Genomic DNA, 57671 nt, shown 5'->3' on the forward strand with positions numbered 1-57671 from the left:
GTCGGATCGAACGCCGAGGCGGCGCGGCTTTCCGGCGTCAACGTGCAGGGCGTCAAGCTGTTCACCTACGTGCTGTCGGGCGTGCTGGCCGGCGTCACCGGCTGCGTGCTGATGTCCCGGCTGGTGACCGGGCAGCCCAACGAAGGCGTGATGTACGAACTCGACGCGATCGCCAGCTCGGTGATCGGCGGCACCTCGCTGATGGGCGGCGTCGGCACCATTTCCGGCACCGCCATCGGCGCCTTCGTGATCGGCGTGCTGCGCAACGGGCTGAACATGAACGGCGTGTCCAGCTTCATCCAGCAGATCATCATCGGCGTGGTGATCCTCGGCACGGTCTGGATCGACCAGCTTCGCAACCGCAAGCGCTGAACCCAGTCGCACAGGCAGTCATAAGAAGTCCAACCACCAAAGACAGGAGCGAGACATGAAGACATTCCCGATGCTGGCGGCCTCCGCGCTGCTATGGGCCGCGTTCAGTACCGGCGCCCAGGCGGCGGGCGGCGAGATCGCCGTGATCGTCAAGACGGTCAATTCCAACTATTGGCAGAACGTGCAGAAGGGCGCCAACGCGGCGCTGGCCGACCAGAAGGGCTACACGATGACGTTCCAGGGCCCGGCGGCCGAATCGGATATCGCCGACGAGGTGAACATGGTGGTCAACGCGGTGAACCGGCATGTGGCGGGCATCGTGCTGGCGCCGTCCGATCCCGACGCGCTGGTGCCGGCCATCAAGCAGGCCTGGAACGCGCATATCCCGGTGGTCCTGATCGATTCGGCGATTTCTCCTTCCGGCAAGTCGTATTACCAGTCCTTCCTCTCGACCGACAACGAGAAGGCCGGCGAGCTTTGCGCGCAGGCCCTGATCGACCGCGTCGGGCAGACCGGCAAGATCGCGATCATGTCCTACGTGCCGGGCGCCGGCTCCGAGGTGAGCCGCGTCGGCGGCTTCCGCAAGTACATCGCCAGCCACTCCAAGCTGCAGGTGGTGGGGCCGTACTACTCGCAGTCGCAGATGGCGATGGCGCTGAACCAGACCACCGACGTGCTGTCGGCCAACCCCGACCTGAAGGGCATCTTCGGCGCCAACGAGCCGACCGCGGTGGGCGTCGGGCGCGCGCTCAAGCAGACGGGCAAGGCCGGCAAGGTGGTGGCGATCGGCTTCGACGGCAACGAGGACCTGCAAGGCTTCGTGCGCGACGGCACGATGCAGGCGATCGCGGTGCAGGGTTCGTGGCAGATGGGGCACAAGGGCATCGAGACGGTGATCGGCGTGATCGAGCGCAAGCCGGTGCCCAAGCAGATCGATACGGGCGTGGTGATGGTCGACAAGCAGAACCTCGATTCGCAGCAGGCGAAGAACGTCCTCTACTGAAGAACGGCGGCGGCCCGCGGCCCGGCAAGGGCTGGCGGGTTCCGTCGACGATGCGATACAACGAGCTCGGGAATTCCTACGGTCATGAAGGCAAGCGCAATACGCACCCTGCCGCGCAGCGGGCTGACGCTGACGGCGCTCGGTCTCGGCTGCTCGCAGTTCGGCGGCCTCTACCAGCCGATGGCGGCCGCCGATGCCGCCGCGCTGGCCGAGGCCGCCTGGTCCGCGGGCCTGCGCTACTTCGATACCGCGCCGTTCTACGGCTACACGCTGTCCGAGCGGCGCGTCGGGCAGGCGCTCGGCGCGCGCGAGCGCGGCGCCTATACGCTGAGCACGAAGGTGGGCCGGCTGATGCGCCCCGACGCCAGCGTCAGGCCCGGCGACGACAACTGGGCCGAGCCGCTGCCGTTTCGCCCGGTGTTCGACTACAGCTACGACGGCATCATGCGCTCCCACGAGGACAGCCTGCAGCGTCTCGGGCTGGCACGCATCGACCTGCTCTACGTGCACGACATCGGCCGCATGACCCATGGTGGGCAGCACGAGCGGCACTGGGCGCAACTGACCGAGGGCGGCGGTTTTCGCGCCTTGCTGGCGTTGCGCGCCGGCGGCGAGATCGGCGGCATCGGGCTGGGCGTCAACGAATGGGAAGTGGCCGCCGACGCGCTCGACGAGGTCGAGCTCGACGCGATCCTGCTGGCGGGCCGCTACACGCTGCTGGAGCAGAGCGCGCTGGCGCCCCTGCTCGACGCCTGCTCGCGCCTGGGCACCGCGATCGTCGTCGGCGGCGTTTTCAATTCGGGCGTGCTGGTCGGCAACGGCAAGTTCAACTATGCGCGGGCACCCGCCGACGTCCTGGAAAAGGTCGGCCGGCTGTCGGCCGCGTGCGCGCGCTTCGAGGTGCCGCTGCCCGCGGCCGCGCTGCAATTTCCCTTCGCGCATCCGGCCGTGGTGTCGTGCCTGGTCGGTGCGAGCGATGCGTCGCAACTGCAGCAGAACATCGCCTGGCTGGAACGGCCGATACCCGCCGGGTTCTGGCGCGCGCTGCGCGAGGCCGGGCTGGTCGATGCCCGCGCGCCGCTGCCCGAAGGGGCGACATGATGCTTCCCCGCCCAGCCTTCCAAGCCGGCCGTCCAGCGTGTCGGCGTGCCAGGCCCCCGATTGTTTTCCGCTCATGAGGACCTCTACATGCTTAGCGTCATCTGCGAATCTCCCGGCGTGCTGCGCGCGCACCAATCCGAGCTGCCCGAGCGCAAGGCGGGCGAGGTGCTGCTGCGCGTGAGCCGCGTCGGTATCTGCGGTACCGACCTCCATATCTTCACCGGCAACCAGCCCTACCTCGAATATCCGCGCGTGATGGGCCACGAGCTGTCCGGGGTGGTCGTCGAGGCCGACGGCGATGCCGGGCTCGCGGCCGGCGACGGCGTGTACGTGATGCCCTATCTGTCCTGCGGGCACTGCGTGGCTTGCCGACAGGGCAAGACCAACTGCTGCGTGAACATCAAGGTGCTCGGCGTGCATCGCGACGGCGCGATGACCGAGTACCTGAGCGTGCCGGCCCAGTTCGTCCACAAGGCCGAAGGCGTGTCGCTCGACCAGGCGGCCATGCTCGAATTCCTCGCGATCGGCGCGCATGCGGTGCGGCGCGCCAGGGTGGAGGCGGGGCAGCGGGTGCTGGTGGTGGGCGCCGGGCCGATCGGCATGGCGGCCATGATCTTCGCGAAGCTGCGCGGCGGCAAGGTCGTGTGTCTGGACACGCGCGCCGACCGGCTCGAATTCTGCCGCTCGCAGCTCGACGTGGACGCCGCCGTGCCGGTCGGTCCCGACGACACGGCGCGGCTTTCATCGCTGACGAACGGCGAGTTCTTCGACGTGGTGTTCGATGCCACCGGCAATGTCGACGCGATGAACCGCGGCTTCGGCTTCGTGGCGCACGGCGGCACCTACACGCTCATTTCGATCGTGCCCGGCACGATCAGCTTTTCCGATCCGGAGTTCCACAAGCGGGAGACCACCCTGCTCGCCAGCCGCAACGCCACCGCCGAGGATTTCGAAACGGTGCTCGAGGCGATGCGTGCCGGCCGGATTCCCGACCAGGCGCTCAACACGCATCGACTGCGCCTGGCCGAGCTGCCCGATACGTTTCCGCGTTTGCTCGAACCGGGGCAAACGGTGGTGAAGGCGCTGGTCGAATGCTGAAGCGCGCCGCCGCTCGACCAGGACGGCCTGCATGAGTACACCGATCCTTCAATTCGGCACCAGCCGTTTCCTGCTGGCGCACGTCGCGCTGTTCGTCTCGGAGGCGCTGGCGCGCGGCGATGCGATCGGCGCCATCGGCATCGTGCAGACCACCGCCAACCCGGCGAGCCGCGCACGAATCGCGGCCCTGGCCGGCACCGGCCGCTACCCGGTGCATATACAGGGCCGCGAAGACGGCCGCGTGGTGGACCGCCGGGTCGAATGCACGGCGGTGCGCCATGCCTGGACGGCCGATACCGACTGGGCCGCGATCCGTCGCGTGGCGATCGAGGAGGCGCGCGTCATCGTCTCGAATACCGGCGACGCCGGCTACGCGCTCGACGAGCACGACTCGACCGAACTGCTCGCCGACGAGACGCGGGTGCCGCGCAGCTATCCCGCGAAGCTGCTGGTGCTGCTGCATGCGCGCTGGCGCGAGCGGCCAGAGCATGGCGTGTCGCTCTATCCGTGCGAGCTGATCGAGCGCAATGGCGACACCTTGCGCGATATCGTGCTCGGCCTGGCCCGGGGATGGACGCTGCCCGAATCGTTCCTCCACTATCTGGAGACGCATTGCGTGTGGGTGAATTCGCTGGTCGACCGCATCGTGTCGGCGCCTCTCGAGCCGGTCGGCGCGGTGGCGGAGCCTTACGCGCTGTGGGCGATCGAGCGACGCGCGGGTATGACGCTGCCCTGCATCCACGAACAGATCGTGCTCACCGACGAACTGAGCCGCCATGCACGGCTCAAGCTGTTTTTCCTCAACCTCGGCCATACCTGGCTGGCCGGACAGTGGCTCGGCGAGCGTCGTGCCGAGAATGAAACCGTGCTCGACGCAATGCGCACGCCCCGCGTGCGCGAGGCGCTGGAGAGCGTGTGGCACGACGAGGTCTTGCCGGTGTTCGGCGCGCTGGCCTTGCAGGGTGATGCGCAAGCCTATCTCGACACGGTACGCGAGCGATTCCTGAACCCTTTCCTCGCGCATCGCATCGCCGACATTGCCGTCAATCATCGGCAGAAGGTCGAACGCCGGGTCTTGCCACTCGTCGAGCTGGCCGAGTCCCTGTCCTTGCCGACGGCGCAGCCGCGCTTGAGGCAAATGCTGGCGGAGCACGGGCTGTCTTCGTCCGGCAAAGGAGTGCTTGCATCATGAAGGATCGCGATCTCATCGCGCTGCACGACGACGACAACGTGGCGGTCGCCATGCGGGCGCTGGAAGCCGATGCGCGCCTGGAACTGAACGGCCAGGCGCTGCGGATCCGCTCGCCCATCCCTGCCGGGCACAAGCTCGCCGTGCGCGATATCGCGCGAGGCGAGCGCATCACCAAGTATCGGCAGACCATCGGCATCGCGTTGCGGGACATCGCGGCAGGCGAACACGTGCATGTGGACAATCTCGGCATGCCGCCGTTGCATCACAGCGAGGCGCAGGCAGCCGCAACGGCCCGGCACGCCGCGCCGGCTCCCCGCGCCGATACCTTCCTCGGCTACCCGCGCGCGGACGGCCAGGCCGGCACCCGCAACTATGTCGGCGTGATTGCCAGCGTGAACTGCTCGGCCACCGTCTGCCACGCGATCGCGGACGCTTTTCGGGGCGATGCGCTCGCGGCCTTCGAGAACGTGGACGGCGTGGTGGCGATCACGCATCAGAGCGGATGCGGCATGTCCTCGGCGGGCGAGGGGATGGACCTGCTGCGCCGCACGCTGACCGGCTATGCGCGAAATCCCAATTTCGCGAGCGTGCTGTTTGTCGGCCTGGGCTGCGAGGTGAACCAGGTGACGGGGCTGACCGAGCAGCTCGACGCGGCGTCCGACCGGCCGGTGCGCACCCTGGTGATCCAGGACGAGGGTGGCGTGCGCGAAGCCGTGGCGCGCGGCATCGCCATCGTTCGAGAGGAACTGGAGGCCGCGAATCGCGCCACGCGCACGCCGGTGCCGGCGTCGCTGCTTAAGCTCGGGCTGCAATGCGGCGGCTCGGACGGTTATTCCGGCATCAGCGCCAACCCGGCGCTCGGCGTGGCGGTGGATCTGCTGGTGCGCAGCGGCGGCACGGCGATCCTCTCCGAGACGCCCGAGGTGTACGGCGCCGAACATCTGCTGACCGAGCGCGCCGCGTCGCCCGCGGTGGCGCGGCGCCTGATGGACAAGCTGCGCTGGTGGGAGGGCTACACGCGGCAGCACGGCGCCGAGATGAACAACAACCCCTCGCCGGGGAACAAGGCCGGCGGCATCACCACCATCCTCGAGAAATCGCTCGGCGCGGTGTCGAAGGCGGGGAGCTCGCCGCTGGAGGCGGTGTACGACTACGCGGAGCCGGTGCGCGGCAAGGGGCTCGTGTTCATGGACACGCCCGGCTACGATCCGGTCTCGGCGACAGGCCAGATCGCCGGCGGCGCGAATCTCGTGTGCTTTACCACCGGCCGTGGTTCGGTGTTCGGCTCGAAGCCGGTACCCACCCTCAAGATCGTCACCACGACCGCGCTGTTCGAGCGGATGCGCACCGACATGGATTTCAACAGCGGCGTGATCGTCGACGGGACGCTCGATGTCGAGGAGGCCGGCGCGCATCTCTATCGGCTGATCCTGGAGGTCGCCTCGGGGCGCCGGACCTGCAGCGAGGACAACGGCGTGGGCGAGCGCGAGTTCGTGCCCTGGTTGCGCGGCGCGGTGATGTAAGGGCGGTGCCGGCGCCGGCGGCCCGGCCGGATTGATCGAGCCGATGGCGCGACGTCGCGCCGGTGTTGCGTCGCTGTTCCGAAACGAAACAACTTTGCTGGTCGGCAACAACCGGGATCGCGCCCCGACGTCGGAGCGCCTTGCCGGACGGGGCCCCGTTGCCTGGTACGGTTCCTGCAAGGGAGTGTGTGGCATCCGCAATGCCCCACATAACCTTGGAGACGACATGAGCTACCTGAGCATCGCCGATCGCACCGACAGTTTCTTCATTCCCTGCGTCACCCTGATCGGGCCCGGCTGCGCCCGCGAGGCCGGCACGCGCGCCAAGTCGCTCGGCGGGAGCAAGGCGCTGATCGTGACCGACGCCGGCCTGCACAAGATGGGCCTGTCCGAACTGATCGCCGGCTACCTGCGCGAAGCGGGCCTGCAAGCCGTGATCTTCGCGGGTGCCGAACCCAATCCCACCGACATCAACGTCCACGACGGCGTGACGCTGTACCAGCAGGCAGGCTGCGATTTCATCGTGTCGCTGGGCGGCGGCTCCTCGCACGATTGCGCGAAGGGAATCGGCCTCGTCACGGCCGGCGGCGGCCACATCCGCGATTACGAAGGCGTCGACAAATCCAGCGTGCCGATGACGCCTCTGATATCGATCAATACGACAGCGGGCACGGCCGCGGAAATGACGCGTTTCTGCATCATCACGAACTCCAGCAACCACGTGAAGATGGCGATCGTCGACTGGCGCTGCACGCCGCTGATCGCGATCGACGACCCCCGGCTGATGGTGGCGATGCCGCCGGCCCTGACCGCCGCCACCGGCATGGACGCGCTGACCCACGCCGTCGAGGCCTATGTCTCGACGGCGGCCACGCCGATCACCGACGCCTGCGCCGAGAAGGCGATCGAACTGATCGGCCAATGGCTGCCGAAGGCAGTGGCCAACGGCGAATCGATGGAAGCGCGCGCCGCCATGTGCTACGCGCAATATCTCGCCGGCATGGCGTTCAACAACGCCTCGCTGGGTTACGTCCACGCCATGGCGCACCAGCTCGGCGGCTTCTACAACCTGCCGCACGGCGTGTGCAACGCGATCCTGCTGCCGCACGTCTCGGAGTTCAACCTGATCGCCGCGCCGGAGCGCTTCGCGCGCATCGCCTCGCTGCTCGGCGAGCGCACCGAGGGCGTATCCGTCAACGATGCCGCCGCCTCGGCGGTGGCGGCGATCCGGCGCCTGTCCGCTTCGGTGGGCATTCCGTCGGGCCTGGCCGGGCTCGGCGTGAAGGCCGGGGACCACGAGCTGATGGCGACCAACGCGCAGAAGGACGCCTGCATGCTGACCAACCCGCGCAAGGCGACCCTGCCCCAGGTGATCGCGATCTTCGAAGCGGCCATGTAGGCCCGTGCCTGCCTCGCCGGCCAGGCCGCGAGGGAGCGTCCTCCATGCGCGAGGCCCGCGCGCCGCGGATGTGGCGCGCGGATTGCCCGCGCCACATCCGCACAACAGGAATGCACATGAATCCGTTTGACCTCGAGCGCCACGGCCTCGACATCGAGTATCCGTATCGTTCGCGCTACGACAACTACATCGGCGGCAAGTGGGTGCCGCCGCTGGGCGGCGAGTATTTCGACAACCTGTCGCCCATCAACGGCAAGGCCTTCTGCAGCGTGCCGCGTTCGGGCGCCGCCGATATCGATCTGGCGATCGACGCCGCGCATGCGGCGCGCCGCAAGTGGGCCAGGACCTCCGCGGCCGATCGGGCCAACCTGCTGCTGGCCGCCGCCGATCGCATGGAAAGGAACCTGCGCATGCTCGCGGTGGCCGAGACCATCGACAACGGCAAGCCGCTGCGCGAGACGATGATGGCCGACCTGCCGCTCGCGATCGACCATTTCCGCTATTTCGCGGGCTGTATCCGCGCGCAGGAGGGCGGCATCTCCGAGATCGACGAGCACACGGTCGCCTATCATTTCCACGAGCCGCTCGGCGTGGTCGGACAGATCATTCCCTGGAATTTCCCGCTGCTGATGGCGGCCTGGAAGCTCGCGCCGGCGCTTGCCGCGGGCTGCTGCGTGGTGATCAAGCCGGCCGAGCAGACGCCCGCCTCGATCCTGGTGCTCATGGAGCTGATCGGCGAGCTGTTCCCGCCCGGCACGCTGAACGTGGTGAACGGTTTCGGCAAGGAGGCGGGCGAGGCGCTCGCCACCAGCAAGCGCATCGCCAAGATCGCCTTCACCGGCTCCACGCCGGTGGGCAAGCGGATCCTGCACGCGGCCGCCGACAACCTGATCCCGTCGACGGTGGAGCTGGGCGGCAAGAGTCCGAACGTGTTCTTCGCCGACGTGCTCGACCGGGACGACGCATTCCTCGACAAGGCGCTCGAGGGCTTGGCGATGTTCGCGCTCAACCAGGGCGAGATCTGCACCTGCCCCTCGCGCGTGCTGATCCAGGAATCGATCTACGAGCGCTTCATCGAGCGGGCGATCGCGCGCGTGGAGCGCATCAAGGGCGGCAACCCGCTCGACCTCGACACGATGATCGGCGCGCAGGCATCGCGGCAGCAACTCGACAAGATCCTGTCCTACATCGACATCGGCCGCGAGGAGGGGGCGCTGTGCCTGACCGGCGGCGGCCGCGCCCAGCCCCACGCGGAACTCGACAGCGGCTTCTACGTGCAGCCCACCATGCTGCTCGGGCACAACCGGATGCGTGTGTTCCAGGAGGAGATCTTCGGGCCGGTGGCCTCGGTGATGACCTTCCGCGACGAGCAGGAAGCCATCGAGATCGCGAACGACACCTACTACGGGCTCGGCGCGGGCGTCTGGACGCGCGACGGCGCGCGCGCCTACCGCATGGGCCGGGAGATCGAGGCGGGCCGGGTCTGGACCAACTGCTATCATCTGTATCCCGCGCATGCGGCCTTCGGCGGCTACAAGCAGTCGGGCATCGGACGCGAGACGCACAAGATGGCGCTGTCGAATTACCAGCAGACGAAGTGCCTGCTGGTCAATTACCAGCCCGACGCGCTCGGTTTCTTCTGATGGAAGGCGCGCGCGTCCGCGAGGGGGCGCCGCATGCGTGAGGAACTCGCCGCGGCGTGCCGTCGGCGAGCCGCCGCCGCTTCGCGCGCCGCGGGCGGCGCGCGAAGCGTTCGCCCCGGGCGCTTGCGGGGCCGCCGGCAGCACGTGGTCGCGACGGCGCCCATGCGGCACGCCAGCAAGCCGCTCAGGAGAAGACGATGCACGACAGGTTCGATCCCGCCTCCCTTCGCGAGCCGGGCCCGCCCGCGGCCAGGCTCCTGACGACGATCCGAAAGGCGCACGAGCGCTCCGAGATGTTCGGCCTGAGCGCCTCGGTGCGGCCGGATTACGACATCCTGACCGACGCCGCACTGGCGTTGAAGCGCGAACAGAACCGCATCCTGTGCGCGCATGCGATGCCGGTCATGGAAACGCTGCACGACCAGATCGCCAATACCCACAGCATGATCGTGGTGACCAATGCGGAGGGCCTCATCCTCCACTCGATCGGCGACGACGATTTCCTGCAGCGCGCCAAGCGGGTCGCGCTGATGCCCGGGGCCAACTGGGCCGAGAACCGCCAGGGCACCAACGGCATCGGCACCGCGCTGGCCGAGCGCAGCGCCCTGGTGGTGCACGGCGAACAGCACTATCTGTCGGCCAACCATTTCCTGACCTGTTCCAGCGTCCCGATCCTCGACCCCTACGGCCAGGTGGCCGGCGTGCTGGACGTGACGGGCGACCATCGCAGCTACCACCAGCACACCATGGCGCTGGCGAAGATGTCGGTGCAGATGATCGAGAACTACCTGTTCGCCAGCACCTTCCAGGAGATGTTGCAGGTGTCCTTCCACGGGCGCGCGGAATTTCTCGGCACCTTGATGGAGGGCATCGTCGCCTTCAGCGAGGACGGGCATGTGGCGTCCGCCAATCGCAGCGCGCAATTCCAGCTCGGCATGTCGTTGCCGGCCTTGCGCGCCCAGACGCTCGCCTCGCTGTTCCAGACCACCTGGACGCAACTGCTCGACTGGCGGCGCGCCAATCGCGAGGTGCCCCTGATGCTGAACCTCAGCAACGGGGCGGTGGTGTGCGCGCGCGTGCAGTCGCGCCCGGCCGCACGCGCGGATGCCTTGCATCGCGGCCATGCGCGCGCGCTGGCCGAAGCCACCGATGCGGCGGGACCGGGGCGGCCCGCTGCCGCGAGGCGCGCCTCGCGGCTCGCCGAACTCGACACCGGCGATCCGCGGATGGCGGGCGTGATCGCCAAGCTGCGCAAGGTGATCGGCAAGGATATCCCGGTGCTCGTCACGGGACCGACCGGCTCGGGCAAGGAACTGCTGGCCCAGGCGATCCACGCCGATTCACCGCGCGGCGACGGGCCCTTCGTGGCGGTCAACTGCGCGTCCATTCCGGAAACCCTGATCGAATCGGAACTGTTCGGCTACGAGGCCGGCGCCTTCACGGGCGCGAGGCGAGGCGGTGCCGTCGGCAAGCTGATGCAGGCCGACGGCGGCACGCTGTTTCTCGACGAGATCGGCGACATGCCGTATCCGCTCCAGGCGCGGCTGCTGCGTGTGCTGCAGGAGCGGCAGGTCAATCCGCTGGGCTCGGCCAGATCGATTCCCATCGACGTGGCGATCGTCTGCGCCACCCATCGCGACCTGCGCGAGATGCTGGCGCGGCATCAGTTTCGCGAGGATCTGTATTACCGCCTGAATGGCCTGACCGTCAGGTTGCCCGCGCTGCGCGAACGCAAGGACCTGCGCGTGGTGGTGGCGCGCATGCTGGAGCAGGAGGCACGGGCCAGCGGACGTGCTCGGGCCTTGCGCGTGGCGCCCGAGGTGATGGCGCTGTTCGAGCGTTGCGCCTGGCCAGGCAATTTCCGCCAACTGGGCAACCTGCTGCGCACGGCGGCGGCGATGGCCGACGACGATGAGCCGATCCGTGCCGAGCATCTTCCCGACGATTTCCTCGAGGAACTGCGTCGCGACGATCGACCCGAGCCCGCCGGCAGGGAGGGCGGCCCCGCCAGGGCGGGCGAGGCGGGCGCCGTGCGCCTCCAGGACGTGGCCGCGTCGGTGGTGGTGGCCACGCTGGCGCGACACGGCGGCAACGTGTCGGCGGCGGCGCGCGAGCTGGGCGTGTCGCGCAATACGATCTACCGGAAGATCCAGCCGGAGGACTCGCTGCCGGGCACGGTCGACGGTGGCCCCTGACGTGCCCGCGCGCGTGCGACGCGACTCGGCAGCGTCGCGCGGCGTCGCCCTGCACGAATGCCGCGGCGGCCCCGCGACACGCCGACTTGCCGATGCCCGGCGCGATGCGATACCAGGCGATACCCGGCAAGGCACCGCACCGCCCGACGCTCAGCCGTCGATGCGGACCTGCACGCCGGAGGCGCTGTACAGGGGCGTCGCCTTGTAGCCGTCGACCACCACGGCATCGAAGCGCCCCGCGAAGCTGCCGCTGTCGATCAGGCTGACCGTATCGCCCGGCTTGGGCGCGTAGCCTTGCGTGAATTTCACGTGCAGCGTGCCGCCGGCGATCGCGACCGGGCCCGCCACCGCGACGCGGCCGGCGTCGCCCGCGCCGCGGTCGAGTTCCAGCGTGCTGCCCGCCAGTTGCGTGAACCTGCCGGCAATGGCCGCGCGCGACGGCGCCGCGATCGCCACCGTGCCCGCGCCCAGGTAGACGTCGCCGCGGCCGAATGCGTTCGGCGCCGCCGCCGCCAGCGTGCCGCCCGTCACCTGGGTGCCGCCGCCATAGCTGTTGTTGCCCGCCAGGGTCAAGGTGCCGCTGCCCGCGAAGCTGAGTTTCCCGTTGCCGCCGATGTCGTTGCGCCAGGTGTCGGCCGCGTTGAAGCCGCCCTGGGCGGCATCCATCGAGATCGCCACGTTGCCATTGAACTGGCCATAGCCGTCGGCGGCCGAGAACAGGTTCAGCCGTCCCCAGCCCTCGGCGTCGTCCAGCACCGGATAGCCCGAGGCCAGCGCGGTCGTCTTCAGCACGACGCGACGCTGATCCGCGCTCAGGTAGGGCAGGCGCGTCTCCAGCAGCGCCTCGGCCCCCTTGGGCACCACGGCGGGAGCCGTCGTGGCGTTGATCTGGCCGAAACCGAAGCTCAGGCGACGCAGGAAGTTCGCCTTGTTGGTCGCGTAATCCGCGAAGCGGTCGCTCGAGACCGCTGCCGAATGGGCGAGGGCCGGGAAGCTCGTCGCGTTGGTGTTGGTCGCGGCATACAGCGCGGTATGCGCCTGCGCGAACGCGGCTGCCTTCAGCGTGGCATTGGCCGGGTCCGCGAGATTGGCCGCCACCGAGGCTTCGCCCAGGATGCGCCCGCCGATCACGTCGAGCGGCGAGTGCATGCCGGCGAGGATGCGGTTCTCGCCGAGCTCGAGGCCGCGCGAGAGCATTTCCTGGAAACGCTCGGGCACGACATAGGCCATGGCGATCGCGTCGCGCATCGCCTCGGCGGAATGGCCGCTGGGGAACCCGCCGTCGGTGGCCGGCGTGGTGCTCTCGGCCGGGACCAGCGCGGGCACCACCACCACGTTCTTGCTCCAGCGGTACGGGCGTTCGTATTTGTAGAAGCGCTTGGCCGGCTCCGTGGAGGCGTTGTTGCCCATCGTGTTGACGAAGTCGACCACGCTGCCGAACATCCCGTTGGCGGTGCTGCCGACGCCGGTGTTGTTGCCGCTGTCGTTGTAGAGCGTGGTGGTGGCGTCCGCCGGGATCGAGGTGATGGAGGTGGTCTGCCGGGCCGCGTTGCGCCAGGCCGTCGTCAAGGGGCCCATGCCGTCGGTGACGCTGTAGCCCTTGCCGCGGCGGTCGTCGTAGTACGCGGCGTCGGCCTGCGCGGCGCTGCGCGTGGTGGTGGCGGTCACCACGTACTGCACGTTGGCATCGAGCACGGCCGGGTTGAGCGCCGTGCCGTTGGGCGTGCCGTCGTTCGGCAGTCCTGTCCAGGTCGAGGCGACCACGGCCGGGAAACCGCCCGCGGCCGGCGCGTTCACTCCGGCGTCGACGATGTCGGTGAGCGGTTGCCAGAGGTCGCGGAAGCCGGCCAGCACGCGTACTCCGGCATTGGTGCTCATCGTGGCGTAGCGCGCGTCGCCGCGCTGGTTCGTGAACGCATTGTCGACGAAGGCCGCCACCGACGGCACCGGCGCGCTATCGGTGAAGCCCGGATCGGCGGGCGGGGCAGGCACCTGCGAGACCACCGAGGGCGATGTATCGCTCGCGGTGCCGTCGCCGCCGCAGGCGGTGAGCAGGAACGACAGCGAGACGGCGGATGCGATGGCATGGGGACGGACGAAACGAGACACGGACGACGCGAACACTTGAGTGCTCCCTGTATTTATTTGAAAAGCGTTAACCATACGGTTACTTTGTGACACGCTTACGTCGAGATTGATTTCGATCGAGCGTCCCGGACGAGCGCACGCGCGGCGCGCGATGGCCGCCGGGACCGGACAGGCCCGGCGCCTGCCCGGCAAGTCGAGCCGGGTCCGGGAGGAAAGGGGCGGGACGAGGCGGTTGCCACCCGCTATCATGGCAGCGCCCGACCGCCGAACTCCCGAAGCCGCCCGCCTATGCCGAGACTCTCGTTTTCCACTCAGATCGCCGTGCTCTGGATCCTGGTCGCGATCCTGTGCAGCCTGCTGGCCGCCGTGGTCTGGCTGATGTCGTCCTCGGCGCTGGGCGAGCGCGTCGCGGCCGGCAGGCAGCAGGCCTTCGCGGCCTGCGAGGCGGTCGCCTCGCGCTACGACATGTCGGTTCAGCGTCCGCATGAAACCAATATCGACCTCATGCACGCCGTGCTCGACCTGGTGCTGGCGCGCAGCGAAGGGGTGGAGGGCGGATTCTGGAGCAAGTCGGCCGCCGCGCCGAACGGTTTCCTGGCCTACGCCTTCCCCACCTACGAGGGCAGCGGCGTGAAGCGCGACGTTCCGGAGGCCGAAACACCGCTGATCCTGCGCACGCTCGGCGCCGCGGCCGCCGGCGCCAGGACGCAGGCCAGCATCGTGTCGAGCGGCGCGGACGCGGTGATCGCCGTGGCCTGCCCCGTGCCGCATCGCGACGGGATGGTCGCCTGGACCCTGACGCGGGCACGCCCACCCCTGGGTCCTTATGGAGAGAGCGCCGCGAAGGTGCTGGCCGGCGTGCTCGCCCTCATCCTGGTGCTGGCGGCGTTCCTGGCACTGGCCTTGCGACGCTGGAAGCGCAACCTGACGCGCCTGGAGCAGGCACTCGCGCCCTCGGGTGCGTTCGAGCAGGGCCGACGGCTCGAGCGGTTCGGCGAGCGCGACCTGGACCATATCGTCGACGCGCTCAATCGCTACGTGGACCGCGTCGAGACGCTGCGACGCGAGACCGACGGGCTCGCCGCGCGGCTCGCGCAGGCGGAGCGCTTCGGCGCGCTGGGCAAGATGGCCGCGCAGGTCGCGCACGAGATCCGCAACCCGGCGGGGGCCATGCGCCTGAAGGCCGAGAACGCGCTCGCGGGCGACGAGGCGCGCCGCGAGGCCGCGTTGCGGATGATCATCGGTCAGGTGGGCCGCATCGAGACGCAGGTGGGCAGCCTGCTCGCGCTGACCCAGCCGGTGACGGTGGCGCCCCGGGAGGTGGACCTGCGCGCCTGGCTCGACGAGGTCGTCCATCCGCACGAGGCCCGCGCCTCGGCGCGCGGCGTCGAATTGGCGGTGGAGGCCGAGCCGGGCGCGAGCCGGCCGGCCTTCGATCCCGCGCAACTCGCGCGCGCGCTGGACAATCTCGTCCTCAACGCGATCCGGCATGCCCGGGACGGCGGCCGCGTGCTGGTGCGAGCCTCGTGCGTTTCCACGCGGGAAGGCGAGCGGCTCAGGCTGGAGGTGATCGACGACGGGCCGGGCGTCGCGCCGGCCGAACGCGAGCATGTCTTCGAGCCCTTCGTGACCGGGCATCCCGACGGCTCCGGCCTGGGCCTGGCCGTGGTTCGCGAGATCGCGTCCGCGCATGGCGGCCGCGCCAGCCTGGCCGAGGATACCGAACACACCCGTTTCCTGATCGAGCTGCCATGGCGACCGTACTGATCATCGACGACGACGAGGCCTTTCGCGAAGGCCTCGCCGAAACCATCCAGGACCTGGGGCACCGTTGCCTCGAGGCCGGCTCGGGCGACGACGCCTTCGCGATATTGCGCGAACACGCCGTGCCGGACTGCATCTTCCTCGATTTCCGCCTGCCGGGCGCGGACGGGCTGGCGGTGCTCGAGTCGCTGCGCGCGATGGAGGGCATGCGCCACGTGCCGGTCGTGATGCTGACCGCGCACGCGAGCAGCGCCAATACCATCGGCGCGATGCGCCTGGGCGCGTTCGAGCATCTGACCAAGCCGGTGGGACGCGACCAGATCGCGGCGCTGCTCGCGCGCATGCTCGACGTTCGCCGCGAGGCGCGCGAGCCCGAGGCGGCACCGGCCTTCGTCGACGAGGCGGCCTCGGACGAACCGCAGTTGCTCGGCGTGAGCGAGGCGATTCGCGAGGTGCAGAAGCGCCTGGGTCGCGCCGCGGCAACCACCTCGACCGTGCTCGTCACCGGCGAGACGGGCACCGGCAAGGAGGTGGCGGCGCGCGTGCTGCATCGCGCGTCGACGCGTGCCGACGGCCCGTTCGTCGCCGTCAATTGCGCGGCGATCCCCGACGCGCTGCTCGAAAGCGAGCTGTTCGGCCATGACAAGGGCGCCTTCACCGGTGCCCACGCCGCGCGACGCGGCCGCTTCGAGGAGGCGCACCAGGGCACGCTGTTCCTGGACGAGATCGGCGACATGCCGCTCGCGATGCAGGCCAAGCTGCTGCGCGTGCTGCAGGAGCGGCGGCTCACGCCGCTCGGATCGAGCCGCGAGGTGGCGATCGACGTGCGGGTGGTGGCCGCCACGCATCGCGACCTGCCCGGGATGGTGGCGGCCGGCACGTTCCGCCAGGACCTGCTGTATCGGCTCAACGTGATTCCCCTGCACATTCCGCCCTTGCGCGAGCGTGTGGCGGACATCCTGCCGCTCGCCGAGCACTTCCTGGCCAGCCTGGCGCCGCCGTCCTCGCGCAAGCGTCTTTCCGTCGACGCGCAGCGCCTGCTGGCCACCTTTGCCTGGCCGGGCAACGTGCGCGAGCTGGCCAACGCCATGGAGCGTGCCAGCGCGCTGGCGGCGGGCACGCTGCTCACGCGCGAGGACTTCGGCTTCCTGCTCGACACGGCCGGCGGCGGCACCGATGAACTGCCCGCCCATCTCGCTGAGCTGTCGCTCGGCGATGCCCTGGCCTGGCTCGAACGGGCGCTGGTGCTGCGCGCGCTCGCGCTGGCGGACGGCAATCGCGCCGAAGCCGCGCGCCGGCTGGGGATCAGCCGGCAATCCCTCTACACACGGCTGGCCAGCCTGGGGATATCGAATCCCAAGCCCGACGCCGGCTCGTGATGCCGGGCCGGGGTGTCAACGAAGCGGACGGTTGTCGTCCGCCTGATTGACACCCCGACCGGCGCGTTAGGCCCGAGCGCCTTGATCCATCGGCCTCGCGCGGGTGGCACGGCGCTTGCAACATGATTCGCGTCTCGCAACGGAGCGAATCATGCAAGCCATATCGACCTACCCAGTCAAACGCCTTGCCACCCACCTTCTCGGTGCGTTCGGCGTGCTCGCGCTGCTGGCCGCAAGCAGCGCCAGCCAGGCGCAACCGTCTTCCGACGCCCCGCCGGCCGCCGCCCACCTGCTGCCGCCGCCGGGGACGCTCGCGCCGGTGCCGCCCCGCGGCGGCGCGCTTCCCGAGCCGCTCGCCGACGCGGGCCCGGCCGTGACCCTGCAGGCGACCGTATCGCGCTTCCTGACCAATCCCGATGGCGAGGTCGATGGTTTCCTGACTCGCGACGGCGCGATCGTGCACGTCGGCCCGCGCGCCGGCACCCGGCTGGCCGCCGCGATCCGGCCCGGCGACACCGTGCAGGTGACGGGCACGCGCGATGCCGTTGGCAATCTCGTCGCGCAGCGCGTCGCCGACGCGAGAAGCGGCCGGCAGCTTGCCGAGGCGCCGCCGCCGGGCGCGCCGCCCACGCCGGGCGACCTGCGCGGCGCGGGCCTGTCGCCGCTCAGCGCGCAAGGCGAGGTGGCCCACGTCACGACCGCACCGCGTGGCGAACCCGATGGCGTGATCCTCACCGACGGCACCTCGATCAAGCTCACGCCACCGGTGGCGCAGCAATTTCCGCAGCTCCTGCGCGTTGGCGCGAGCGTGGCGGCGCAGGGATACGGCACGCGCAACGAATACGGCACGGCCCTGCAGGCGACCGCCTTCGGGCCGCCGGGCAAGCTGAGCCGGCTCTACGACAGCCCGCCGCCGGCACCCTGAACGATCGCCCGGCTTCATGCTTTTCACGAACATCGAACGAGGATCACGACATGCATTGGATCGACCCCGAAGGCCTTCCCGAAACGCGCGGCACGGTAAGCCGCTTTCTTCTGAACCCGCACGGCGAAATCGACGGCATCGTGCTCGGCACGCGCGACATGCGCCTGGTGCATGTGCCGCCGCATCTGTCGAAGCGAATCGAGCGGCACGTGGCGGTGGGCGACACGATCCGCGTGCGTGGGGTGAAGCCGCGCGGCGCGGACCTGATCGCGGCGGTGGAGCTCGTGACGCGACAAGGCGCGGTGATACTGGACGAAGGTCCCCAGCGCGACGGCGAAAAACATGGCAGGCCGCATGTGGAGCACGAACCGATGGAGACGGGCGGAAAAGTCGTGTTGTCGCTGTACGGCCCGAAGGGGGAGCTGCGCGGGGCGCTGCTGGAGGACGGCACCTCCTTGCGCATGCCGCCGCACGCGGCCGGCGAGCTGCGGTCCTATCTGGTGCCGGGTGCATGGGTGCAGGCCTGGGGCCGGGGCATCGAGAACCGTCGCGGCCGCACCATCGAGGTGGACGAGATCGCCGAGCTGATCGACGCCCCCGCGTGACATAGACACCGAGCGACCGACACCACGTGCCTGATATGAGCGATATTTACAGACTGATCATCCCGCTTCTGGAGGCGCGCGAGGCCTTGCTGGTTCCGATTCGGTCCATCCTCAACGAGTATTCGCTGACGGAGCAGCAATGGCGCATTCTCCGTCTCCTCGAAGCAGTGTCCGGGGAAGGTCTGGAGGCGGGGCAAATCGCGAAGCAATGCTGCCTTCTCCATCCCAGCCTGACTCGCATACTCGAGCGCCTGGAACGTGACGGCATGATCACGAGAAAGCGCTCGGCGCTGGATTTGCGGCGCTCGAAAATCAGGTTGACGGTGCGCAGCCGAAGCCTGATCGGCAGGATACAACCTCGAATCGAGGCGCAATACCGGTCGATCGAGGCGAAATTCGGACGTGGCAAGCTGGAGGAAATTTACGCGGCACTGCGTCGTGTGCAGGAAGTCGGCCGTGATGAAGGCGATGGCAGCCTTTCATCGGCCTGAACCGGATCGAGGTGTCGGGAATCGACCGCCATGCAGCGGGCGGTCGGCCTGACGACCGGGATCACGCTCGGCATGTCGTGCGTTCTCCCTTCAGATCGATGTCTGTCTGCCGTTATACCGTATGGTTAACGCGGCAGCCGCGGTTCGGTGAAAGGCGTACGAGGCGTTCGCATCGATCGTGTTTCCTGGCGCGCTGCCCTGATCGTCCGCCGTACGCCGTCGCGTCGCGGCATATCTGCGTTGTGATATTCGTCCCGGGGCCGCTATTCGTCATGTCAATCTCAAAACGCCTGTAATCCGTTTCCTCGCAGCTTGCTGCCTTCTTGGCGATCCACCAGATCGAATCGTCCTACTCGCATCCAATAACAACCACGCGGCCGGATTGCCGACACGACGTACCTGCCGTGGACCGTGGGACCCACCCTCGGCCTGGCAATTTGGCCGGCACGCCCTCTCGGAGCAAAACACATGGCTACCACGACCGCCTCCGCCGTCCCCTCGAACCCGTCCACGGGGAAGGCCAAGCGCTTCATCCTGTTCGGGCTGATCGGCCTGCTCCTCGCCGCCGCGGGCGCGGGCGCGGCCTGGTTTGCCTTCGTCAGGCACGAGGGCACGGCCGAGGCCGCCCAAGCCGGCCCGCCGCCGCTTTCCACGCCGGTGTACTTCCCGCTCGATCCCATGACGGTGAACCTGCAGTCCGACGACGAGATGCACTACGTGCGCATCTGCCTGACCCTGAAGCTCACCGATCCGACCGCCCAGGATTACCTGACGCAACATATGCCCGAGATCCGCAGCCGCATCCTGATGGCCCTGTCGAACAAGCATCCCGAGGACCTCGCCACGCTCGACGACAAACGCCAGCTCGTCGACCAGCTGCGCGCCCTGATCGAGCGGCCGACGCAGCCGGGCAATCGCAGCGCTCGCGTCGACGAGGTGCTGATCACCGATTTTGTCCTGCAGTAGCTCGCCACGGCGCGCCGGGTTCGGCATCTCGCCGCGAGTGCGCAGGTCCCGCCGGACCTGGGCTCAGGACGACCGTGACGGTTGCGGCAGCGACTCGAGGCCGGGCCTGGCGAAAAGATAGCCTTGCATCAGGACCACATCCTCGGCCAGCAGGAAGTCCCGTTCCAGGGGCGTCTCCACGCCTTCCGCGATGACGCGGATGCCCAGATCGCGGCAAATCGCCAGGACGCCGCGCACGATGTGCTGACGAACGGGGTCGGCGTCGACGCGGCGCACCAGTTCGATGTCCAGCTTGATCAGGTCGGGCTGGAAGTCGGCCAGTAGCGAAAGCCCGGCGTAGCCTGCGCCGAAGTCGTCGATCGCCGTCTGAAAGCCGAATTGCTTGTATGCCCGGAATATTTCCACCAGGCGCGGGCGATCCGCGATGTTCTCGCTTTCCGCCGTCTCCAGGATGATCCGCTCCACGGGAAAACCGTGCCGCTCCGCGGCTTCGAAGGTGCGCTTGATGCATGCGGCGGGATGATGAACCGCGTTCGGCAGGAAATTGATGGACAGATAGGTGTCGAGACCGAGTTCGGAGGCCTGGCGGATCGCCGTCGTTCTGCAGTGCTGGTCGAACAGGTATCGATTGTCCGCGTTGACCTGGCACAGCACGTTCGACGCGCCTTCGCCCCGCGGGCCGCGTACCAGGGCCTCGTAGCCATAGGGGCGCATCGACCGCACGTCGACGATCGGCTGGAACGCGAAGGTGATGTCGACATCGAGCTTGTCGTCGTCGCGGCAGCTCGAACAGTGGCTGTTCCGGACAGCGAGAGCGGGCAGGTCGGCGGGGGAGGCAGTCATCGAATACATCCATGTGAGGAAAGGGAGCGGGGGCCGCCTGTCGACGAGTCCATGTGGGAACCGTGTCCGGGTGTTGCCGTTCGACGCCGTCGCGGTTCGCCATTCACTGCATGGTTAATCAGCCATCCGAAATTTTCAGGAGGCGACCGTATCCAATTGCTCGATGCTTGCCACCACATCGAACAGCGTGGACGACGGCTGGGCAAATCGTACACGAGATACGTAGCTCCGAGGCAGTCGAACTGCCTGAAATCACGCGTCCGGCACGCGTTTTCAGTCCGATATCCGGCGCCGGTCCTCGATGTCGGCGACATGTGTCAACGGATCGGACGGCTGACGTCCGCTTGCTTGACACATGCGCCGCCGCTTGCGCTTCGCATGCCCCGATCCCGGGGCCCCGCTCCGGATGGCATGACGTTTGCATCCTGCTTCGCATTTCCACGATCGACGAATCCGCCGGCCGCCTCGATTCGCCGGTCCGAGGCCGCCCTGTCCATGGCCTCGGGACACCCTGTTTGCCCCGTTGCCCATACGCGCCGTCGATCGGGCTTCGCCCCGCCGAGAATCGCACACGAGGATCAAGAGATGGATTGGATCGACTCCGAAGGCCCTGCCGAACCGCTCGCCACGCCCGCCACGCGCCAGGTCCGGCTGCCGCGGCGTCTTTCCTGGCAGCTCGAACCATGAGAGCCCGGTATGCCCTTGAAGGGCTCAATTTCTTCATGGCCGACGTGCAGGCCGGGATCGGCCCGTTTCTGGGCGTCTTCCTGCAGGCGCAGGGCTGGCGTCCGGACGCGATCGGCGCGGTGATGACGCTCGGCGGCATCGCCGGCATGCTGGCGACCTCACCCGCCGGCGCCCTGGTGGATGCCACCCGGCACAAGCGCGGCCTCATCGTGGCGGCGGCGCTCGCCACCACGCTCGCCTCCCTGGTGCTGTGGATATCGCAGCAGCATTGGGTGGTGGCCGTCTCGCAGGTGTTCACCGCGCTGGCCGGCGCGGTGCTCGGCCCCGCCGTCCTCGGCATGACGCTCGGCATGGTCAGCGAACGCGACTTCGATCGGCAGTTCGGACGCAACCAGGTGGCCAATCACGCGGGCAACGTGGCCGGGGCGGCGCTGTCGGGCTGGCTCGGCTGGCGTTTCGGATTCGGTGCCGTATTCGCGCTGGCCGGCGTGTTTGCCGTGCTGGCGATCGTCACCACCTTGCTTATCCCGCGCGAGGCGATCGACCATGATCGGGCGAGGGGGCTGGACGCCACCTCGTCGGCGCAGGGCGGGCCGGCAAGCGGCGCGCGTGCGTTGCTTGGCAACCGTGCCTTGCTGCTGCTCGCGGTGGCGCTTGCGCTGTTCCATCTGGGCAATGCCGCCATGCTGCCGCTCTATGGTCTTGCGGTGGTGGCCGCCCGACAGGGCGATCCGAGCGTGCTGACCGCGCAGACCATCGTCGTCGCGCAACTGGTGATGATCGTCGCCGCCTGCATCGCGCCGCGACTGATCCGCGGCATCGGCTACTGGGGTGTGATCCTGCTCACCTTTCTCGCCTTGCCGCTGCGCGGGGTGGTGGCCGCGAGCTTCATCACCGCCTGGGGTGTCTGGCCGGTGCAGGTGCTCGACGGCGTGGGTGCCGGGCTGCAGAGCGTGGCCGTTCCGGCGCTGGTGGTTCGTCTGCTGCAGGGTACGGGGCGCGTGAATGTCGGCCAGGGCGTGGTCATGACGGTCCAGGGCATGGGCGCCGCGTTGAGCCCCGCGCTGGGCGGGTTCCTCGCGCAGCACCTCGGGTATGGCGCCGCGTTCCTGGCGCTCGGCGGGGTGTCGGTCGGTTCGCTGGCGCTCTGGCTCTGCTTCGGCACGACGCTGAAGCGCGCCTGCGGCCTCCCCGCGCTTGTCGAAGACACGCCGCTCGTCCGATGAATTCAAGCTGGCTTGCCTGGGGTATCGCGCTGAGCTCGACCGCGGGCGTCATCCTGCGTCCTTTTCGCTGGCCCGAGGCGGTTTGGGCGGTCACGGGGGCACTGCTGCTGGTCGTGCTCGGCCTGCTCCCGGTCCATCTCGCGTGGCAGGCTGTCTGCAAGGGCGGCGACGTCTACCTGTTTCTCACCGGCATGATGCTGCTGTCCGAGCTGGGCCGTCGCGAGGGTCTGTTCGACTGGGTCGCGGCGCTGGCCGTCCTGCATGCAAACGGTTCGCCGCGCCGGCTGTTCGTGCTGGTGTACCTGGTCGGCGTCGGCGTGACGGCCTTCCTCTCGAACGATGCCGCGGCGGTCGTGCTCACGCCGGCGGTGTTCGCCGCCGCGCGGCGTGCCGGGACTCGGCCGCTGCCTTTTCTCTATGCATGCGCCTTCGTCGCGAACGCGGCCAGCTTCGTCCTGCCGATATCGAACCCGGCCAATCTCGTGCTGTACGGCAACCATACGCCGGCGCTGGGTACCTGGGTGGTCCGTTTTGCCTTGCCCTCGGCGCTGTCGATCCTCGCGACGTTCTGGATGCTGCGCCATACGCAACGCGAGCACCTCGCCGGTGCCTGTGCGACGGACCCACCCGTCGAGCCACTCGGCTCGAGCGGCAAGGTGGCGCTGGCCGGGATCGCCATGACGGCGGTGGCCTTGCTGGTGGTGTCCGCCTTCGATCTGCCGCTCGGCCTGCCCACCGCGGTGCTCGGTGTGTTGACCGCGCTGGTGGTGCTGCTCAAGGAGCGTCGCTCTCCCTTCGCGTTCCTCGGGGAGATTTCCTGGAGCGTGCTGCCGCTGGTGGCCGGCCTGTTCGTGCTGGTGGAAATGCTGGCGCATACCGGCGTGATCGATGTTCTGTCACGGCTGCTCGCATCGGCTGCCGGACGCGATCAGGGCTTGGCCGCCGTCGTGGCCGGCGGGGCGCTCGCGCTGGGCAGCAACGCGATCAACAACTTGCCGGCCGGCCTGATCGCGAGTGCGACCGTGGCGGCGGCACATAGTCCTCAGCGCGTGGTGGATGCGCTGCTGATCGCCGTCGATCTCGGGCCCAACCTGTCGATCACCGGCTCGCTCGCCACGATTCTCTGGCTCTCGGCCATTCGCCGCGAAGGCGAGGAAGTCGGCTTCATGCAGTTCCTCGCGGTTGGCGCCGCGGTGATGCTTCCGGCTCTCGCGCTGGCCCTGGGCGCACGGCTGCTGACCGGGGGCTGAGCCGGCGCGTGCCTTGCGGCGACCCGCTTCATCGATGTGCCGCGGCCGGCCCCGCGGCATCTCGTTTCCCCTGTTCCTGCACGCGGTGCCGCGGGCGGATATCAATGCCTCGAATTTCAATTCCGATCTCGATCCTCGAATTAATAAGACGATAGTGTCAGTCCGATAATTCGTCCAATGATTTCCAATTCGTCATGAATTGAAAATCAATGTGAATTCTTTCGGTCAAGAGACGTTTACACGGGATCCCGCGCTGGTCAAGAGCTAAAGCCCTTGCCGCCGGTTCCGTTAACACCGGTGCGGACTGGCTTGAATACCGCAAAATGTTCCCGATGTCGATTTATATGATATTTCGGGAGGATGGGGTGGCAGGTGCTTGGATTTGGAGAATCGGGGTAGAAAATGAATATCAATAAATGGTCAGTCAAAACGAAATTGACGGTCGCCTTCGGCTTTCTGGCGGCGATGGTGGTGATCGTTTCCGGCTTCTCGCTGAGCGGGATCGTCGAATCGCATGAACGCTTCTCCAGCTATGTCGAGGGCGTCAATGCGCGGGGCAACGCGGCACAGGCGGTCCGGCGCGCGGTGGACGATCGGGCCATGGCCGTGAGAAACCTGGTGCTGGTCACCGCACCCGCCGACATCGAGATCGAAAAGGCCGCGGTTTCCGATGCGCAACGCCGTGTCGAGCAAACCCTCGACGCATTCAATGCGCTGGTGGCCAGCGCCACCGACATGAGCGAGCGGGGGCGGCAGTTGGCGGCCGAACTTCCGAGGATCGAAGCCCAATACCGGCCGGTGTCGCTCGACATCGCGCAACTGGCCGTGAGCGGGCAGCGGGACGCCGCGATCGCGGCGATCGCCTCGAAGTGCCGGCCATTGCTGTCGGCGCTGATCAAGGCCGAAAACGACTATGGCGGCTTCGTGCGCGAGCAGGAGGGGCAGCGGGTCCAGGCTTCCTCGGCGCAGTTTCACCAACAGCGCAACCTGCTGGTCGGCATCTGCCTGGCGACGGTGTTGCTGGCGGTGCTGGCCGGCGTGGTGATCACGCGAGGTATCCTGCGCGCGCTCGGCGCCGATCCCACCGAACTGAGCGAAGTCACGATGCGGGTGGCCGAGGGCGATCTTCGGCCGGTACCCGGTGCCGAGCGCGCCATGGCCGGCAGCGTGCTGGCCTCGATGGGCGCCATGCAGCGCAGCCTGGTCGGCCTGATCGGGCAGGTGCGCTCGGCCGCGGACAGTATCGCCACGGGTTCGAGCCAGATTGCGTCGGGCAACGTGGACCTGTCCTCGCGCACGGAACAGCAGGCCGCGTCGCTGCAGGAAACCGCGGCGAGCATGGAGGAACTCACCTCCGCCGTCAGGCAGAATGCGGAGAACGCGCAGCAGGCGAGCGGCCTTTCCGCCAATGCATCCGAAGTGGCGGGTCGCGGCAATCGCGTCGTGAGCCAGGTGGTCGGCACGATGGACGAGATCAGCGCGAGTTCCAGCAAGATTGCCGACATCACGGGCATCATCGAAGGCATTGCGTTCCAGACGAACATCCTCGCGCTCAACGCGGCGGTGGAGGCGGCCCGGGCCGGTGAACAGGGCCGCGGTTTCGCCGTGGTGGCCAGCGAGGTGCGCAGCCTCGCCCAGCGATCGTCGGCGGCCGCCAAGGAGATCAAGGAGTTGATCAGCTCGTCGGTGCAGAAGGTCCTGGATGGCTCCCAGTTGGTGGGCGAGGCCGGCAAGACGATGACCGAGGTGACCCAGGCGGTGGCACGGGTGACCGACATCATGGGGGAGATCGCCGCCGCGTCGAGCGAGCAGAGCCGGGGAATCGAGCAGGTCAACCTGGCCGTGACGCAGATGGACGAGGTCACGCAGCAGAACGCCGCGCTGGTGGAGGAGGCGGCCGCGGCTTCGAAATCACTGGAGGATCAGGGGCGGCAGTTGAGTCACGCGATCTCGCTGTTCCGGATCGATGCCGCGGTATTCGGGCATTGAACAAGGCTCGCCTGCTGGCCGCGTTCGCTCGCGACGCGCCGGCGGCGCGAGCGGCAAGGGGAATCGCATCGCTCGAGGCATGACGGTTGCCGGAGGCGGCCGGGCCGGGTAAGCCGCGCAAGCTCGACGACGTCGATCGCGAGGGGCACTTCGTCAGGCGGGTGCCTCGTCATCCTCCATCGACGCCACGCATACCCGGTTTCTTCCTTGTCGCTTGGCCTCGTAGAGCGCCAGGTCGGCTCGATGCGAGAGGGCGTCGACCGAGGCTGGCCGTCCTGCTCGGCCCGTCGCGCATCCTATGCTGACCGTGAAGGCAGGTACCGGCTCGGGGAAACCCGCGAGCCGGTTCGTTTCGATCTCCTGTCGAATGGCCTCCGCGACGCGTGCCGCGCCGTTCTCATCGGTATTGGCCAGCACCGCGACGAATTCCTCCCCGCCGTAACGCGCCGCGATGTCGCCATGACGCCTGACGTGCTTGCGTATGCATTCGGCCAGGAAGCGCAGGGCGGTGTCGCCCCTGGCATGGCCATGGACATCGTTGTACTGCTTGAAGTGGTCGGCGTCGATGAACAGGACGGACATGCAGGTGTTGCCGCGATGGACCCGATGCCATTCGTCGTCCAGCGCGGCATCCAGTGCCCGGCGGTTCAGCAGCCCGGTCAAGGCATCGGTGTGGCTGAGATCCGTCAGTCTCTGCTGTTTTCTCAGGTTGTCGCGCAAGGCGAAGGCAAGCAGCCAGACCACCGCGCAGAACGAGGCGCTGATCGCCCCGGCTGACACGCCGACCTTCCAGGACATGCGGCTGATGTCAGCCAGCACGTCGCGTTTGGCAGGCGCGATCACCGCGATCAGCGGGGTGCCGGGCACGCGCTGGAACGTGTACAGGCGCAGGGTACCGTCGACAATGGAGCGTGCGGCATAGAAGCCCGAGTGGCTGCTTACCATGCGCGCGAAGGTCTTGGAGTCGCGCAGGATCGTCATCTGGCTCTCGCTGACGGGGGGATTTCTTGCCAGGATGGCGCCATCCGTGCGCACCACGGCGCTGACGCCATGGGCGCCGACATTCAAGCGGGACAGCAGCTGGTCGAAGTAGGCCAGGTCGATGGCGACCACCGCGATGCCGTTGAACGCATGATTCGGTCCCTCGACTCGGCGAGACAGGGCGATCGACCGTGTGCCGCCGCGCGAGCGCGCTTGGTAAGGCTCCGATACGTACAGCCCGATGTCCAGGGCATCGCGGTGCACCGTGAAGTAGTCCCGGTCGCTGAAATCCCATTTATGCGTGTTGCCGCAGCATCCGTCGACCAGCCTGCCCCGCGCATCGGTGATGCCCATCCCGGTGACATACTGCGCGGCGGTTCTTTCGAACAGCAGGTCATGCCGCAGGCGGGGGTCCATTTTTTGGAATGCGGGGTTGCCGAGATTCGCCGTCAGGCTCATCAAGGCGGTGTTGGCGGTTTCGACGGTCCTGGTTATTTCGCTGACCAGCACCGCGGTGACGTTGCGCGAGTTCTCGTTGGCATGATCGATGACTTCACTTCGCGTGGCAGCGAGCGTCATGATACTGATTCCCAAGGCCGCGGCCGACATCAAGGTGCCCAACATGCCGACGATCAGAAAATTCTTTCCAGCCCAGTCGGCGATTTTCCCGATCGAGTTTGAGGTGGACATGCTTATCTTCGGATGAAAACGAACGTGGGGCTTTCAACACTTACGTGGGCATCCGCGGTGGGGCGCGGCAGGCGCAATTAAAGCATGTAATGCGGTTAGCGTTTGATCGTTATTGGGTAGCCGTCGCGCAGGTGCGACGCTGTCGGCCGACGGGCATTCAGCGCGGTATGCGCGAGCCTGGCCGTTCGCCGGAGTTCGTATCTCGGGACCGCATATTTGGCCGATCGCTCATCGAGATCGACACTTTCTGGTCTCCTTCCTATTTTTCGGAAGGCGACTATGTTTATTTGGCGTATTGCGTAGAGAACAGGATGCCCCTGCCGTTGTACGCCGAGGTCAACGGCGGGGCGGTCACCGAATTGAAGCCCGGGATCGGACATCGGCATGTTGCCATCGGCGACGGACACATGGCGCGGGATACCTGCGCGGGTGGACGCGATTCATTTCGGTCCTTTGCCTGCGGCGCTCCGCAGGGTGCGGATCGACCTCGTCGATGCCTCGCACCGCATGATCGGGACACCGACGAAAAACTTCGTGTTGCCACGAGTGTCCCGCGCTCCGGGGCGACGAATCCTGTCGAGCGCCCCGGCGGCCTACGTCAAGCCAGGTAGCTGGCCTTGGCCGCGTCCAGATGGTCGGCGAGCCGCTTCGGCGGACGCGCGAGCAGCGACGCGAGGTGATCGGTGACGATGGACAGATTGCCGGCCCGGGTCTCCGCCTCAATCGACACCAGGACGGGAATGAACGCGCCGGGCACGCCGGCCGCTTTCAGCCCTTCGGCGAATTGCTCGTCCGTCACGTTCACCACGGTAAGCGGTTGGCCCGTCGCGCGGCGCGCCCGCTCCGCGATTTCCTCGCGGTTGAGCGCCTCGGAGCCGGTCAGTGTGTGGATCCGGCTATCGATGCCCGAGCCGGCCAGCACGGCGGCAATCGCTTCGGCGATGTCTTCTCGTGCCGCGTAGGAGGTTCTGCCGCCTTGCGCCGCCGAATGCCATTGGCCGAGCTTCAGCGCGGCGGGCAGCGACATCAACAGGTTCTCGTGATACCAGCCGTTGCGGAAAATGACGTGCGGCAGGCCGCTGGCCTGGATGGCCCGCTCGGTTTCCAGGTGATCGTTCGCGAAGCTCAGCAGCGAACTGGCCGGGTTGAACTGCGAGGTATAGGCGAGGCGGCCGACGCCTGCCGCCGCCGCCGATGCAACCGCGTTGCGATGCTGCTTCAGCCGTGCTCCGGTTTCTTCCAGTGCATCCGTCGAAATGACGAGCACGGTGCCGACACCGTCGAACGCCTCGGTCAAGCCTTGCCGGTCCCCGAAGTCGGCCTTGCGAACCGCGATGCCTGCCGCCGCGAGATCGGCAAGCTTTTCCGGGCTGCGTGTGCCGGCGATGAGGCGCGCCGGCGTGACGCCGCGTGCCAGCAGATGCTGGAGTACGAGGCGGCCGAGATGGCCGGATGCGCCGGTGACGAAAATGGTGTCGTTCATGGACTGGCCTTATTCCGAGTGTTAGTCTCGTTTCGAGAGTGCCTCGATCATCGGGCCTCCTCGACCCTCGGTAAAGAAGGCAGTTTTTGAGGAGATAGTTACCAAATGGGAACCACCACCGAGATGCCGGCATGCCCGATCAAGGCGCGGCTGGAAAAGGCGCGGGCCAAGTATCCGCTGTGGGCGGACTGTCCGGTGCGCGACGTCATGGATGTGATCAATGGGCGATGGAGCACGCTGCTGATGACGGCGCTGGCCGAAAAGCCGCATCGATTCGGCGAATTGCGCCGCCTGGTGCCCGATATTTCGCAGCGCATGCTCACGCAGACGCTTCGCGATCTGCAACGAGACGGCTATGTGTATCGCGAGGTCTTCCCGACCAAGCCGCCGAGCGTCGAGTATGGCCTCACCGAATTCGGCCGCTCGATGTTCGCGGCCTTGAACGTGCTGATTCGGTGGGCCGACGACCATCACGCTCAAGTCACGGCGGCGCGCTTGCGTTTCGATGGCGAGGCGCAAGCTGCTTGAGACGCGCGCCGGTTGCCAGGTTTCGTTGTTTGATCCCAGGGCGGTTCGTCGCCGAATGCTTCGGTGAGGTAATCGACGAAGCGGCGCACCTTGAGCGGGATGCGTCGCGCGCTCGGGTAGACCGCCTGGATCGCCAGCTCATTGGCGCGATAGGCGGGCAGCAGCGCCACCAGCTCGCCGCGCCGAAGATGCTCGCCGAACACGAAGCTCGGGCCATAGGCGATGCCGGCGCCGGCCAGCGCGGTGGATAGCAGCATTTGCGTGTTGTTGGCCGCGATCCGGCAAGGGCCGTCGATCACATGAGCGCGGTTTCTCGAATCGAACAAGGTCCAGTCGCCGGCCGACACGGCCTCGCTGAACGCCAGCCGCGGCGCCTGGCGCAGGTCGCGAGGCGTGCGCGGCGTGCCATGTCGTTCCAGGTAGGCCGGTGATGCACATACCACCATCCGGCACGGCGCAATCCGCCGAACGACGAGCGCGGGATCGTCCAGCCGCCCGATGCGGATCGCCACGTCGATGCCGGCATCGAGCAGGTCGACATAGCGGTCGCCGAGCGTGACCTCCACGTTCACGTCGGGATGGTCTTCCAGATAGCGCGCCGTTACCTCGCCAAGATGCATCGCGCCGAACGTGACGGGCGCCGCGACACGCAGCACGCCGCGCGCCTTGCCCTGCGAATCGCCGGCTTCCCGATTGGCGTCGTCGAAGGCGTCGAGGATCTGCTTGCTGCGCTCGTAGTAGGTCTGGCCCGCGTCGGTCAGGCTCAAGCGCCGCGTGGTTCGTTGCAGCAGCCGCGCGTTCAATTGCGCCTCGATCGCGCTCACGTGCTTGCCGGCCATCGCCGGCGAAAGCCCGAAGCGGCGCGCGGCGGCTGCCAGGCTGCCTTCTTCCACCGCGGCGACGAACACGGCGAGGCTTGTCAGTCGGTCCATTTCCTGTTCCTCATTCGATAGCATGATTATCGACTGTCCATACGCTATCGCCAATTATCGAATGAAAGACTCGGATCTACGATGGCGGCACATCACCGAGAGGAGTATCTGGATGGACATCGAAACCAAGGGCACGCGCATCCATGTCAAGCAGCAGGGCAGTGGGGAACTGGCGCTGGTGTGCCTCCACTATTACGGAGGCTCGTCGCGGACGTGGGACGCGGTAGCTACGGAGTTGGCGGACCGCTATCGAATCGTCGCTACCGATCATCGAGGCTGGGGCGATTCCGCGGCGCCGGTGGACGGTTACCGCATCGCCGACCTTGCCGCCGATGCGGAGGGTGTCATCGATGCATTGGGTTTGCGGCGCTATGTGTTGGTGGGGCATTCGATGGGCGGCAAGGTTGCGCAGCTGATGGCGTCGCGTCGGCCGCGCGGGCTGGAAGGCCTGGTGTTGGTTGCGCCGTCGCCGCCGTCATCGACCATGCTTCCCGAGGAGCAACGCGCGATGCTGGCGGGTGCGTATCAATCGCGTGAATCGGTCGAGTTCGTCATCGATCACGTTCTCACGGCGAGGAAACTGGATGCCGCCCGCCGCGAGCAAGTGATCGAAGATAGCCTCAAGGGCGCGCCGCAGGCAAAGGCTGCGTGGCCGAACGTGGCGATGCTCGAGGATATTGCCGAGACAGTGCTGTCGATCGATGTGCCCACCATCGTCGTCTCCGGCGAGCGCGATCAAGTGGATTCCATCGCCACACTGGAGGCTGAGTTGCTGCCACGTATTCCGCAAGCGGTCATGCATGTCGTGCCGGAAGCCGGGCACTTGTTGCCGCTCGAAGCGCCGGCGGAGCTCGCGCGGATAGTTGATCGATTCTTGGACGGAGCGGGGATGAAGGGAGAGAAGCCGCGCTCAAATAGGTGAATGAGGATTCGTTCGAGATCCCCGCCGCCGTGGCAATCGTCGCGGTTGGCTTGGCGAGCCCTTCGAATGTTATAACGCGCATCGCGGCGGATAGGATTGCGTCTCTCTTTACTTCATTTCCGGGCCGGCCACATGGATTCTGCGGCAGACGAGACAGGTTGTAGTAGAGCGGTCACTCGGGCAAGATGAGTGGCTGGCCGATCCCGCGCCGAAGCCGGTGTCATCGACTTCCGATAATCCGTGAGTTGGAAATTTCTTCCGTTATGAATTGCCGCCATCTGCTACGTGCCTTTCTCGTTTGTCTATCGATTGCCTTGCTCAATAGTCATGCGTTTGCGCAGACGCGGGAAAATCGTTGTGGTTGGCTGCACAATCCGACGCCCGCCAACTGGTGGCTCGACGACAAGAATGGGAGTTGGACGCTGTCGACCATGGGAGACAAGCCGGTTCCCGGCTTCGACAATCTTCCCGACATGACATCGCGGGATTGGGTCGTCACCAACGCAGGCGGGCATGGATATGGATGCGCCTGCATCGATATGGACACGGACAAAGGCAGCAGCACGGTTACCCGTGTTCATTCGGCGAAAGTGCTCCCGTTGAAGCGCTGCAAGGCGGATCGTTCGCTGCCTGCGCCGTGAATGCCTCGGTGTGTGACGAGGGGTAATCATTCGTCCGATAATGGGGCGGGGTACAGGTAACAGTCGTCGCCCCGAGCGCTATCGCGATCAGGCAGCCTCGTCCGATGATCCAGTTCATGTTGGTGATCTTTCGAAGATGCTGATGTTTGGCAGTCAGGTGCGCGCGCGACGGGCCCGCAAGCATGTGATGGCTACGTTTGCGAGCCAGACGACGATGCCGGCGACAGCAATCGGGATCCGAATCATTACGACCTGGGCTTGTGCGGCCGATCGGAACTGGCCAAGGAAACGAGTTTCTGCGGGATGTTCAAGTCACCGACGCTGCGCAATGCGGCGTCGCGGAGCGTGTTCTTTCATAACGGGCGGTATCACACGCTCTAGGATGTGATGCGATTTTATGTGCAGCGGGATACGAATCCGGAGAAATGGTATCCGCGCAAGGCGAATGGGAAGGTGGACAAGTATGACGATCTGCCGGTGAGGTACCGTGAGAACGCGGATGTGGCGGATGCGCCGTTCGATCGGAAACTGGGGGGAAAGCCGGCGTTGAGCGAGGCGGAGATCCGGGATGTGATCGCGTTTTTGAAGACGCTGGATGATGGGTATTCGGAGAAGGCGGGTGAGGTGGGGGAAGGTGACCGGCTTTCGTGCGGACGTTGTTACTGAGCCGCTGGCGACGGATTCCGGGCTTGCCAGCGGTTTGCCTCGAACACGAAAAGACCGACAGGCAGAGCTTGCGCCTTCAAGCGGGCACGGCAGTCAAGCGCCTTGCATGGCCAATATCGCCGAGGCAGCGACCGACTCGACTCGACGCGAAACAGCCGTTCGGATGGCGCTTCTCTGCAGCAGGCCCAGGGCACCCACCCAAACCGCCCGAACATGCTCGCTTAATGCCGCCGGTCACGCGCTGTTCGTCCGTGCATCACGGACTCACATCGGCAAACGCGGGGAGCCGGAGAAATCCACATGTGCCTGAACCAATGGCTGCAGGGCAGTGATCAAGGCGCGCGTATCCCCACGCCGCCACTGGAAGGCGTAATGCAGCGGCGCAAGGGGTTCGAGCGTGGCCACGGTACGCAGCTTGAGTGTGTTTACCCAGGACGCGGGCAAAAAACCCACGCCCACGCCCTGCCGCAGCATGCCCGCCACGGCACCCCAGCTATTGCAGGCGATACGCTCGTGCACGGTGGCACGGTTCGCCAACAGCCAATCGTCCAACAGGCGGGTCGTGCCTGCACTTTGTGGCAATGTGACCAGCGGGTGTCTTTGCAGTAGCGTCGCCGCATCCATTCGGCCGCCGTCAGTGAGGCCAGGCGCGGCGGCCCAGGTAAAGTGGGCGGCGCCGACTGGCTGCGACAATAATTCGCCGCGCGAGGAGCGACCCGCGATCACGGCAAAGTCCAGTTCGCCATCGGCCAACCGGCGCTCCAGTACACCGCCAACGTCCACGTAGGGCTCGAACCCGAGTTGCGGATGCGCCTGCCGAGCCGCTGCCACGAAAGCAGGCAACCACGTCAAGGCTGAAAGATCGCCAACCCCGAAGCGGCAGTGACCGACCAGCTCCGCTCGCGCATCCAAGGTCTGACCCAGCACCGCCATGGCGTTAAGCACGCCAAGCGTCGCGGGTAGCAGGCGTTCGCCCGCCTCGGTTAACACGGCGCGGTGACCACTGCGGTCGAACAGCGGCTGACCTAGCGTCGCTTCAAGTTCGGCGATGCGTTTGGATAGCGACGACACCGACAAATGCACGCGCTCGGCCGCGGTGGCGAAATTGGCGCAGGTGGCGGCCCACCAGAAGGCTTCGAGCTGCTTGATAGAGGGTTGAGGCATGGCTGACTTGTTTCAATAAAGCGAACAAATGAATTCTACATATTTCGCTTTAAGTGGCTAAGTCGTATCCCTACAGTGTCGCTAATTCTTGCGGCAACCCGTACCTCTGCCATGGCCTCTTACGCTGAACCCTCATCCATGACGCTGCCCCCTGCGCTGCGCGACATGCTGGCGCTACACGACTTCGAGGCCGCGGCGCGTCGGCACCTGCCCCGACCCATATTCGGCTATATCGCTGGCGCGGCCGAAGACAACGCATCGGTACGCGAGAACCGGGCGGCGTTCGACGACTACGCGTTTTCGACCCGTGTTCTGCGCGATGTCTCGCAGCGCTCGCAGACGGTGGAATTGTTTGGTCATTGCTACAGCAGCCCGTTCGGCATTGCACCGATGGGACTCAATGCACTGACCACCTATCGCGGCGACTTGGTGCTGGCGCGTGCCGCGCAGCAGGCAGGTATCGTGTCGATCATGAGCGGCACTTCGCTGATCCCCATGGAGGAGGTTGCGCGCGAAAGCCCGGCGACGTGGTTCCAGGCCTACATACCTGGAGATCAGGCGCGCATCGATGCGCTGGTCGACCGTGTGGAGCGCGCTGGCTTCGGTACGTTGATGGTAACGGTCGACATCCCGATTGCCGCAAACCGCGAAAATAATATCCGCACCGGCTTTTCCACTCCGCTACGCCCCAACGTCCGCCTCGTCTGGGACGGCATCGTGCGGCCACGCTGGGTGGCGGGCACGTTTTTGCGCACGCTTCTGCGCCACGGCATGCCGCATTTCGAGAATTCGTTCGCCATTCGCGGCGCACCTGTCATGTCGTCAACCGTGCTACGCGATTTCTCGGCACGTGACCATCTGACCTGGCGCCATATCGAAGCCATTCGTCGACGCTGGAAAGGGCCGCTGGTGGTCAAAGGGCTACTCAGCGTGGAGGATGCATTGGAGGCCCGGCGCGTCGGCGCCAACGGCATCGTGTTGTCCAACCACGGTGGCCGCCAGCTCGACGGCGCGGTCTCGCCCATGCGTGTGCTTGAAGCGGTGGTGGCTGCTGTCGGGCCCGATTACCCCGTATTGATCGATGGCGGCTTCCGACGAGGCTCCGACGTGCTCAAGGCCGTGGCGCTGGGCGCCCGCATGGTGCTGGTGGGCCGGCCGTTCAACTATGCGGCCGCCGTGGCCGGCGAAGCCGGCGTGGCCCACGCCATTGGTCTGCTGCGCGACGAGGTGGACCGCAACCTCGCCATGCTGGGCGTGACGCGTTGCGCCGAGCTAGGGCCACGGCACATCGTGCGCCATCGTGTCTGAGCCTCGGCCTCGAGCTTCGGCAGAGGCGAGCAAGAAAAATGCGATCTGCCGATCGCTATAAAAGTACAGATCAGTCAGGAGACGAAATGAACGCTTTGCAGATTGAAACACTCGCTGACAGCAAGCGGCGACTGAGGAAAGTCGCCGCAGCCACGATCGTGGGGTCCATGCTCGAGTGGTACGACTTTTATCTATACGCCACCATGGCGTCGATTGTCTTCAGCAAAGTCTTTTTCGACACCGCCAACTCAACCAACGCCACCCTGCAGGCTTTTGCGACTTTTGCGATCGGCTTCGTCGCCAGGCCGATCGGCGGTATTTTCTTCGGTTACTTCGGTGACAAATACGGTCGCAAGAAAATGCTGTTCGTCACTTTTTGCCTGATGGGATCGTGCACGACAGCGATCGGCCTGATCCCGACTTATGCTGCCATTGGTGTCTGGGCGCCGTCGCTTCTGGTACTGATTCGCATCATTCAGGGCTTGGGCGCAGGGGCCGAGCTTGCCGGCGCCGCGGTGACTTCATACGAACATGCCGCGGAAGACCGCAAAGGCCGACAGGGATCATGGCCAGCGCTGGGCTTGAACCTGGGACTATTGCTTTCGTCGCTGACCGTCTATCTGCTGACGGTGAGCGGCGATCGATTCCTGCTGGCAGGAGGATGGCGCATTCCTTTCGTTCTGAGTTTCTTCCTGGTATCGATCGGGATGTGGGTGCGAAGGAGCCTGCCCGAAACGCCGGAATACACGTCCTTCGAAAAGAGCCGTCACGAGGACAATTCGATTCGAGATCTCCTGGCCTCTCAGTCGAAAGGATTGGGTGTGGTCTTCTTCGTCGCGGTCGGATATAACGCCCTGAGCTACATCTTCAAAACGTTTTCCCTGGCTTATCTCACGCAAATCAAAGGCGTATCGGCCAGCGTCACGTCGCTGTCGGTGACGTTGGCCAGTCTGGTCGCCATTGTGACGGTGCCGCTCTTCGGCTGGATGTGCGATAAATTCAGCAGCAAGACGGTATTGATGGTTGGCGGCATCCTGTCTGCTCTTTTTGCCTACCCATTCCTCTTGTTGCTGGGCACGGGCGCCAATATGTCGATTTACTTCGCGATGGTTGTCGGGACCGGCATGCTGGCACCGATGATGTTCGCGCCGCAAGGTTCTTTCCTGAGCCGCCAGTTTCCAGTACAGAGCCGGTCGACGGGGGTGGGGTCGGCGCGCGAAATCGGTACGGCGGTCGCGGGTGGGGTGGCTCCGTTGTGGGCGTTGTCCATGGTCGCGCAATCGACAACGCATGCCACTGGCAGCGTCGTGATGATTCTGGCCTGTTCGGGATTGATGGTGGCCGTCGCCACGATATTCGACCAAGGGCGCCGATTCAGCAGCCACAAGAACTGACGATAGCGCCTCGGCAGCGTCATGTTGCAGGAGTCACGTGCATGAACCTTATGCCCCGTGAGTCAAAAGCCAGGCCGGCCCATCCGTTCACGTCTGCGGCTCGAGTGGCGGGGTCGTCAAGCAACGGCCCGAGCCGCGTGCGCCAGTGTAGTTATCCCCTCGAAACCACAGCCTGATTCCCTTGGCCCCCCCACAAAAAAAGCCCCCACACATTCCTGCGCAGGGGCTGTCAAAGTCAGAGACTAAAGGAAACACCTACCCGGCGCGCGTTCCCGCCCACCGAGGCACATCAAACTCAGCCAAACACCACCGTCCGATCGCCATTGAGAAACACCCGCCGCTCGATGAACGCCTTCACCGCGCGAGCCAGCGTGATCGATTCCATATCCCGTCCAACCATCAGCAGTTGTTCCGGCCGATACGAGTGATCGACCCGCTCGACCACCTGCTCGATGATGGGCCCTTCATCCAGGTCATCGGTAACGAAGTGAGCCGTTGCCCCGATCAGCTTCACCCCACGCGCATGCGCCTGGTGATAAGGCTTCGCCCCCTTGAACCCCGGCAAGAACGAGTGGTGAATATTGATCGCCCGATTCGCCAGCTTCGCGCTGGTTTCCGGCGACAGTACCTGCATATACCTCGCGAGGATCACCAACTCGGCCCCACTGGACTCGAACATATCCAGCCACTGCGCCTCCTGCTGGGCCTTCGTCTCCGCGGTGATCGGAAAATGCCGAAACGGCAAGCCATGCTGCACCGCCAGCGGCTCCAGATCCGCGTGATTCGAGGCAATCCCCACGATATCCATCTTCAGCTCGCCCATCTTCCAGCGGAACAGCAGATCCGCCAGGCAATGCTCGAGCTTGGAAACCAGGATCATCACCTTCGGCCGCGCATCGGCATCATGAATCGCCCACTGCATCTGGAAGCGCTCGGCGATCGGCGCGAACTCGGCCCGCAGCGCGTCGATATCGGGCGTATCGGCCGCATCGGAGGCATGGAACACGCAGCGCACGAAAAAGCGCCCGCTCAGGTCGTCGTCGAACACGGTCAGTTCGTCGACATAACAGCGGTGGCTATCGAGCACGCCCACCACGGCGGCCACCTGGCCGGCCGCGCTGGGGCAGGAGAGCGTCAACAGGAATCGGGAGTTGCGAACGGAGCCGGACATGCTTTCCTCGGATCACCGGCGGCGCGGCGCGCCACACGCGGCCGCTTCTCGCGGCAGGGCTCCAGTAAACCAGTCCGTAATCCGGGTGGATAGAATCGAAACGCCGTGCCGCTGGTATCGGAACGCCAAACCGGGGCGGCGCCGGCACCCAACCGACAGCGCCGAGCCATGATCAGCCGTCCAGCCCCTCAGCGCCCGCTCACGGCGGCACGAACCGGCGCCGCCGCCACGGCGCGCCCGGCGCCGGCCGGCTCGCGGCAGCGGTCGAACAGCCAGCGCCGGAACCGGCCCACCGCCGGCGCCTCGGGCCGCGATGGCGGCCGCACCAGGAAATACCCGCGCTCGGTCACCGCCGTCTCCTCCACGCAGCGCACCAACTGGCCACTCGCAACCAGCTCGTCCACCAGCGGCGACCACCCCAGCGCCACGCCCTGGTTCATCAGGGCGGCATGCACCACCAGCGCATAACTATTGAATGTCAGCCCATGCGGCTCGGGCGGGGCGGTGAGCTGGTGGGCGGCGAACCAGCCGTGCCAGTCCAGCCAGCGTTCCGGCTTGGTCGGCTGCACGTGCAGCAGCGGCAGCGCCAGCAGGTCGGCCGGCCCCTTCAGCTTGCGTCGATGCGCGGCCAGGAAGGCCGGCGAGCACACGGGGGTGACGGCTTCCTCGAACAGGCGCGTGGAGGTGCAGGCCGGCCAGTCGCCGTCGCCGAACAGGATCGCCACGTCGGCGTGGTCGCGTTGCAGGTCGGCGTGCTGGGCCGTCACCACGCGCACGTCCACGTCGGGCATCTCGGCCTTCAGTTGCGCCAGTCGCGGCATCAGCCAGTAGGTCGCGAAACCCACGTCGGTCACCAGGGTGAGGGCGCCACGGGCACGGCGCTCGCGGATGTCGGCGGTGGCGCAGCGCAGCGTGTCCAGGCTCTGGCGCACCGCCTCGAACAGGCGCGCGCCGTCCTCGGTCAGGGTCACGCCGCGGTGGCCGCGCTCGAACAGCGGCGCGCCGAGCGCTTCCTCGAGCTGCACCACGCGCTGGCTGACGGCCGGCTGTGTCGAGCCCAGCTCGCGCGCGGCGGCCGTGAAGCTGGCCAGGCGCGCCGCCGATTCGAAGGCGGACAGCGCCTGCATCGGCGGTAACCGATCGGGACTTCTCATAAGCACCTCTGATGGCCCATAAGCAAACGACCACTTCCCCGCGCGATTCCAGCCGGCGACAGTGAAGCCTGCCGCGGCGCTGCCGGCCGCGCCGAAAACCCGGCGCGGCCGGCAGCGCCGCGATCCCGTCGATTCTAATTCAGTCAATTCGCGATGCTTAACACGAAGCCGAATATCCTTATCTTGATGGCTGATCAACTGACCCCGTTCGCCTTGTCCGCCTACGGACATCGCGGCGCGATCACGCCCACCATCGACCGCCTGGCCGCCGGCGGGGTGGTGTTCGAATCGGCCTATTGCGCCAGCCCCCTGTGTGCGCCCTCGCGCTTTTCCTTCATGTCGGGCAAGCTGCCGGCCGCGATCGGCGCCTACGACAACGCAGCCGAGCTGCCGGCCCAGACGCTCACCTTCGCGCATTACCTGCGCGCGGCCGGCTATCGCACGGCACTGGCCGGCAAGATGCACTTCTGCGGGCCTGACCAGTTGCACGGCTTCGAGGAGCGGCTCACCACCGACATCTACCCGGCCGATTTCGGCTGGGTGCCCGACTGGAGCCAGCCCGAGGCGCGGCCCAGCTGGTACCACAACATGGGCTCGGTGCTCGACGCGGGCCCCTGCGTGCGAACCAACCAGCTCGATTTCGACGACGAGGTGACCTTCGCCACCCGCCAGAAGCTCTACGACCTGGCCCGCGAGAAATCGGCGGGGCAGGACACGCGGCCGTTCTGCCTGGTGATGTCGCTCACGCACCCGCACGATCCCTACGCGATCACGCGCGAGTATTGGGACCTCTACCAGGACGAGGACGTGCCGATGCCGGCCGTCACGCTCGGCTACGACGAGAGCGACCCGCATTCGAAGCGGCTGCGCGCGGTCAGCGAGATCGACCGCACGCCGCCCGGCGAGGCGCAGGTGAGGGCGGCGCGCCATGCGTATTACGGCTCGAGCTCCTATGTCGACGCGCAGTTCGGCGCGGTGATGAACGCGCTGGAAGCCTGCGGGTTCGCCGACGATACGATCGTGATCGTGACGGCCGACCACGGCGACATGCTCGGCGAGCGCGGCCTCTGGTACAAGATGACCTTCTTCGAGGGCGGCTGCCGCGTGCCGCTGATCGTCAACGCGCCCAAGCGCTTCGCGCCGGGCCGCGTGGCGGCCTCGGTCTCGCACCTGGACCTGCTGCCCACCCTGGTGGAGTTCGCCACCGGCGGCGCGCCGGCGGAATGGCCGGATAGCATCGACGGACGCAGCCTGCTGCCGCATCTGACGGGCGGCGCCGGCCACGACGAGGCGATCGGCGAGTACCTGGCCGAAGGCGCGATCGCGCCGATCGTGATGATCCGGCGCGGCGAGTGGAAGTTCATCCACACGCCGGTGGATCCGGACCAGCTCTACAACCTGCGCGACGATCCGCGCGAGTTGCACAACCTCGCCGACGATCCGGCGCTGGCCGAGCTGGTCGCCGCGTTCCGCGCCGAAGTGGCCAAGCGCTGGGACCTGGACGCGATCCACGCCCAGGTGCTGGCCAGCCAGCGCCGCCGCCGCTTCCATTTCGCGGCCACTACGCAGGGGCGCATCGCCTCCTGGGACTGGCAGCCGTTCCAGGACGCGAGCCAGCGCTACATGCGCAACCACATCGAACTCGACACGCTCGAGGCGATGGCGCGCTATCCGCGCGTGCAGGGCTGAATACCGGGCGCCGGCCATCCCTCCATTCCATAAGGAAAACCCACGATGACACGCTTCAATCGATCTGCCGGGGCGGCTCGCGCGCCGCGGCGCAGCACCTTCGCGACGGCCGCGCTGTCGGCCTTGCTGGCCGTCGTCCTGCCGGGCGCCGTGGCACGGGCGGCCGAGCCCGCGGCCTGCACCGAGGTGCGGATGGCCGCGCCGGGTTGGACCGATATCGACGCCACCAATGCGATGACGGGCGTGGTGCTGGATGCCCTCGGCTATCGCCAGCGCGTCTCGAACCTGTCGGTGCCGATCACCTTCCAGGGCCTCAAGAAAGGGCAGATCGACGTGTTCCTCGGCAACTGGATGCCGGCGCAGGGGCCGCTGGTCAAACCCTTCGTCGAGGAGAAGTCGATCGAGGTGCTGCACCCGAACCTGACGCACGCGAAGTTCACGCTGGCCGTGCCCGACTACGTGGCGGCCGCCGGCGTGCACAGCTTCGCCGATCTCGCCAAATACGCCGACCGCTTCGGCAATCGCATCTACGGCATCGAGCCGGGCGCGCCGGCCAACCAGAACATCAAGCGGATGATCGCCGACAAGGCGCTCGGCGCGGGCAACTGGAGCCTGGTGGAATCGAGCGAGACCGGCATGCTGACCCAGGTCGAGCGCGCCGAACGCGATCACCAGTGGATCGTGTTCCTGGCCTGGGAGCCGCACCTGATGAACACCAAGTTCCATCCCGTCTACCTGTCGGGCGGCGATGCCTACTTCGGCCCCGACTACGGCGGCGCGACCGTCAACACGGTGGCGCGCAGCGGCTACGCGAACCAGTGCCCGAACCTCGGCAAGCTGTTCCGGCAGGTGAGCTTCAGCGTGGACGTCGAGAACGCCATGATCGCCTCGATGCTGGTCGACAAGCTCTCGCCCGCCGATGCCGCGAAACGCGCCCTGCACGCCCATCCCGACCTGCTCGACGCCTGGCTGGCGGGCGTCACCACCGCCAGCGGCGCGCCCGCGCTGCCGGCCGCCAGGACGGCGCTTGGCCTGCACTGAAGCGCCGGTAACCCGCGCGAGGTTCGCGGCGGTGGCAGCGCGAACCCGCCTCAGGGCTTTCACGGGTCGGTCGCATACAGACCATTTGTTGTCGTTCGCAGACGGGTGACCCATAAATTGGGTTTGTATTTTTTTCCTCACGTGTCCGGTTCGCGATTCGGCTTTGCCGGCCACGCCAGCGTCACCGGTTTCAAGCAAGGCTTCGGACCCGCGCCGCGCGTGGGTCATTCTTCCAACAGGGATGCAGGTTTGGGGTTGCCACGATGAAAAAAAGAATGAAAGTTGCCGCAGCCGGCGCCGCCGCGCTGGCCATGGCGGGCGTGTCGTCGACGAGTCACGCGCAGAGCAGCGTCACGCTCTACGGCATCATCGACGCCGGTATTACCTATGTGAACAATTCCAGCGGCGCGCATGTGTTCAAGTTCGACGACGGCGTGTCCTACGGCAACCGGATCGGCTTCAAGGGCACCGAAGACCTCGGCGGCGGCCTGAAGGCGGTGTTTGCCCTGGAAAGCGGCTTCCGGCTCGGCAACGGGCAGCTCAATTTCGGCGGCGCGCTGTTCGGCCGCCAGGCTTATGTCGGACTGCAGAACGACTGGGGCACGCTGTCCTTCGGCGACCAACTCGACATGACCGAGGAGATGGTCTACCTGACCAACGTCTCGGCCTGGGCCAGCGGCTACGCGATCCACCAGGGCGACTTCGACCGCTTCAACGGCGACCGCCTGCCGAACTCGGTGAAGTTCCTGTCGAACACCTTCGCGGGCTTCAAGTTCGGCGGCATGTACTCGTTCGGCAACGTGGCCGGCAATTTCCACCGCAACAGCGCCTACAGCCTGGGCGCGAGCTACGCGAACGGCGATTTCTCGGCCGGTGCCGCCTATACGCAGCTGAACAACCCGAACGGCATCTACGCCTTCGATCCCTACGCGATGATCGGCACCAAGACCTTCCTCGGCCAGCCGACCGTCAGCGTCGATCCGGCCACGGGCGCGGTGACGGACCTGTTCTCCAGCACGCCGATGAACATCGACAAGCAGGGCACCTTCGGCGTGGGCGCGAGCTACGCGATCGGCAAGCTTTCGCTGATCGGCAACTTCACCTACACGACGATCAAGGGTTTCGGCCAGAGCTCGCACATGCAGGTGTATGAAGGCGGCGCGACGTACCAGTTCACGCCGGCGCTGAGCCTGATCGGCGGCTACCAGCACACGCGCTTCGAGGGCCATCACTGGAACCAGGGTTCGGCCGGCGTGCATTACCTGCTGTCCAAGCGCACCGACGTGTATATCTCCGGCGACTACCTGCGCGCCTCGAATGGCGTGGATGCCGTGATCGGCTACAGCTTCACGCCGTCGACCACGCAGACGCAGGCGGACGTGCGGATCGGCATGCGCCATTCGTTCTGATGCGTTGATGATGGCTCGATTCGCCCGGCGCCGCGACGCGGCGCCGGGCGCTTGCGATCGGGCTCGGGATCGATCGAGGGGCGGTGCCCCGGCGATTGCCGCCGAGGCATCGACGCCCGGGGAATTCGATGGCTAGTCTGCCATCGATTGGCCAAGCCGTTGCCGGCGCGGACTCAAAAAACGATAACATCACGCGGTAGTCCCGGACATTCCCCCCATCCCGAGGAAGCATCATGGCAAAGACTATCGTTGTTTATTTTTCCGGATATGGTCATACCAGGCGGGCCGCCGAAGTGGCGGCGCAAGGCGCGGGCGCCGAACTGATCGAGATCGATGCCGAGGGCAATCTGCCGGAAGCAGCCTGGGAGCAGCTCGATGCCGCCCAGGCCATCATCTTCGGCACGCCGACCTACATGGGCGGCCCCGCCTGGCAGTTCAAGAAGTTCGCAGACGCCAGTTCCAAGAAGTGGTTCTCGCGCGCCTGGCAGGACAAGGTCTTCGGCGGTTTCACCAACAGCGCCAGCTTGAACGGCGACAAGCAGGTCACTTTGATCTATCTGCAGACGCTCGCTTCCCAGCACGGCGGTATCTGGGTCAGCCTGGGTGTCCCGCCCGCCAATACCAAGGCCGCGACCCGCGACGACGTCAATAATCTCGGCGGTTCGGTCGGCGCGCTGCTGCAGTCGCCCGCCGATGCGGGCGTCGAGGAGATGCTGGGCGGCGACCTGGACACGGTGAAGGCCTATGCCGCCCGCGTGGCGGCCGTCGCCCAGCGGCTCCAGAGCTGATTGCCGGGCCGGCGCCCGCCGGCCTGATCCCGCGCCGGCGGCCCTGCCGCGCGGCGCGCAGGACGCGCACCGCACCGACTAGCGATCGGCCATCGCGTCGATGGTGCTGTTGCACTGATCGTGGCTGCGGATCGTGATCAGATGCGTGGCATCGCCTGGTCGCCCGAGGCGTCGGCATCTTCCGGCGCGCCGCCGAATGCCGAGGACATCGCCTTGCCGCTCGACGTCGGTCATCGACGCTCGGTGAAGCGTGGAGGGCCGCTGTGCAGCGGCGGGACCGGATGGTGTCCTTATCATGTCCCGGGCGTTTCCCATCACGTCGAGCCGCGATATCGCGCGAGCCCTTCCCTGAGGTGGCGGACCAACTCCACGGCGGCGGGGGCGCCTGGTCCTTTCTGTACATGAAGGTTGATCGAAAAATCGGGCAGCGCGGGAAGCCCGCATTCGGCAGGCAGGATGCCGAGTTCGCCCGGCACGGTGGACGCCAGGCGCGCCGTCACCGCGAGATCGGCACGTAACATGGCGACGGTCGCATCGATGCTGCCGTTTTCGAACATGGCGCGCCATGGCATGTCGTGCCGGCGCAGCGCATCGAGCACGACGGGCCGGAACGCGCAGGTCTCGGCCACCATCGAGAGCGGCAGGGGCCGCTTCCCATGGGCGGTGCCGCCTCTTGCGCCGACCCAGACGAGCCGGTCCACGGCCACGCACTCACCACGGGATTTGCCCGGCGGCTCTTCCGTCAGCGCGATGTCGATCGCGCCGCGCTTCAGCGTTTTCAGCAGTTCCGGCGATGCCTCGCACACGAGCGTGAGCTCGACCTGGGGGTGGTTCTGCGTGAAGCCTTTCAGGATCGGCGCCAGGCAGGTTCCCACCAGGTCTTGCGGCGCGCCCAGGCGTATCGCCCCGTCTATCGCGCCGGCCGTCATCTCGGTTCGCAAGGCGTCGTGCATGTCGAGGAAGCGCCGGGTCGAGCCGAGCAGGCGCTCGCCTGCCGCCGTCGGCCGCAGGTCGTGGCGATCGCGGACGAACAGGGGCCCGGCCAGCGCCTCGAGCCGCGAGATCTGCTGGCTGACCGCGCCTTGAGTGAGATGCAGCGCGTTGCCGGCAGCCGTCATGCTGCCGTGTTCGGCGACGGTGACAAAGGCGCGGAGCAGGGTGATGTCGAGATTTCGGGCCATTTCTGCATTACCAATGCTAATGGAATGGATCAAGAAGTTTTGCTATCTTAATGCATCGCGCGCGGGTAAAACGGGGTTCTCCGATCGACTCGCCGGGAGGGCATGTGCCCCTGCACGACTATCTGCCGCTGTTGGTTTTCGTCCTGGTCTCCACGATCACGCCAGGTGGCGCGACCACCCTGGCCACTGCCTCGGGCGCGCATTTCGGTTATCGGCGCTCCTTGCCCTACATGGTGGGGATCGCCGCCGGTCTGGCATCGATGGCCGCGTCGACGGCGGCGGGGCTCGGCGGCGTGGTGCTCGCGCTGCCGGGCCTTCAACTCGGCATGAAGGCACTGGGCTCGCTGTATCTGCTGTGGCTCGCATGGCGCATCGGGCGCAGCGGGCCGCCGCACGTCGCGGCGCGTCTGAACGAGCCGGCTGGTTTTGTCGGAGGCCTGTGGATGCTCTGGCACAACCCGAAGGGATGGACGATGACGCTGGGTGCCGCCGCATCGTTTGCCGCGCTCGCCCCGGGGCCGCTCCAACTGGCCGGCCTGCTCGGGGCGTCGTTCGGCGTCGCGGCCATGCTGTCGCTCTCGGTCTGGTGTCTCGCGGGGCTGTTCCTGGCCCGCCTGCTGCGCACCGACGCCCAATGGCGCATGCTCAACCGGGTGTTGGCCTTGCTGCTGGTGATCTCGATCGTTGCGATCTGGCTTGCCTAGAGGCCGCTTCGGGCGGCGCGTCGAGGTCCCCGGCCAGGCGGGCGCCGCGCCTCGCTGACGAATCGTCGACGCCGGTTCCCCGCGCATCCCGGGGCGCCTGGCCATGTCGGCCGTCCCGGATGTCCATCGGCGCCGAATCAGTCGTTGTTGCGCTGATGGACCGTGACGTCCGCCCGCATCGCGTTCCCGATCTGGCTTCTCACGGTGTCGTCATCCGCGCCCGACATCAGCTCGACGTGCGTTTCGACCAGTCGCCGGGTATGCGCATCCGGAAGGCGATCGGGCCGGACCTCGGCCAGGCTGCGATGATGCGTGTCCGCGTTCAATCGTCCGCCGTCGGCCTGCTCGTGACGGATGAACTCGGCCACCTCGCTCTCGCTTGCCTGCGCGGCCATGGTCTTGGCTTCCAGGAAGACGTCGACGATGGGGGCCACGTGCAAGGACATTTCATGATCGATGACATGCGCGCCATAGCCGCTGTTCTGGGTGAGCACGTGGTTCTCGTTCACCTCCACGGAGAGCGAAAGCGGATGTCCGGCTGCGATATGCCGCGCGAGCGCCGTCGGATCGGTATGGACGCCCACGCCGTTCACCGAGGCTCCGGTGTTGCCCGCTCTGCTGGCCGGCATGCGACTCGAGGTGGAAAATGCCAGCTCGATGTCCTGACCGTGTTGCTGGATCGTCTCGACCAACGGGGTATGCACGCGGCTGTCGGCTTCGCAGTACATCAGGAGCGCATTGCTGTACCGGTTTGCGTCGTGCTCGAATTCACCGGATACCGAAATGTTCTGATAGGCCTCGGCTTGCTCGGGCATGTCCATCGAGTACGCCGACGCATGCCCGCTCGTCGCCGAGCCGGCCTGCGGATGGGATTCGGCCGAGCGGTTCGCCGTCGGCCGCTTCGGCAGGTTCTGCAGGGCACCGACCATTCGCGATCGTGTTTCCGTCGGCAGCGTCCGGGAGCCGGGCGCCTGCCTCGGCGACTGCACGGAATCCTGGCCGGCTGCCGGCGTGGCATGGTTGATCGGTGGTGTGGAAAGTTTCATCGCTGTTTCTCAACGGAGTGTCGACTGGGCTGGTGGGGCAAGTCCTTGCCTGCATCACGCCGGCGGGCATGAGCGTCCATCACAATGTAGTCGTCATCCTGTGTTCGGATTCTCAGTTTGACTGAGATAAATTCAGCAATGGCGTCGAATTATTGAATTGCGCTCCGCGCGACGGGGCTTCGCAGGAATCTCACGATTGCTCAGCGGATTCCCTGCCTGGCGCGCAGGCTGATGTCCATCGGCGGCTTCCGGCTTGCCGTGAAGTCTCGGGCTTGCGCAGCGCGCGAGCCCTCAGCGCTGCGTCTGCCGGTCGTTGCGCGGACTCGCGCCGAAGCGCGCCCGGTAGCTGCGCGAGAAGTGCGAGGGCGATTCGAAGCCGCAAGCCACGCAGATCGCCGTGATCGTCATGTCGGTCTGCTGCAGCAGCTCGCGGGCGCGGTCCAGCCGCAGCTGCATGTAGAAGCGCGTGGGCGTGTCGTTGAGGATCGAGCTGAACAGGCGCTCGAGCTGGCGCCGCGTGATGCCGACATCCTGCGCCAGCGCATCCGACGACAGCGGCGTCTCGGTGTGCCGCTCCATCGCGCCGATCACCTGGATCAGCTTGCGGTTGTGCACGCCGTAGCGCGCCGCGATCTCCAGCCGCTGCCGGTCCGAATGCTGGCGGATCCGGCCCACCACGAACTGCTCGGAGATGGTCGCGGCCAGGTCGGCGCCGTGCCGGCGGCCGATCAGCTCCAGCATCATGTCGATCGAGGCGGTGCCTCCCGCGCAGGTGATGCGGCGCTCGCCGGTCTCGAACAGTTCCTGCGTCGCGTTCAGGCGCGGGTAACGTTCGCGAAACGCGGCCAGCGCTTCCCAGTGCAGCGTCAGCGTATGCGAGGGGTCGAACAGCCCAGCCTCGGCCAGCACGAAACTGCCCGTATCGATCCCGCCGATGGTGGCGCCGCCCAGGTGCTGGCGCCGCAGCCAGTCGCCCAGCGTGCGCGTGTAGCGCGCCAGCGGCTCGAAGCCGGCGATCACGAACACCGTATCGGCGCGCTCCACCTCGCCGAAGGCCGCGTCGGCGTTCAGCGCCACGCCGTTGCTGGCCAGCACCGGCGCGCCGTCCATGCTCAGCAGTTGCCAGCGGTACAGATCGGGCCGAAAGCGGTTCGCCACCCGCAGCGGCTCGATCGCCGACATGCAGCCAAGCGCGGAAAAGCCGGGGAGCAGCAGGAAGTGGAGGGTTTCCGGCATGGGGCGAGCGGGTGAGGTGAGGGCGGGGCGCGCTTGATTATAGAGGCTGGCGGACCCGGGCCGGCACTTGAGACGAACGAGCAGTTTGTTGAGCCGCGCGGACATTCATCGAAAAGCGTCGCGGCACTACAGTGGATACACGTGATCGACAAGGAGATCACGAACCCGCAGCGAAACGACATGGGTCGATAACGTTGCGAACGCAACCAACATATCACTGGAGTCCATCATGAAGACGCTTCTCGTCAATCGTATCGTCGCCGCCACCGCGGCCGCCGTTGTCCTCACGTTCGCCGCTGGTGCCGCCCAGGCGCAGACCAGCCAGTTGACGCGTGCACAGGTGCGAGCCGAGCTCGTGCAACTGCAAGCCGCCGGATACAACTCGGCGCGCGGCGAGGACACCACGTACCCGGCACAACTGCAGGCAGCCGAGCAGCGCGTGGGGCAGCAGCAAGTGGCCGTGCGCACGGTCAGCGACGAACAGGGTTATGGCGGCAGCGTCGGCGGCGCTTCGGCCTCGGGCACGCGCCATCATCATGTCACGCTCGAAAACGACGGCATGAAACCCGTCTATTTCGGTCAATGAGCGTGGCCGTGGCCGGCACGCACACGATCGGTGCCGGCCCCGATCAGTTCTTTATCTCGGGATGGAAACGGGCTGCAGGCGGTATCGGCTGGCTTCCCCGTTCCCAACCGGCGAAAGATGCAAGACGTGCGACGAAATCATGATTGCCCGCGCGGGGCGATGGCGAACGGTGGCGCCTGCAAGACGAAGGATGAAAGTCCGTTTCAAGCCGGCCGCAGCGCCGCCAGCCGCTCCCTCAGCAGGCTCGCCCGGCGCCCGCTGCGGCAATAGGCCAATACGGGCTTCGGCAACTCATCGAGCAGCGCGCCGAATGCTTCGGCTTGCTCATCGCCGATCGGCTGCCCGGCAGCCACCGGCAGGTAGCGCGCCTCGATTCCCGACTCGCGCGCCGCCTTTTCGATCTCCGCGAAATCCGGCTGATCCGCGCTCTCGCCGTCGGGCCGATTGCAGATCACCGAGCGGAAGCCCGCATTGCGGATCGCCTTCAAGTCCTCCGGCTGAATCTGCCCGGAAGCGGTAAACCCACGCTCGGCCGCCTCGCGACATCGCTCGATCGCCTCGCGAAAACGGGCGATCGCGAACTCGATGTCCTGCTCCGTGGTGAAGCGCCCGACGCTGATGCGCACGGTGCGTGCCGCCGCCTGCGCATCGAGGCCGATCGCGGTGAGCACATGCGAGGGCGTGCCGGCGGCCGAATTGCAGGCCGAGGTGGACGACACGGCCAGCGCCTCGCCGAGCATGAAGGGCTGGAAGCCCGGCGCGTTGACGGTCAGGCTCAGCGTATGCGGAATGCGGCGCGCCTCGCGCGCGTTCTGCGTGACATCGCCGATCGCGAGGATCGCATCGCGCAAGCCCTCGCTCAAGGTGGCGATGCGCGCCGTATCGCTTTCCAGCGCGGCGGCCGCCACTTCGCAGGCGGTGCCCATGCCGACGATCTGGTGCGTGGCCAGGGTGCCCGAGCGCAGCCCGCGCTCGTGTCCGCCGCCGTGCATCTGCGGGGCGATCCGCTCGGCGATCTCGCGCCGCACATACAGCGCGCCGATCCCCTTCGGGCCATACACCTTGTGCGCCGACATCGACAGCATGTCGATGCCGAGCGCGCGCACGTCGATCGCGGTCTTGCCGAGCGCCTGCGCCGCATCGACATGGAGCAGGGCGCCGGCCGCATGAACCACGCGCGCGATCGCGGCGATGTCGCTGAGCGTGCCGATCTCGTTGTTGACCAGCATCAGCGAAACCAGGCCCGTATCGGGGGCGATGGCCTCGGCCACCGCCTCGGCGCTGATCTCGCCATTGGGCGCGGGCGCCAGGTAGCTCACCACGAAGCCGTGCTTCGCGAGGCTGGCCATGGTGTCGAGGATGGCCTTGTGCTCGATGCGGCTGGTGATCAGGTGGCGCCGCTCGCCGGCCTTGTCGGCATAACCCTTCAGCGCGAGATTGTTCGATTCGGTGGCGCCCGAGGTCCAGACGATCTCGTCGGCGTCGGCGCCGATCAGCGCGGCCACCTGCGCGCGAGCCTGTTCCACCTTCTCGCGCGCCAGCCGGCCCGCCAGATGCGAACTCGAGGCCGGATTGCCGAAGATGCCGTCGGCGCCGAGGCACTCGGCCATCGAGGCGATCACGCGCGGATCCACCGGGGTGGTCGCTGCGTAGTCGAGGTAGTGGAGGTGGAGGTTCTCGCTCATGGTCGTTCGTTCATTGCCGCCAGGGAATGCGGAAATGATACGGGGAGCCATCAAGAAAAAGGCTCCAAATTCAGCCGCGATTCCGCGTTTGCATAGAAGATTTTTCTATTTGCTTAGCGTCGGGACGGAAATCGTGTGGCGAGGAGCGGGTTGGCGAGAACGACTTGCCGAGGCGGGTGCAACGGAAGATGGGTGAAAGAGACGCGCAAGCAGGCGCCTGGACCGCCAGGCCCCGGCGGGCGCCGGAGCCTGCCGTGTCAAGGCCTCAGACGCCTTCGACCACGCGGAAATCGCGCTCGGCGCCGTCGCCGAGCTCCTTCAGCGCTGCCTGGTAGGCCGGGCTGTTGCGCGCGGCCAGCGCGGCTTCGAGGCTGTCGAACTCGATCACCACCGCGCGCTGCTGCAGGCCCGATTCGAACACTTCGGCCGGCGTGTTGCGCACCAGGTAGCGGCCGCCGGCTTCGGTCACGGCCGGCGCGGCCAGCTTGGCGTAGGCCGCCATCTTGTCGGGATCGGAGATATTGCGGTAGATGCTGAGCCAGTATGCTTTTGCCATGGATGTTGTCTCCGGGAGGGGCGATAGGCGAATGCGCTCGCGCGAGGCATTCTTCCAGCGCGATATTACGGGAATTCGGGGACGGAAGTCGGCGCGCGGCCTATCCCGCCGATCGGTCGCCCGAGCCATCAGCCGGCGGCGGGTTCCTTCCTGCCGCGCCGGCGCGGCGCCGCCGAGGCGGGCGTGGCCGGGATCGGCTCGAACAGGGCATCGAGGTCGTCGGCCGAGAACTTGACGGCGCCGGCGGCATCCTCCGACAGGATCGCGCTGGCCAGCGCCGCCTTCTGCTCCTGCAGCACCAGGATCTTCTCCTCCACGCTGCCGGCCACGATCAGCTTGTAGACGAACACCGGCTTGTCCTGGCCGAGCCGATGCGCGCGGTCGGTCGCCTGGTTCTCGACGGAAGGGTTCCACCACGGGTCGTAGTGGATCACGGTATCGGCGGCCGTCAGGTTCAGGCCCACGCCGCCGGCCTTCAGGCTGATCAGGAACAGCGGCACCTCGCCTTGCTGGAAGCGCTGCACGGGCGTGACGCGGTCGGTGGTGTCGCCGGTCAGCATCACGTGGGCGATGCCGGCGGCGTCGAGCGCCTCGGCGATCAGCTCGAGCATGCCCGTGAACTGCGAGAACAGCAGCACGCGGCGCCCTTCCTCGATCAGTTCCGGCAGCATCTCCATGAGCAGCGCCAGCTTGGCGGATTCCTCGACGCGCGCGGCCCGTTCGAGCTTGACCAGGCGCGGATCGCAGCACACCTGGCGCAGCTTGAGCAGCGCCTCGAGCACCACGATATGGCTGCGCGCCAGCCCCTTCTCGGCGACGGCCTTGCGCATCTTCTCGTGCACCGCGGCACGCACGGTTTCGTAGAGGTCGCGCTGGGCGCCGTCGAGTTCGACGCTGCGCAGGATGGTGGTCTTGGGCGGCAGCTCGGTGGCGACCTCGTCCTTGCGACGGCGCAGCATGAAGGGGCGAATCCGCCGCGCCAACAGCTCGCGCCGGACCGTGTCGCCGTGCTTCTCGATCGGCGTGCGCCAGCGCCGCGAGAAATCGCGCTGCGTGCCGAGGAAGCCGGGCAGCAGGAAATCGAACTGGGCCCAGAGTTCGCCCAGGTGGTTTTCGAGCGGCGTGCCGGTCAGGCACAGCCGATGCCGCGCGCGCAGCTCGCGGATGGTGGCGGCCGCCTTGGTGGCGGCGTTCTTGACGTACTGAGCCTCGTCGAGGATCAGCAGGTGGTAGTCGTGCTCGGCGAGCGCCGCCTGGTCGCGCCAGAGCAGGGCGTAGGTGCTCAGCACCAGGTCGTGCCGGGGGATCTCGTCGAAGCGCTCGCGCCGCTGCGGCCCATGCAGGTCGAGCACGCGCAGGTCCGGCGCGAAGCGTCGCGCCTCCTCGCGCCAGTTGTGCATCAGCGTGGTGGGCGCGACCACCAGGGCCGGCCGGTCGAGCCGCCCGGCTTCCTTCTCGGCGAGGATGTGGGCCAGCGTCTGCACGGTCTTGCCGAGCCCCATGTCGTCGGCCAGCACGCCCGCCAGGTTCTGCTCGCGCAGGAACTGCATCCAGTTCAGGCCGTGGCGCTGGTAGGCGCGCAATTCGGCCCGCAGCCCGCGCGGCACCGGCGCCTCGTCGACGCCCTGGCCGCTCGCCAGCCGTTGCGCGAGCTGCCGGACCGAGGCGTCGCCTCGGAATTGCCAGCGGCCCGTCTGGTTCAGCGCCTCGATCCGGGCCGCGTCCCAGGCCGACAGGCGCAGGCTGCCGGCGCCGATCGTGTCGAACAGGTCGATCAGCACGCGCACCACCGGCTTGAGGCGGGCGGCGCGCAGGTGCAGCCGTTCGCGCCGGTCGGTCAGCAGCTCGATGATCTCGTCGTCGTCGATCGCGTCGAGCCGACCTGACAGCCAGCGCGTGTCGCGCCGGAACAGCTCGGCCAGCAGCGGCTCCAGGCGCACGATCCGGTCGTTGACGCTGATGCCCATCTCCAGCTCGAACCAGCCTTCGCCGGCCTGCTTGAGCACGCCGTCGATCGATTCGACCTCGGCCACGTTGTGGCGGAACGCGTCGCTCATCACCACCTGCCAGCCGTCGCGGCGCAAGGCCGGCACGAGGTTCCTGACGAAGTCGGGCCAGTCGTCGGGATAACGCGGCGTGAGCATGCCGTCGGGGAACGGTTTGGGCCCATGCACCAGCTTCGAGGGCATCTTGCCAAGCCCGAGCCGGTGCAGTTCCGCCAGGCGCTTCTGCTCGGCCTCGAGCCGGCGGCGCACCTGTACCACCTCGCCATTCGCGGTGCGCACCAGGGTGGTATTGCCTTGCGCGGCCAGCGCGTGGCCGTCGTACTCGAAGCTGACGGTGGCGAAATCCAGGGCGTTCTGCGTGTTGGGGGAGGAACGGCCGAAGGTCCACATCGGCAGCGTGTCGAGCGACAGCCGCGGCAGCGGCTCGGTGTCGATCACCTGCACGCTGGCCGAGACGGGCGCGGGCGGCGGGGGAAAGTCGGGCGCCACTTCCTGCATCACCTTGCCCACCAGCACGGCCTCGTCGAGCGTGACAGGCGGCATGGCCAGGAATTCCGCGAGTTCGTCGGCCGGCCAGGGCAGTTCGATCGGGCCGGCCTCGCCGGTTTGCGCGTCGAGGTACCAGCAGGGCTCGGTGGTGGTCAGCAGCAGGGCGGCGGGCGGCTCGGTCTGCAGGATCGGCTGGATCCGCGTGTCCGACAGCGTATGCCAGTGGATCCGGCCCGGGCGAGCCGCAGCGAGTTGCAGGGCGCGCGGCTCGCTCGACGAGGCGAACTGCGCCGTGGACGAGACGAAGGCGCGGCCGGTGGCGATCATCTTGTCCATGATGGCGGCGCCGCCGCTGCCATTCAGCCGGAAGCCGCCGATGTAGGAGCGGCTGCGCTCCAGCCACAAGCCGCGCAGGATCGCCAGGTCGTCCTCCACGACGAACTTCGGCGGCTGGACCAGCGCGTTTTCCAGGTTGCGCCAGGGCTCGCCGAACGAGCGGATCGCGCCGTCGGCGCCGATGCGCGCCTTGTAGAGAAAGATTTCCGGCTTGCCCTGGTAGGTGCCGGCGATCACATAGGCCAGCCCCTGCGTGGCCCTGGCCGCCGCCGGCTTGCTGCCGCGCCCCTTGGACGCCACGCGGGCCGTGCGAAAGCCTTCCAGCCAGGTCAGCAGTTCGGGACGCACGCCCGTGGCCGTGGGGGGCGGCTGTTGATCGAGACCGGCCACCAGCACCGCCGCCACGTGCTTGCACAGATAGCCGACCGGGCAGGTGCATTCGTTGTCGATCCAGGTGTCCCCCGCCTCGTCGCCCTCGCGCAAGCTGATGCTCACCTCGTAGGGACGCGAGTGGGTGCCTTGCACCTTGGCGCTCAGCGTGCCGCGATCCTCCCGCCACTGCAGGTCCGAGACGGCGTTCTCATAGCTGCGGGCCTTGGCCATCGTGGCGGGACCCAGCCAGTTGGTGATCTGTTTGCGGGTATAGGAAAAGGGCATGTCGAAGGGGGGCGGGCAGCGGCGCGGTAGGTATTCTACGTGCGCCGCCTTGCTTCGACGCCGGCGCGGGCCGGCCGGCTTGGGCTGGATCATCCCGGCGCCGGCCGTCGTGCCGCATCGGGACAATCGCGCCGCGCCCGCGATTTGCCCCGAACCCCCGCCCTCCAAGCCGCGGGCCCCGGTCTCATGGTTTCCCCCCAAGGTCGCTGGCAGTCAACAAAACGTCGCCGGCGGTCGCCTCGGGCCGAATATGGCCCGTTATTTTGCTTCCACGGTGCAGGCCTCGTCGTCCCCATCATCCGCCTGCGAGACAACCGCCGAACAGGGAGCCAACATGAAGTCGTGCAAGACCCTCGCGCTGGTCGTGGCCTTGGCCGCGGCATCCGCCTTGCCGTTGCCGTCGTTTGCCCAGGATGCCGCCGCCTGCCGCACGGTGCGTTTCTCCGATATCGGCTGGACCGACATCACCTCCACCACGGCCCTGGCCTCGATGTTGTTCGACTCGCTCGGCTACAAGCCGACCACCACCATCTCCTCGGTGCCGATCTCGTTCGCCGGCCTGAAGGCCAAGCAGATCGACGTCTCGCTCGGCTACTGGTGGCCGGTGCAGCAGAAGCAATTGCAGCCTTTCCTCGATTCGAAGTCGATCACCGTGCTGGAGCCGCCCAACCTGTCGGGCGCCAAGGCCACCCTGGCGGTGCCGGCCCATGAATACCAGGCCGGCCTGAAGACCTTCGACGACATCGCCAAGCATCGCGCCGAGCTCGACGGCAAGATCTACGGCATCGAGCCCGGCAGCAGCGCGAACGCGACCATCCAGAAGATGATCGACACCAATCAATACGGCCTGGGCGGCTTCAAGCTGGTGGAGTCGAGCGAGGCCGGCATGCTGGTGACGGTCGAGCGCGCGGTGCGCGACAAGAAGTGGGTGGTGTTCCTCGGCTGGGAACCGCACCCGATGAACATCCAGCTGCAGATGAACTACCTGTCGGGCGGCGACGCCTCGTTCGGGCCGAACTACGGCGAGGCGCGCGTCTACACGCTGACCGCGAACGGCTTCGCCGAGCGCTGCCCGAACGCCGGCAAGCTGGTCTCGAACCTGCGCTTCACCACCGAGATGGAGAACCAGCTGATGCTGGCCGTGGTGAACAAGACCCGCCCGGCCGACGCCGCCAAGGACTACATCCGCAAGCACCCGCAGGTGCTCGACGGCTGGCTGTCCGGCGTGAAGAGCTTCGACGGCAAGGACGGCGTGGCCACCGTCAAGGCGGCGCTGGGCATGTAAGGCCGCCGCCCGGCACGCGACATCGATCAACCGGACGCGAGGGCGTCCATGCAAGCAACGAGGCAATCGCAATGAACCATGAAGTGATCATCACCTGCGCCGTGACGGGCGCCGGCGACACGGTCGGCAAGCACCCGGCGATCCCCGTCACGCCCAAGCAGATCGCCGAGGCGGCGATCGAGGCGGCCCGCGCCGGCGCGACGGTCGCGCACTGCCATGTGCGCGACCCGCGAACCGGGCGCGGCAGCCGCGACCCGAGCCTGTACCGCGAGGTGGTGGACCGGATCCGCTCGGCCGACGTGGACGTCATCATCAACCTGACAGCCGGCATGGGCGGCGACCTGGAGATCGGCGCCGGCGAGGAGCCGATGCGCTTCGGCCAGGGTACCGACCTGGTGGGCGGGCTCACGCGCCTGGCGCACGTCGAGGAGCTGCTGCCCGAGATCTGCACGCTCGACTGCGGCACGCTCAACTTCGGCGACGGCGACTATATCTACGTGTCCACGCCCGCCCAGCTGCGCGCCGGCGCGAAGCGCATCCAGCAGCTCGGCGTGAAGCCCGAGCTGGAGATCTTCGATACCGGCCATCTGTGGTTCGCCAAGCAGCTGCTCAAGGAAGGCCTGCTCGACGATCCGCCGCTGTTCCAGCTCTGCATGGGGATTCCCTGGGGCGCGCCGGCCGATACCGGCACCATGAAGGCGATGGTCGACAACCTGCCGCCCGGCGCGCACTGGGCCGGCTTCGGCATCGGCCGCATGCAGATGCCGATGGTGGCGCAGGCGATGCTGCTGGGCGGCCACGTGCGCGTGGGCCTGGAGGACAACATCTGGCTGGATCGCGGCGTGCCGGCCTCGAACGGCTCGCTGGTGCAGCGCGCGCGGGAGATCATCGAGCGCCTCGGCGCCCGCGTGCTGACGCCAGCCGAGGGCCGTGCCAAGCTGGGCCTGCCGCCGCGCGGCCAGCGCCTGCTGGAGCGCCGCGCGATCGCCGAATTCGCGTGACATCACGAGCGGCGGCGCGCGCACCAGGCGCCGCGCCGCCAGACATTCAGGAAAGCCAAGGATTCGACATGACTGTGATCACCGATATCAAGACCTTCGCCGCGATCGGCACCGGCGTGATCGGCAGCGGCTGGGTGGCGCGCGCGCTCGCTCACGGGCTCGACGTGGTCGTCTGGGACCCGGCGCCGGGCGCCGAGCAGCAACTGCGCGCGAACATCGCCAATGCCTGGCCCGCGCTGGAGCGCGTCGGGCTGAAGCCGGGCGCCTCGCCCGAGCGGCTGCGCTTCGTCGCGACCATCGAGGCCTGCGTGGCCGATGCCGATTTCATCCAGGAAAGCGCGCCCGAGCGCGAGGCGCTGAAGCTCGAATTGCACGAGCAGGTGAGCCGCGCGGCCAAGCCGGGCGCAATCATCGCCTCGTCCACCTCGGGCCTGCTGCCCACCGATTTCTACGCACGCGCCACGCATCCCGAGCGCTGCCTGGTCGGCCACCCGTTCAATCCCGTTTATCTGCTGCCGCTGGTCGAGGTGCTGGGCGGCGAGCGCACCTCGGCCGAGGCCGTCGAGGCGGCCATCGGCATTTATGCCGCGCTCGGCATGCGTCCGCTGCGGGTGCGCAAGGAAGTGCCGGGCTTCATCGCCGATCGGCTGCTGGAGGCGCTCTGGCGCGAGGCGCTGCACCTCGTCAACGAGGGCGTGGCGACCACCGGCGAGATCGACGACGCGATCCGCTTCGGCGCCGGCATCCGCTGGTCCTTCATGGGCACCTTCCTGACCTACACGCTGGCGGGCGGCGATGCCGGCATGCGCCACTTCATGAAGCAGTTCGGTCCGGCGCTGGAGCTGCCCTGGACCAAGCTGGTGGCGCCCACGCTGACCGACGAGCTGATCGACCGCGTGGTGGAAGGCACGGCCGAGCAGCAGGGCGAGCGCAGCATCAAGGCGCTGGAACGCTATCGCGACGAGTGCATCACCGAGGTGATCGAGGCGATCTCGCGCGTCAAGGCGCGCCACGGCATGCGCTACGAGGACTGAGCATGACGACGGCAACGGCTAGCAGCCTCACCGTGTATCGCGACCAGGTGCGCGAGGAATGGGTCGACTACAACGGGCACCTGCGCGATGCGTTCTACCTGCTGATCTTCAGCTACGCGAGCGATGCGCTGATCGAGCGGATCGGCCTCGACGACGCCACGCGCCGCGC

The 57671-nt window shown here is 67.1% G+C and carries 48 protein-coding genes and 1 pseudogene (2 of these 49 only partly in view); 34 read left to right on the plus strand and 15 right to left on the minus strand.

Annotated features, from left to right (window positions below):
* From BM43_RS02815 to BM43_RS02855, 9 genes are all read left to right on the plus strand, one after another.
* On the plus strand, positions 1-372 hold the 3' end of the coding sequence (locus BM43_RS02815; RefSeq protein ID WP_013689621.1) for an ABC transporter permease. Its footprint begins 660 nt before the window's first position; 372 of the gene's 1032 nt are visible here — the last part of the coding sequence; its start codon lies off the left edge, out of view; the stop codon is at positions 370-372.
* A gap of 55 nt (positions 373-427) precedes the next feature.
* A complete protein-coding gene (locus tag BM43_RS02820) occupies positions 428-1375 on the plus strand; it encodes an ABC transporter substrate-binding protein (protein ID WP_013689622.1) in 948 nt (315 codons plus the stop codon).
* A gap of 84 nt (positions 1376-1459) precedes the next feature.
* Complete coding sequence (locus tag BM43_RS02825; RefSeq protein ID WP_036054032.1) at positions 1460-2476, plus strand: aldo/keto reductase; 1017 nt, start codon at positions 1460-1462, stop codon at positions 2474-2476.
* 87 nt (positions 2477-2563) lie between these two features.
* A complete protein-coding gene (locus BM43_RS02830; RefSeq protein ID WP_013689624.1) occupies positions 2564-3574 on the plus strand; it encodes a zinc-binding alcohol dehydrogenase family protein in 1011 nt (336 codons plus the stop codon).
* Between the two features lie 31 nt (positions 3575-3605).
* Complete coding sequence (locus BM43_RS02835) at positions 3606-4766, plus strand: mannitol dehydrogenase family protein (protein WP_036054029.1); 1161 nt, start codon at positions 3606-3608, stop codon at positions 4764-4766.
* The gene (locus BM43_RS02840; protein WP_036054026.1) at positions 4763-6289 is read left to right on the plus strand and encodes a UxaA family hydrolase; all 1527 of its coding nucleotides are present in this window, start codon (positions 4763-4765) and stop codon (positions 6287-6289) included. The genes BM43_RS02835 and BM43_RS02840 overlap by 4 nt, the downstream gene beginning before the upstream one ends.
* Before the next feature lie 226 nt (positions 6290-6515).
* Positions 6516-7688: an iron-dependent methanol dehydrogenase gene (gene mdh, locus BM43_RS02845; RefSeq protein ID WP_036054024.1), complete on the plus strand. Its 1173-nt coding sequence runs from the start codon at positions 6516-6518 to the stop codon at positions 7686-7688.
* Positions 7689-7804: 116 nt separating this feature from the next.
* Entirely contained in the window at positions 7805-9331 is a 1527-nt protein-coding gene (locus BM43_RS02850) for an aldehyde dehydrogenase family protein (RefSeq protein WP_036054022.1), read from the plus strand.
* A 197-nt stretch (positions 9332-9528) separates the two neighbouring features.
* Positions 9529-11526 carry a sigma-54-dependent Fis family transcriptional regulator gene (locus BM43_RS02855; RefSeq protein ID WP_088555563.1) on the plus strand — a complete coding sequence of 666 codons (1998 nt, stop codon included), beginning with the start codon at positions 9529-9531 and terminating at the stop codon, positions 11524-11526.
* Positions 11527-11676: 150 nt separating this feature from the next.
* Here the strand turns inward: BM43_RS02855 and BM43_RS02860 are convergent, their stop codons facing one another.
* Complete coding sequence (locus tag BM43_RS02860; protein ID WP_370449052.1) at positions 11677-13689, minus strand: phosphatase PAP2 family protein; 2013 nt, start codon at positions 13687-13689, stop codon at positions 11677-11679.
* 213 nt (positions 13690-13902) lie between these two features.
* Here BM43_RS02860 and BM43_RS02865 point away from each other — a divergent pair, with 213 nt between their 5' ends.
* From BM43_RS02865 to fliL, 6 genes are all read left to right on the plus strand, one after another.
* The gene (locus BM43_RS02865; protein ID WP_036054016.1) at positions 13903-15381 is read left to right on the plus strand and encodes a sensor histidine kinase; all 1479 of its coding nucleotides are present in this window, start codon (positions 13903-13905) and stop codon (positions 15379-15381) included.
* Complete coding sequence (locus tag BM43_RS02870) at positions 15366-16757, plus strand: sigma-54-dependent transcriptional regulator (RefSeq protein WP_036054013.1); 1392 nt, start codon at positions 15366-15368, stop codon at positions 16755-16757. Before BM43_RS02865 ends, BM43_RS02870 begins: the two co-directional genes overlap by 16 nt.
* A 151-nt stretch (positions 16758-16908) precedes the next feature.
* Positions 16909-17682, plus strand: a complete 774-nt coding sequence (locus tag BM43_RS02875) for a hypothetical protein (RefSeq protein ID WP_036054011.1) — start codon at positions 16909-16911, stop codon at positions 17680-17682.
* A gap of 50 nt (positions 17683-17732) precedes the next feature.
* The gene (locus BM43_RS02880; RefSeq protein WP_036054010.1) at positions 17733-18287 is read left to right on the plus strand and encodes a hypothetical protein; all 555 of its coding nucleotides are present in this window, start codon (positions 17733-17735) and stop codon (positions 18285-18287) included.
* Between the two features lie 35 nt (positions 18288-18322).
* The gene (gene hpaR, locus BM43_RS02885; protein ID WP_036054008.1) at positions 18323-18778 is read left to right on the plus strand and encodes a homoprotocatechuate degradation operon regulator HpaR; all 456 of its coding nucleotides are present in this window, start codon (positions 18323-18325) and stop codon (positions 18776-18778) included.
* Between the two features lie 468 nt (positions 18779-19246).
* Positions 19247-19744, plus strand: coding sequence for a flagellar basal body-associated protein FliL (fliL, locus tag BM43_RS02890; RefSeq protein WP_036054007.1), 498 nt, complete (start codon positions 19247-19249; stop codon positions 19742-19744).
* 63 nt (positions 19745-19807) lie between these two features.
* Here the strand turns inward: fliL and BM43_RS02895 are convergent, their stop codons facing one another.
* Positions 19808-20587: an EAL domain-containing protein gene (locus BM43_RS02895; RefSeq protein WP_042285146.1), complete on the minus strand. Its 780-nt coding sequence runs from the start codon at positions 20585-20587 to the stop codon at positions 19808-19810.
* 683 nt (positions 20588-21270) lie between these two features.
* Here BM43_RS02895 and BM43_RS02900 point away from each other — a divergent pair.
* The 3 genes from BM43_RS02900 (at position 21271) to BM43_RS02910 (ending at position 25739) form a co-directional block, all read left to right on the plus strand.
* Positions 21271-22500, plus strand: coding sequence for an MFS transporter (locus BM43_RS02900; RefSeq protein WP_036054006.1), 1230 nt, complete (start codon positions 21271-21273; stop codon positions 22498-22500).
* Entirely contained in the window at positions 22497-23750 is a 1254-nt protein-coding gene (locus BM43_RS02905; RefSeq protein WP_036054005.1) for an arsenic transporter, read from the plus strand. The genes BM43_RS02900 and BM43_RS02905 overlap by 4 nt, the downstream gene beginning before the upstream one ends.
* A gap of 402 nt (positions 23751-24152) precedes the next feature.
* On the plus strand, positions 24153-25739 hold the full coding sequence (locus BM43_RS02910; protein WP_036054004.1) for a methyl-accepting chemotaxis protein: 1587 nt from the start codon (positions 24153-24155) through the stop codon (positions 25737-25739).
* Between the two features lie 153 nt (positions 25740-25892).
* Here the strand turns inward: BM43_RS02910 and BM43_RS02915 are convergent, their stop codons facing one another.
* Together BM43_RS02915 and BM43_RS02920 are read right to left on the minus strand one after the other, a co-directional pair.
* The gene (locus tag BM43_RS02915; protein ID WP_042285150.1) at positions 25893-27410 is read right to left on the minus strand and encodes a sensor domain-containing diguanylate cyclase; all 1518 of its coding nucleotides are present in this window, start codon (positions 27408-27410) and stop codon (positions 25893-25895) included.
* Positions 27411-28008: 598 nt separating this feature from the next.
* Positions 28009-28893, minus strand: coding sequence for an SDR family oxidoreductase (locus BM43_RS02920; RefSeq protein ID WP_036054002.1), 885 nt, complete (start codon positions 28891-28893; stop codon positions 28009-28011).
* A gap of 105 nt (positions 28894-28998) precedes the next feature.
* Here BM43_RS02920 and BM43_RS02925 point away from each other — a divergent pair, with 105 nt between their 5' ends.
* A complete protein-coding gene (locus BM43_RS02925; RefSeq protein WP_036054000.1) occupies positions 28999-29421 on the plus strand; it encodes a winged helix-turn-helix transcriptional regulator in 423 nt (140 codons plus the stop codon).
* Here the strand turns inward: BM43_RS02925 and BM43_RS02930 are convergent.
* Positions 29370-30353 carry a LysR family transcriptional regulator gene (locus BM43_RS02930; RefSeq protein WP_036053997.1) on the minus strand — a complete coding sequence of 328 codons (984 nt, stop codon included), beginning with the start codon at positions 30351-30353 and terminating at the stop codon, positions 29370-29372. The two genes, BM43_RS02925 and BM43_RS02930, sit on opposite strands and share 52 nt — an antisense overlap.
* A gap of 112 nt (positions 30354-30465) precedes the next feature.
* On the opposite strand from BM43_RS02930, the gene BM43_RS02935 reads away from it, so the two are divergent.
* From BM43_RS02935 to BM43_RS42130, 3 genes and pseudogenes are all read left to right on the plus strand, one after another.
* Positions 30466-31275 carry an alpha/beta fold hydrolase gene (locus tag BM43_RS02935; protein ID WP_036056898.1) on the plus strand — a complete coding sequence of 270 codons (810 nt, stop codon included), beginning with the start codon at positions 30466-30468 and terminating at the stop codon, positions 31273-31275.
* A 245-nt stretch (positions 31276-31520) separates the two neighbouring features.
* On the plus strand, positions 31521-31916 hold the full coding sequence (locus BM43_RS38230; protein ID WP_226285050.1) for a DUF4087 domain-containing protein: 396 nt from the start codon (positions 31521-31523) through the stop codon (positions 31914-31916).
* Between the two features lie 225 nt (positions 31917-32141).
* Positions 32142-32582, plus strand: a pseudogene (locus BM43_RS42130) (cytochrome-c peroxidase); the annotation flags it as partial.
* A 264-nt stretch (positions 32583-32846) separates the two neighbouring features.
* On the opposite strand, the gene BM43_RS02945 reads toward BM43_RS42130, so the two are convergent.
* Complete coding sequence (locus tag BM43_RS02945; protein ID WP_036053992.1) at positions 32847-33746, minus strand: LysR family transcriptional regulator; 900 nt, start codon at positions 33744-33746, stop codon at positions 32847-32849.
* A 111-nt stretch (positions 33747-33857) separates the two neighbouring features.
* On the opposite strand from BM43_RS02945, the gene BM43_RS02950 reads away from it, so the two are divergent.
* Entirely contained in the window at positions 33858-35054 is a 1197-nt protein-coding gene (locus BM43_RS02950; protein WP_036053991.1) for an alpha-hydroxy acid oxidase, read from the plus strand.
* An 86-nt stretch (positions 35055-35140) separates the two neighbouring features.
* On the plus strand, positions 35141-36448 hold the full coding sequence (locus BM43_RS02955; protein WP_036053989.1) for an MFS transporter: 1308 nt from the start codon (positions 35141-35143) through the stop codon (positions 36446-36448).
* 295 nt (positions 36449-36743) lie between these two features.
* Here the strand turns inward: BM43_RS02955 and purU are convergent, their stop codons facing one another.
* Positions 36744-37619, minus strand: a complete 876-nt coding sequence (purU, locus tag BM43_RS02960; protein ID WP_036053988.1) for a formyltetrahydrofolate deformylase — start codon at positions 37617-37619, stop codon at positions 36744-36746.
* A 188-nt stretch (positions 37620-37807) separates the two neighbouring features.
* Positions 37808-38746 carry a choline sulfate utilization transcriptional regulator gene (locus BM43_RS02965; RefSeq protein ID WP_036053987.1) on the minus strand — a complete coding sequence of 313 codons (939 nt, stop codon included), beginning with the start codon at positions 38744-38746 and terminating at the stop codon, positions 37808-37810.
* A 180-nt stretch (positions 38747-38926) separates the two neighbouring features.
* Between BM43_RS02965 and betC the strand changes: the two genes are divergently transcribed.
* The 4 genes from betC to BM43_RS02985 all read left to right on the plus strand — a co-directional run bounded on the left by betC (position 38927) and on the right by BM43_RS02985 (position 43700).
* Positions 38927-40462, plus strand: coding sequence for a choline-sulfatase (gene betC, locus BM43_RS02970; protein WP_036053986.1), 1536 nt, complete (start codon positions 38927-38929; stop codon positions 40460-40462).
* 45 nt (positions 40463-40507) lie between these two features.
* Positions 40508-41503: a choline ABC transporter substrate-binding protein gene (gene choX, locus BM43_RS02975; protein WP_036053985.1), complete on the plus strand. Its 996-nt coding sequence runs from the start codon at positions 40508-40510 to the stop codon at positions 41501-41503.
* Between the two features lie 263 nt (positions 41504-41766).
* Positions 41767-42912, plus strand: a complete 1146-nt coding sequence (locus BM43_RS02980; RefSeq protein ID WP_036053983.1) for a porin — start codon at positions 41767-41769, stop codon at positions 42910-42912.
* Between the two features lie 233 nt (positions 42913-43145).
* Entirely contained in the window at positions 43146-43700 is a 555-nt protein-coding gene (locus BM43_RS02985; RefSeq protein WP_017919147.1) for a flavodoxin family protein, read from the plus strand.
* Between the two features lie 78 nt (positions 43701-43778).
* Here the strand turns inward: BM43_RS02985 and BM43_RS41235 are convergent, their stop codons facing one another.
* On the minus strand, positions 43779-43934 hold the full coding sequence (locus BM43_RS41235) for a hypothetical protein (RefSeq protein ID WP_155296517.1): 156 nt from the start codon (positions 43932-43934) through the stop codon (positions 43779-43781).
* Positions 43935-44014: 80 nt separating this feature from the next.
* Entirely contained in the window at positions 44015-44881 is an 867-nt protein-coding gene (locus BM43_RS02990; protein WP_036053981.1) for a LysR substrate-binding domain-containing protein, read from the minus strand.
* 104 nt (positions 44882-44985) lie between these two features.
* Here BM43_RS02990 and BM43_RS02995 point away from each other — a divergent pair, with 104 nt between their 5' ends.
* Positions 44986-45585, plus strand: a complete 600-nt coding sequence (locus BM43_RS02995; protein ID WP_036053978.1) for a LysE family translocator — start codon at positions 44986-44988, stop codon at positions 45583-45585.
* Positions 45586-45722: 137 nt separating this feature from the next.
* Here BM43_RS02995 and BM43_RS03000 read toward each other — a convergent pair whose 3' ends face one another.
* Positions 45723-46631, minus strand: coding sequence for a hypothetical protein (locus BM43_RS03000; protein ID WP_155296518.1), 909 nt, complete (start codon positions 46629-46631; stop codon positions 45723-45725).
* A gap of 291 nt (positions 46632-46922) precedes the next feature.
* Positions 46923-47867 carry a GlxA family transcriptional regulator gene (locus tag BM43_RS03005; protein ID WP_017919152.1) on the minus strand — a complete coding sequence of 315 codons (945 nt, stop codon included), beginning with the start codon at positions 47865-47867 and terminating at the stop codon, positions 46923-46925.
* Positions 47868-48096: 229 nt separating this feature from the next.
* Between BM43_RS03005 and BM43_RS03010 the strand changes: the two genes are divergently transcribed.
* Positions 48097-48453 (plus strand): DUF4148 domain-containing protein, encoded by a 357-nt coding sequence (locus tag BM43_RS03010; RefSeq protein WP_036053971.1) that lies wholly within the window; start codon positions 48097-48099, stop codon positions 48451-48453.
* 203 nt (positions 48454-48656) lie between these two features.
* Here the strand turns inward: BM43_RS03010 and BM43_RS03015 are convergent, their stop codons facing one another.
* The 3 genes from BM43_RS03015 to BM43_RS03025 form a co-directional block, all read right to left on the minus strand.
* A complete protein-coding gene (locus BM43_RS03015) occupies positions 48657-50138 on the minus strand; it encodes an aminotransferase class V-fold PLP-dependent enzyme (RefSeq protein ID WP_017919153.1) in 1482 nt (493 codons plus the stop codon).
* Between the two features lie 265 nt (positions 50139-50403).
* Complete coding sequence (locus BM43_RS03020) at positions 50404-50694, minus strand: DUF1330 domain-containing protein (protein WP_013689664.1); 291 nt, start codon at positions 50692-50694, stop codon at positions 50404-50406.
* 128 nt (positions 50695-50822) lie between these two features.
* Positions 50823-54182, minus strand: coding sequence for a DEAD/DEAH box helicase (locus tag BM43_RS03025; RefSeq protein WP_036056897.1), 3360 nt, complete (start codon positions 54180-54182; stop codon positions 50823-50825).
* Positions 54183-54516: 334 nt separating this feature from the next.
* Between BM43_RS03025 and BM43_RS03030 the strand changes: the two genes are divergently transcribed.
* The 4 genes from BM43_RS03030 to BM43_RS03045 form a co-directional block, all read left to right on the plus strand.
* A complete protein-coding gene (locus BM43_RS03030; RefSeq protein WP_036053969.1) occupies positions 54517-55467 on the plus strand; it encodes a choline ABC transporter substrate-binding protein in 951 nt (316 codons plus the stop codon).
* A gap of 71 nt (positions 55468-55538) precedes the next feature.
* Positions 55539-56468, plus strand: a complete 930-nt coding sequence (cdhC, locus tag BM43_RS03035; protein WP_025100823.1) for a 3-dehydrocarnitine:acetyl-CoA trimethylamine transferase CdhC — start codon at positions 55539-55541, stop codon at positions 56466-56468.
* 68 nt (positions 56469-56536) lie between these two features.
* Positions 56537-57502, plus strand: a complete 966-nt coding sequence (locus BM43_RS03040) for an L-carnitine dehydrogenase (RefSeq protein WP_017919155.1) — start codon at positions 56537-56539, stop codon at positions 57500-57502.
* 2 nt (positions 57503-57504) lie between these two features.
* A protein-coding gene (locus BM43_RS03045) for a thioesterase family protein (protein WP_036053967.1) crosses the window boundary here: on the plus strand, positions 57505-57671 show its 5' end (the start). It continues 334 nt past the right edge of the window; 167 of the gene's 501 nt are visible here — the first part of the coding sequence; the start codon lies at positions 57505-57507; its stop codon lies off the right edge, out of view.

Origin of the sequence: Burkholderia gladioli (assembly GCF_000959725.1) — a bacterium.
Classification (GTDB): domain Bacteria; phylum Pseudomonadota; class Gammaproteobacteria; order Burkholderiales; family Burkholderiaceae; genus Burkholderia; species Burkholderia gladioli.

What these genes read in the sequence shown, in the direction of transcription:
- BM43_RS02980 (WP_036053983.1), top strand. Translation starts at nt 41,767, where the DNA reads ATGAAAAAAAGAATGAAAGTTGCCGCAGCCGGCGCCGCCGCGCTGGCC.
- BM43_RS02965 (WP_036053987.1), bottom strand. Translation starts at nt 38,746, where the DNA reads ATGCAGGCGCTGTCCGCCTTCGAATCGGCGGCGCGCCTGGCCAGCTTC.
- BM43_RS02865 (WP_036054016.1), top strand. Translation starts at nt 13,903, where the DNA reads ATGCCGAGACTCTCGTTTTCCACTCAGATCGCCGTGCTCTGGATCCTG.
- BM43_RS02850 (WP_036054022.1), top strand. Translation starts at nt 7,805, where the DNA reads ATGAATCCGTTTGACCTCGAGCGCCACGGCCTCGACATCGAGTATCCG.
- betC (WP_036053986.1), top strand. Translation starts at nt 38,927, where the DNA reads ATGCTTAACACGAAGCCGAATATCCTTATCTTGATGGCTGATCAACTG.
- BM43_RS02835 (WP_036054029.1), top strand. Translation starts at nt 3,606, where the DNA reads ATGAGTACACCGATCCTTCAATTCGGCACCAGCCGTTTCCTGCTGGCG.
- BM43_RS03040 (WP_017919155.1), top strand. Translation starts at nt 56,537, where the DNA reads ATGACTGTGATCACCGATATCAAGACCTTCGCCGCGATCGGCACCGGC.
- BM43_RS03015 (WP_017919153.1), bottom strand. Translation starts at nt 50,138, where the DNA reads ATGAGCGAGAACCTCCACCTCCACTACCTCGACTACGCAGCGACCACC.
- BM43_RS02880 (WP_036054010.1), top strand. Translation starts at nt 17,733, where the DNA reads ATGCATTGGATCGACCCCGAAGGCCTTCCCGAAACGCGCGGCACGGTA.
- BM43_RS02950 (WP_036053991.1), top strand. Translation starts at nt 33,858, where the DNA reads ATGGCCTCTTACGCTGAACCCTCATCCATGACGCTGCCCCCTGCGCTG.
- BM43_RS02990 (WP_036053981.1), bottom strand. Translation starts at nt 44,881, where the DNA reads ATGGCCCGAAATCTCGACATCACCCTGCTCCGCGCCTTTGTCACCGTC.
- BM43_RS02910 (WP_036054004.1), top strand. Translation starts at nt 24,153, where the DNA reads ATGAATATCAATAAATGGTCAGTCAAAACGAAATTGACGGTCGCCTTC.
- BM43_RS02985 (WP_017919147.1), top strand. Translation starts at nt 43,146, where the DNA reads ATGGCAAAGACTATCGTTGTTTATTTTTCCGGATATGGTCATACCAGG.
- BM43_RS02900 (WP_036054006.1), top strand. Translation starts at nt 21,271, where the DNA reads ATGAGAGCCCGGTATGCCCTTGAAGGGCTCAATTTCTTCATGGCCGAC.
- fliL (WP_036054007.1), top strand. Translation starts at nt 19,247, where the DNA reads ATGGCTACCACGACCGCCTCCGCCGTCCCCTCGAACCCGTCCACGGGG.
- BM43_RS02925 (WP_036054000.1), top strand. Translation starts at nt 28,999, where the DNA reads ATGGGAACCACCACCGAGATGCCGGCATGCCCGATCAAGGCGCGGCTG.
- BM43_RS02855 (WP_088555563.1), top strand. Translation starts at nt 9,529, where the DNA reads ATGCACGACAGGTTCGATCCCGCCTCCCTTCGCGAGCCGGGCCCGCCC.
- BM43_RS02935 (WP_036056898.1), top strand. Translation starts at nt 30,466, where the DNA reads ATGGACATCGAAACCAAGGGCACGCGCATCCATGTCAAGCAGCAGGGC.
- BM43_RS02870 (WP_036054013.1), top strand. Translation starts at nt 15,366, where the DNA reads ATGGCGACCGTACTGATCATCGACGACGACGAGGCCTTTCGCGAAGGC.
- purU (WP_036053988.1), bottom strand. Translation starts at nt 37,619, where the DNA reads ATGTCCGGCTCCGTTCGCAACTCCCGATTCCTGTTGACGCTCTCCTGC.
- BM43_RS02830 (WP_013689624.1), top strand. Translation starts at nt 2,564, where the DNA reads ATGCTTAGCGTCATCTGCGAATCTCCCGGCGTGCTGCGCGCGCACCAA.
- BM43_RS02875 (WP_036054011.1), top strand. Translation starts at nt 16,909, where the DNA reads ATGCAAGCCATATCGACCTACCCAGTCAAACGCCTTGCCACCCACCTT.
- BM43_RS02840 (WP_036054026.1), top strand. Translation starts at nt 4,763, where the DNA reads ATGAAGGATCGCGATCTCATCGCGCTGCACGACGACGACAACGTGGCG.
- BM43_RS03030 (WP_036053969.1), top strand. Translation starts at nt 54,517, where the DNA reads ATGAAGTCGTGCAAGACCCTCGCGCTGGTCGTGGCCTTGGCCGCGGCA.
- BM43_RS03000 (WP_155296518.1), bottom strand. Translation starts at nt 46,631, where the DNA reads ATGAAACTTTCCACACCACCGATCAACCATGCCACGCCGGCAGCCGGC.
- BM43_RS03020 (WP_013689664.1), bottom strand. Translation starts at nt 50,694, where the DNA reads ATGGCAAAAGCATACTGGCTCAGCATCTACCGCAATATCTCCGATCCC.
- BM43_RS02920 (WP_036054002.1), bottom strand. Translation starts at nt 28,893, where the DNA reads ATGAACGACACCATTTTCGTCACCGGCGCATCCGGCCATCTCGGCCGC.
- BM43_RS03010 (WP_036053971.1), top strand. Translation starts at nt 48,097, where the DNA reads ATGAAGACGCTTCTCGTCAATCGTATCGTCGCCGCCACCGCGGCCGCC.
- hpaR (WP_036054008.1), top strand. Translation starts at nt 18,323, where the DNA reads ATGAGCGATATTTACAGACTGATCATCCCGCTTCTGGAGGCGCGCGAG.
- BM43_RS02905 (WP_036054005.1), top strand. Translation starts at nt 22,497, where the DNA reads ATGAATTCAAGCTGGCTTGCCTGGGGTATCGCGCTGAGCTCGACCGCG.
- BM43_RS02860 (WP_370449052.1), bottom strand. Translation starts at nt 13,689, where the DNA reads ATGGTTAACGCTTTTCAAATAAATACAGGGAGCACTCAAGTGTTCGCG.
- BM43_RS02895 (WP_042285146.1), bottom strand. Translation starts at nt 20,587, where the DNA reads ATGACTGCCTCCCCCGCCGACCTGCCCGCTCTCGCTGTCCGGAACAGC.
- BM43_RS02945 (WP_036053992.1), bottom strand. Translation starts at nt 33,746, where the DNA reads ATGCCTCAACCCTCTATCAAGCAGCTCGAAGCCTTCTGGTGGGCCGCC.
- BM43_RS02955 (WP_036053989.1), top strand. Translation starts at nt 35,141, where the DNA reads ATGAACGCTTTGCAGATTGAAACACTCGCTGACAGCAAGCGGCGACTG.
- BM43_RS03025 (WP_036056897.1), bottom strand. Translation starts at nt 54,182, where the DNA reads ATGCCCTTTTCCTATACCCGCAAACAGATCACCAACTGGCTGGGTCCC.
- BM43_RS02915 (WP_042285150.1), bottom strand. Translation starts at nt 27,410, where the DNA reads ATGTCCACCTCAAACTCGATCGGGAAAATCGCCGACTGGGCTGGAAAG.
- BM43_RS03005 (WP_017919152.1), bottom strand. Translation starts at nt 47,867, where the DNA reads ATGCCGGAAACCCTCCACTTCCTGCTGCTCCCCGGCTTTTCCGCGCTT.
- BM43_RS41235 (WP_155296517.1), bottom strand. Translation starts at nt 43,934, where the DNA reads ATGACCGACGTCGAGCGGCAAGGCGATGTCCTCGGCATTCGGCGGCGC.
- BM43_RS02930 (WP_036053997.1), bottom strand. Translation starts at nt 30,353, where the DNA reads ATGGACCGACTGACAAGCCTCGCCGTGTTCGTCGCCGCGGTGGAAGAA.
- BM43_RS02820 (WP_013689622.1), top strand. Translation starts at nt 428, where the DNA reads ATGAAGACATTCCCGATGCTGGCGGCCTCCGCGCTGCTATGGGCCGCG.
- mdh (WP_036054024.1), top strand. Translation starts at nt 6,516, where the DNA reads ATGAGCTACCTGAGCATCGCCGATCGCACCGACAGTTTCTTCATTCCC.
- choX (WP_036053985.1), top strand. Translation starts at nt 40,508, where the DNA reads ATGACACGCTTCAATCGATCTGCCGGGGCGGCTCGCGCGCCGCGGCGC.
- cdhC (WP_025100823.1), top strand. Translation starts at nt 55,539, where the DNA reads ATGAACCATGAAGTGATCATCACCTGCGCCGTGACGGGCGCCGGCGAC.
- BM43_RS02825 (WP_036054032.1), top strand. Translation starts at nt 1,460, where the DNA reads ATGAAGGCAAGCGCAATACGCACCCTGCCGCGCAGCGGGCTGACGCTG.